This window comes from Bacillus sp. LK2, from assembly GCF_001043575.1.
GTDB lineage: Bacteria > Bacillota > Bacilli > Bacillales > Bacillaceae_G > Bacillus_A > Bacillus_A paramycoides.
The window spans coordinates 57672-115342 of the sequence record NZ_LDUK01000018.1; the positions used below are offsets into that span (position 1 = coordinate 57672).

General features: G+C 35.1%; 61 protein-coding genes and 9 pseudogenes (2 of these 70 cut by a window edge). 44 read left to right on the forward strand and 26 right to left on the reverse strand.

Annotated elements, in window-relative coordinates; all coding sequences use genetic code 11:
* A protein-coding gene (locus tag VK90_RS13045) for an MATE family efflux transporter (protein ID WP_048373308.1) crosses the window boundary here: on the forward strand, positions 1–987 show its 3' portion. Its footprint begins 369 nt before the window's first position; 987 of the gene's 1356 nt are visible here — the last part of the coding sequence; its start codon lies off the left edge, out of view; its stop codon occupies positions 985–987.
* 37 nt (positions 988–1024) lie between these two features.
* Here the strand turns inward: VK90_RS13045 and VK90_RS13050 are convergent, their stop codons facing one another.
* A complete protein-coding gene (locus VK90_RS13050; RefSeq protein WP_048373310.1) occupies positions 1025–1690 on the reverse strand; it encodes a DUF421 domain-containing protein in 666 nt (221 codons plus the stop codon).
* A 158-nt stretch (positions 1691–1848) separates the two neighbouring features.
* Between VK90_RS13050 and VK90_RS13060 the strand changes: the two genes are divergently transcribed.
* From VK90_RS13060 to nfsA, 3 genes are all read left to right on the forward strand, one after another.
* Complete coding sequence (locus tag VK90_RS13060; protein ID WP_048373311.1) at positions 1849–2427, forward strand: YdcF family protein; 579 nt, start codon at positions 1849–1851, stop codon at positions 2425–2427.
* 148 nt (positions 2428–2575) lie between these two features.
* The gene (locus tag VK90_RS13065) at positions 2576–2893 is read left to right on the forward strand and encodes a DUF4870 domain-containing protein (protein WP_048373313.1); all 318 of its coding nucleotides are present in this window, start codon (positions 2576–2578) and stop codon (positions 2891–2893) included.
* 247 nt (positions 2894–3140) lie between these two features.
* Positions 3141–3875, forward strand: coding sequence for an oxygen-insensitive NADPH nitroreductase (gene nfsA, locus VK90_RS13070; protein ID WP_048373315.1), 735 nt, complete (start codon positions 3141–3143; stop codon positions 3873–3875).
* 118 nt (positions 3876–3993) lie between these two features.
* Here nfsA and VK90_RS13075 read toward each other — a convergent pair whose 3' ends face one another.
* The 3 genes and pseudogenes from VK90_RS13075 to VK90_RS28580 all read right to left on the reverse strand — a co-directional run.
* Positions 3994–5214, reverse strand: coding sequence for an MFS transporter (locus VK90_RS13075; RefSeq protein ID WP_048373454.1), 1221 nt, complete (start codon positions 5212–5214; stop codon positions 3994–3996).
* A 19-nt stretch (positions 5215–5233) separates the two neighbouring features.
* Positions 5234–5683 (reverse strand): ArsR/SmtB family transcription factor, encoded by a 450-nt coding sequence (locus VK90_RS13080; RefSeq protein WP_048373317.1) that lies wholly within the window; start codon positions 5681–5683, stop codon positions 5234–5236.
* 128 nt (positions 5684–5811) lie between these two features.
* Positions 5812–5967: pseudogene (locus VK90_RS28580) on the reverse strand (MFS transporter); the annotation flags it as partial.
* Between the two features lie 311 nt (positions 5968–6278).
* Between VK90_RS28580 and VK90_RS13085 the strand changes: the two are divergent.
* From VK90_RS13085 to VK90_RS13105, 5 genes are all read left to right on the forward strand, one after another.
* Positions 6279–7793 (forward strand): long-chain-fatty-acid--CoA ligase, encoded by a 1515-nt coding sequence (locus VK90_RS13085; protein ID WP_048373319.1) that lies wholly within the window; start codon positions 6279–6281, stop codon positions 7791–7793.
* A gap of 37 nt (positions 7794–7830) precedes the next feature.
* Positions 7831–8886, forward strand: a complete 1056-nt coding sequence (locus tag VK90_RS13090; protein ID WP_002171247.1) for a TauD/TfdA family dioxygenase — start codon at positions 7831–7833, stop codon at positions 8884–8886.
* An 85-nt stretch (positions 8887–8971) separates the two neighbouring features.
* The gene (locus tag VK90_RS13095; protein WP_048373321.1) at positions 8972–10315 is read left to right on the forward strand and encodes an MFS transporter; all 1344 of its coding nucleotides are present in this window, start codon (positions 8972–8974) and stop codon (positions 10313–10315) included.
* 367 nt (positions 10316–10682) lie between these two features.
* A complete protein-coding gene (locus VK90_RS13100; protein WP_048373323.1) occupies positions 10683–11678 on the forward strand; it encodes a TauD/TfdA family dioxygenase in 996 nt (331 codons plus the stop codon).
* 279 nt (positions 11679–11957) lie between these two features.
* Positions 11958–12905, forward strand: coding sequence for an alpha/beta hydrolase (locus tag VK90_RS13105; RefSeq protein WP_048373325.1), 948 nt, complete (start codon positions 11958–11960; stop codon positions 12903–12905).
* Between the two features lie 105 nt (positions 12906–13010).
* Here VK90_RS13105 and VK90_RS13110 read toward each other — a convergent pair whose 3' ends face one another.
* Positions 13011–13784 carry an SDR family NAD(P)-dependent oxidoreductase gene (locus VK90_RS13110; RefSeq protein WP_002171251.1) on the reverse strand — a complete coding sequence of 258 codons (774 nt, stop codon included), beginning with the start codon at positions 13782–13784 and terminating at the stop codon, positions 13011–13013.
* An 852-nt stretch (positions 13785–14636) separates the two neighbouring features.
* Here VK90_RS13110 and VK90_RS13115 point away from each other — a divergent pair.
* From VK90_RS13115 to VK90_RS13125, 4 genes are all read left to right on the forward strand, one after another.
* Complete coding sequence (locus tag VK90_RS13115; RefSeq protein WP_048373326.1) at positions 14637–15926, forward strand: MFS transporter; 1290 nt, start codon at positions 14637–14639, stop codon at positions 15924–15926.
* A 60-nt stretch (positions 15927–15986) separates the two neighbouring features.
* Positions 15987–16121, forward strand: coding sequence for a hypothetical protein (locus tag VK90_RS31095; RefSeq protein ID WP_002171253.1), 135 nt, complete (start codon positions 15987–15989; stop codon positions 16119–16121).
* Between the two features lie 381 nt (positions 16122–16502).
* Entirely contained in the window at positions 16503–17291 is a 789-nt protein-coding gene (locus VK90_RS13120; protein ID WP_002171254.1) for an SDR family NAD(P)-dependent oxidoreductase, read from the forward strand.
* Between the two features lie 209 nt (positions 17292–17500).
* Positions 17501–17977, forward strand: coding sequence for a 2,4'-dihydroxyacetophenone dioxygenase family protein (locus VK90_RS13125; protein ID WP_002171255.1), 477 nt, complete (start codon positions 17501–17503; stop codon positions 17975–17977).
* 66 nt (positions 17978–18043) lie between these two features.
* On the opposite strand, the gene VK90_RS13130 is transcribed toward VK90_RS13125, so the two are convergent.
* Positions 18044–18949: a LysR family transcriptional regulator gene (locus VK90_RS13130; protein ID WP_002171256.1), complete on the reverse strand. Its 906-nt coding sequence runs from the start codon at positions 18947–18949 to the stop codon at positions 18044–18046.
* A 228-nt stretch (positions 18950–19177) separates the two neighbouring features.
* On the opposite strand from VK90_RS13130, the gene VK90_RS13135 reads away from it, so the two are divergent.
* From VK90_RS13135 to VK90_RS30705, 3 genes are all read left to right on the forward strand, one after another.
* Positions 19178–19360 carry a hypothetical protein gene (locus VK90_RS13135; RefSeq protein ID WP_231595861.1) on the forward strand — a complete coding sequence of 61 codons (183 nt, stop codon included), beginning with the start codon at positions 19178–19180 and terminating at the stop codon, positions 19358–19360.
* Positions 19361–19382: 22 nt separating this feature from the next.
* Positions 19383–20165, forward strand: a complete 783-nt coding sequence (locus tag VK90_RS13140; RefSeq protein ID WP_002171257.1) for an SDR family NAD(P)-dependent oxidoreductase — start codon at positions 19383–19385, stop codon at positions 20163–20165.
* A gap of 134 nt (positions 20166–20299) precedes the next feature.
* Positions 20300–20569 (forward strand): aspartyl-phosphate phosphatase Spo0E family protein, encoded by a 270-nt coding sequence (locus VK90_RS30705; RefSeq protein WP_048373330.1) that lies wholly within the window; start codon positions 20300–20302, stop codon positions 20567–20569.
* Between the two features lie 961 nt (positions 20570–21530).
* Here VK90_RS30705 and VK90_RS13155 read toward each other — a convergent pair.
* The 3 genes from VK90_RS13155 to VK90_RS27655 all read right to left on the reverse strand — a co-directional run bounded on the left by VK90_RS13155 (position 21531) and on the right by VK90_RS27655 (position 23535).
* Entirely contained in the window at positions 21531–22754 is a 1224-nt protein-coding gene (locus VK90_RS13155) for an MFS transporter (protein ID WP_048373334.1), read from the reverse strand.
* Positions 22755–22759: 5 nt separating this feature from the next.
* Positions 22760–23227, reverse strand: coding sequence for a VOC family protein (locus tag VK90_RS13160; protein WP_002171260.1), 468 nt, complete (start codon positions 23225–23227; stop codon positions 22760–22762).
* A 188-nt stretch (positions 23228–23415) separates the two neighbouring features.
* Positions 23416–23535, reverse strand: a complete 120-nt coding sequence (locus tag VK90_RS27655; RefSeq protein ID WP_000007804.1) for a YjcZ family sporulation protein — start codon at positions 23533–23535, stop codon at positions 23416–23418.
* A 334-nt stretch (positions 23536–23869) separates the two neighbouring features.
* Between VK90_RS27655 and VK90_RS13165 the strand changes: the two are divergent.
* Both VK90_RS13165 and hfq read left to right on the forward strand, forming a co-directional pair.
* Positions 23870–24086 (forward strand): annotated as a pseudogene (locus VK90_RS13165) (Spo0E family sporulation regulatory protein-aspartic acid phosphatase).
* Between the two features lie 54 nt (positions 24087–24140).
* Entirely contained in the window at positions 24141–24329 is a 189-nt protein-coding gene (hfq, locus tag VK90_RS13170; RefSeq protein ID WP_002171262.1) for an RNA chaperone Hfq, read from the forward strand.
* A 38-nt stretch (positions 24330–24367) separates the two neighbouring features.
* Here the strand turns inward: hfq and VK90_RS13175 are convergent, their stop codons facing one another.
* Positions 24368–24970 (reverse strand): HD domain-containing protein, encoded by a 603-nt coding sequence (locus VK90_RS13175; protein WP_048373336.1) that lies wholly within the window; start codon positions 24968–24970, stop codon positions 24368–24370.
* A gap of 171 nt (positions 24971–25141) precedes the next feature.
* On the opposite strand from VK90_RS13175, the pseudogene VK90_RS13180 reads away from it, so the two are divergent.
* The 3 genes and pseudogenes from VK90_RS13180 to VK90_RS13190 all read left to right on the forward strand — a co-directional run.
* A pseudogene (locus VK90_RS13180) lies at positions 25142–25678 on the forward strand (MotA/TolQ/ExbB proton channel family protein); the annotation flags it as partial.
* Positions 25666–26022 (forward strand): annotated as a pseudogene (locus VK90_RS13185) (chemotaxis protein CheC); the annotation flags it as partial. The pseudogenes VK90_RS13180 and VK90_RS13185, both read left to right, overlap by 13 nt.
* A 342-nt stretch (positions 26023–26364) precedes the next feature.
* A complete protein-coding gene (locus VK90_RS13190) occupies positions 26365–27312 on the forward strand; it encodes a DNA-binding domain-containing protein (protein WP_048373338.1) in 948 nt (315 codons plus the stop codon).
* Positions 27313–27571: 259 nt separating this feature from the next.
* Here the strand turns inward: VK90_RS13190 and VK90_RS13195 are convergent, their stop codons facing one another.
* Positions 27572–28684: an RNA-guided endonuclease TnpB family protein gene (locus tag VK90_RS13195; RefSeq protein WP_048373340.1), complete on the reverse strand. Its 1113-nt coding sequence runs from the start codon at positions 28682–28684 to the stop codon at positions 27572–27574.
* Between the two features lie 545 nt (positions 28685–29229).
* Between VK90_RS13195 and VK90_RS13200 the strand changes: the two genes are divergently transcribed.
* The 9 genes and pseudogenes from VK90_RS13200 (at position 29230) to VK90_RS27660 (ending at position 34985) form a co-directional block, all read left to right on the forward strand.
* Positions 29230–30006, forward strand: coding sequence for a TerC family protein (locus VK90_RS13200; RefSeq protein WP_002171268.1), 777 nt, complete (start codon positions 29230–29232; stop codon positions 30004–30006).
* A gap of 104 nt (positions 30007–30110) precedes the next feature.
* Entirely contained in the window at positions 30111–30302 is a 192-nt protein-coding gene (locus VK90_RS28595; RefSeq protein WP_082147911.1) for a hypothetical protein, read from the forward strand.
* Positions 30283–30699 (forward strand): annotated as a pseudogene (locus VK90_RS30250) (2Fe-2S iron-sulfur cluster-binding protein); the annotation flags it as partial. The gene VK90_RS28595 and the pseudogene VK90_RS30250, both read left to right, overlap by 20 nt.
* Positions 30700–31878, forward strand: a pseudogene (locus VK90_RS13205) (ATP-binding cassette domain-containing protein); the annotation flags it as partial.
* A gap of 43 nt (positions 31879–31921) precedes the next feature.
* Entirely contained in the window at positions 31922–32725 is an 804-nt protein-coding gene (locus VK90_RS13210; protein ID WP_048373342.1) for a flagellar hook-basal body complex protein, read from the forward strand.
* Between the two features lie 170 nt (positions 32726–32895).
* A complete protein-coding gene (locus VK90_RS13215) occupies positions 32896–33732 on the forward strand; it encodes a TrmB family transcriptional regulator (RefSeq protein WP_048373344.1) in 837 nt (278 codons plus the stop codon).
* On the forward strand, positions 33725–34450 hold the full coding sequence (locus VK90_RS13220) for an AzlC family ABC transporter permease (protein ID WP_048373346.1): 726 nt from the start codon (positions 33725–33727) through the stop codon (positions 34448–34450). The genes VK90_RS13215 and VK90_RS13220 overlap by 8 nt, the downstream gene beginning before the upstream one ends.
* The gene (locus VK90_RS13225) at positions 34441–34752 is read left to right on the forward strand and encodes an AzlD domain-containing protein (RefSeq protein ID WP_025150586.1); all 312 of its coding nucleotides are present in this window, start codon (positions 34441–34443) and stop codon (positions 34750–34752) included. Before VK90_RS13220 ends, VK90_RS13225 begins: the two co-directional genes overlap by 10 nt.
* A 62-nt stretch (positions 34753–34814) precedes the next feature.
* Positions 34815–34985, forward strand: coding sequence for a DUF3951 domain-containing protein (locus tag VK90_RS27660; RefSeq protein ID WP_000602235.1), 171 nt, complete (start codon positions 34815–34817; stop codon positions 34983–34985).
* A 124-nt stretch (positions 34986–35109) separates the two neighbouring features.
* On the opposite strand, the gene VK90_RS28600 is transcribed toward VK90_RS27660, so the two are convergent.
* The 6 genes and pseudogenes from VK90_RS28600 to VK90_RS13245 form a co-directional block, all read right to left on the reverse strand.
* Entirely contained in the window at positions 35110–35469 is a 360-nt protein-coding gene (locus tag VK90_RS28600) for a hypothetical protein (protein WP_082147913.1), read from the reverse strand.
* Between the two features lie 11 nt (positions 35470–35480).
* Positions 35481–36071, reverse strand: a pseudogene (locus VK90_RS13230) (dienelactone hydrolase family protein); the annotation flags it as partial.
* Positions 36072–36077: 6 nt separating this feature from the next.
* Positions 36078–36413 (reverse strand): antibiotic biosynthesis monooxygenase family protein, encoded by a 336-nt coding sequence (locus tag VK90_RS13235; protein WP_048373349.1) that lies wholly within the window; start codon positions 36411–36413, stop codon positions 36078–36080.
* 151 nt (positions 36414–36564) lie between these two features.
* Positions 36565–36717, reverse strand: coding sequence for a hypothetical protein (locus VK90_RS31430; protein WP_231595862.1), 153 nt, complete (start codon positions 36715–36717; stop codon positions 36565–36567).
* Positions 36718–36828: 111 nt separating this feature from the next.
* Positions 36829–37008, reverse strand: a complete 180-nt coding sequence (locus VK90_RS13240; RefSeq protein WP_048373351.1) for an H-type small acid-soluble spore protein — start codon at positions 37006–37008, stop codon at positions 36829–36831.
* A gap of 66 nt (positions 37009–37074) precedes the next feature.
* Positions 37075–38289, reverse strand: coding sequence for a helix-turn-helix domain-containing protein (locus VK90_RS13245; protein ID WP_048373353.1), 1215 nt, complete (start codon positions 38287–38289; stop codon positions 37075–37077).
* 117 nt (positions 38290–38406) lie between these two features.
* Here VK90_RS13245 and VK90_RS13250 point away from each other — a divergent pair, with 117 nt between their 5' ends.
* On the forward strand, positions 38407–39675 hold the full coding sequence (locus VK90_RS13250) for an MFS transporter (protein WP_048373355.1): 1269 nt from the start codon (positions 38407–38409) through the stop codon (positions 39673–39675).
* A gap of 115 nt (positions 39676–39790) precedes the next feature.
* Complete coding sequence (locus tag VK90_RS13255) at positions 39791–40315, forward strand: DUF4398 domain-containing protein (protein ID WP_048373358.1); 525 nt, start codon at positions 39791–39793, stop codon at positions 40313–40315.
* A 270-nt stretch (positions 40316–40585) separates the two neighbouring features.
* On the opposite strand, the gene VK90_RS13260 is transcribed toward VK90_RS13255, so the two are convergent.
* On the reverse strand, positions 40586–41008 hold the full coding sequence (locus VK90_RS13260) for a YfmQ family protein (RefSeq protein WP_048373360.1): 423 nt from the start codon (positions 41006–41008) through the stop codon (positions 40586–40588).
* Positions 41009–41205: 197 nt separating this feature from the next.
* Here VK90_RS13260 and ucpA point away from each other — a divergent pair, with 197 nt between their 5' ends.
* From ucpA to VK90_RS13280, 5 genes and pseudogenes are all read left to right on the forward strand, one after another.
* Complete coding sequence (ucpA, locus tag VK90_RS13265; protein ID WP_025150595.1) at positions 41206–42000, forward strand: SDR family oxidoreductase UcpA; 795 nt, start codon at positions 41206–41208, stop codon at positions 41998–42000.
* Positions 42001–42247: 247 nt separating this feature from the next.
* Entirely contained in the window at positions 42248–42409 is a 162-nt protein-coding gene (locus tag VK90_RS13270) for a hypothetical protein (protein ID WP_002171285.1), read from the forward strand.
* A 179-nt stretch (positions 42410–42588) separates the two neighbouring features.
* A pseudogene (locus tag VK90_RS29870) lies at positions 42589–42657 on the forward strand (cupin domain-containing protein); the annotation flags it as partial.
* A 325-nt stretch (positions 42658–42982) separates the two neighbouring features.
* Positions 42983–43558: a histidine phosphatase family protein gene (locus VK90_RS13275; RefSeq protein WP_048373460.1), complete on the forward strand. Its 576-nt coding sequence runs from the start codon at positions 42983–42985 to the stop codon at positions 43556–43558.
* Positions 43559–43645: 87 nt separating this feature from the next.
* On the forward strand, positions 43646–44017 hold the full coding sequence (locus VK90_RS13280; RefSeq protein WP_048373362.1) for a hypothetical protein: 372 nt from the start codon (positions 43646–43648) through the stop codon (positions 44015–44017).
* A 39-nt stretch (positions 44018–44056) separates the two neighbouring features.
* Here the strand turns inward: VK90_RS13280 and VK90_RS13285 are convergent, their stop codons facing one another.
* Genes VK90_RS13285 through VK90_RS13295 form a run of 3 tightly spaced genes read right to left on the reverse strand, consistent with a single transcriptional unit; the run spans position 44057 to position 45652 of the window.
* Positions 44057–44968, reverse strand: coding sequence for an alpha/beta fold hydrolase (locus VK90_RS13285; RefSeq protein WP_048373364.1), 912 nt, complete (start codon positions 44966–44968; stop codon positions 44057–44059).
* Complete coding sequence (locus VK90_RS13290) at positions 44929–45258, reverse strand: DUF3147 family protein (protein WP_048373367.1); 330 nt, start codon at positions 45256–45258, stop codon at positions 44929–44931. The genes VK90_RS13285 and VK90_RS13290 overlap by 40 nt, the downstream gene beginning before the upstream one ends.
* Positions 45242–45652 carry a MarR family winged helix-turn-helix transcriptional regulator gene (locus VK90_RS13295; RefSeq protein ID WP_048373369.1) on the reverse strand — a complete coding sequence of 137 codons (411 nt, stop codon included), beginning with the start codon at positions 45650–45652 and terminating at the stop codon, positions 45242–45244. Before VK90_RS13295 ends, VK90_RS13290 begins: the two co-directional genes overlap by 17 nt.
* A 124-nt stretch (positions 45653–45776) precedes the next feature.
* On the opposite strand from VK90_RS13295, the gene VK90_RS13300 reads away from it, so the two are divergent.
* Positions 45777–46604 (forward strand): protein phosphatase 2C domain-containing protein, encoded by an 828-nt coding sequence (locus VK90_RS13300; RefSeq protein ID WP_048373371.1) that lies wholly within the window; start codon positions 45777–45779, stop codon positions 46602–46604.
* A 46-nt stretch (positions 46605–46650) separates the two neighbouring features.
* Here VK90_RS13300 and asnB read toward each other — a convergent pair whose 3' ends face one another.
* Positions 46651–48474, reverse strand: coding sequence for an asparagine synthase (glutamine-hydrolyzing) (asnB, locus tag VK90_RS13305; RefSeq protein WP_048373374.1), 1824 nt, complete (start codon positions 48472–48474; stop codon positions 46651–46653).
* Positions 48475–48747: 273 nt separating this feature from the next.
* Between asnB and VK90_RS13310 the strand changes: the two genes are divergently transcribed.
* Together VK90_RS13310 and VK90_RS13315 are read left to right on the forward strand one after the other, a co-directional pair.
* The gene (locus VK90_RS13310) at positions 48748–49314 is read left to right on the forward strand and encodes a sigma-70 family RNA polymerase sigma factor (RefSeq protein WP_048373377.1); all 567 of its coding nucleotides are present in this window, start codon (positions 48748–48750) and stop codon (positions 49312–49314) included.
* Positions 49311–50411, forward strand: a complete 1101-nt coding sequence (locus VK90_RS13315) for a DUF4179 domain-containing protein (RefSeq protein ID WP_048373379.1) — start codon at positions 49311–49313, stop codon at positions 50409–50411. Before VK90_RS13310 ends, VK90_RS13315 begins: the two co-directional genes overlap by 4 nt.
* A 40-nt stretch (positions 50412–50451) precedes the next feature.
* Here the strand turns inward: VK90_RS13315 and VK90_RS13320 are convergent, their stop codons facing one another.
* Positions 50452–51525: a WD40/YVTN/BNR-like repeat-containing protein gene (locus tag VK90_RS13320; RefSeq protein WP_048373381.1), complete on the reverse strand. Its 1074-nt coding sequence runs from the start codon at positions 51523–51525 to the stop codon at positions 50452–50454.
* 342 nt (positions 51526–51867) lie between these two features.
* On the opposite strand from VK90_RS13320, the pseudogene VK90_RS13325 reads away from it, so the two are divergent.
* Both VK90_RS13325 and fbpA read left to right on the forward strand, forming a co-directional pair.
* Positions 51868–52770, forward strand: a pseudogene (locus VK90_RS13325) (cation diffusion facilitator family transporter).
* 193 nt (positions 52771–52963) lie between these two features.
* On the forward strand, positions 52964–53134 hold the full coding sequence (fbpA, locus tag VK90_RS13330) for a Fur-regulated basic protein FbpA (protein WP_048373384.1): 171 nt from the start codon (positions 52964–52966) through the stop codon (positions 53132–53134).
* A gap of 56 nt (positions 53135–53190) precedes the next feature.
* Here the strand turns inward: fbpA and VK90_RS13335 are convergent, their stop codons facing one another.
* On the reverse strand, positions 53191–53862 hold the full coding sequence (locus tag VK90_RS13335; protein WP_048373462.1) for a GntR family transcriptional regulator: 672 nt from the start codon (positions 53860–53862) through the stop codon (positions 53191–53193).
* Between the two features lie 16 nt (positions 53863–53878).
* Complete coding sequence (locus tag VK90_RS13340) at positions 53879–54844, reverse strand: DMT family transporter (protein WP_048373387.1); 966 nt, start codon at positions 54842–54844, stop codon at positions 53879–53881.
* Positions 54845–55010: 166 nt separating this feature from the next.
* Here VK90_RS13340 and VK90_RS13345 point away from each other — a divergent pair, with 166 nt between their 5' ends.
* Positions 55011–55322 (forward strand): DUF3784 domain-containing protein, encoded by a 312-nt coding sequence (locus VK90_RS13345; RefSeq protein WP_048373389.1) that lies wholly within the window; start codon positions 55011–55013, stop codon positions 55320–55322.
* A gap of 38 nt (positions 55323–55360) precedes the next feature.
* Here VK90_RS13345 and VK90_RS13350 read toward each other — a convergent pair whose 3' ends face one another.
* Positions 55361–56548 carry a GTP-binding protein gene (locus VK90_RS13350; RefSeq protein ID WP_048373391.1) on the reverse strand — a complete coding sequence of 396 codons (1188 nt, stop codon included), beginning with the start codon at positions 56546–56548 and terminating at the stop codon, positions 55361–55363.
* Positions 56549–56721: 173 nt separating this feature from the next.
* On the opposite strand from VK90_RS13350, the gene VK90_RS13355 reads away from it, so the two are divergent.
* Positions 56722–57671, forward strand: partial view of a permease gene (locus VK90_RS13355; protein ID WP_197088210.1) — the 5' portion only. 43 nt of this gene lie beyond the right edge of the window; the window shows 950 of its 993 coding nt (coding positions 1–950); the start codon lies at positions 56722–56724; its stop codon lies beyond the right edge, outside the window.

Here is a 57671-nt window from a genome sequence, read left to right on the forward strand (position 1 = left end):
GGTGCAAATGAAGTGATTTTACCATATGCGTTAGACTATTTACACGTGTTATTAACATTTGGAATGATATATGTTTTAGAAAATATTTTAAGTACATTTATACGTAACGATGGAAATCCTAATTTAGCAATGGCAGGTCTTGTCGTAACAGCTGTATTGAACATTATCTTTGACTATATCTTTATTTTCATCTTTGGATGGGGCGTAACAGGTGCTGCATCAGCGACTATTCTTTCGGCAGCAATTGGTTTCCTAGTATTATTAACTCACTTCTTTAGAAAAAGTAGTGTTTTAAAGTGGACGAAATTCCATTTTGAATGGGATACGGTTAAACAAATTATGGTGATTGGTTTCCCGAGCTTTACAACTGAAATTACAGTAGCGATTGTAACGGTTGGTTTTAATATTGCTTTTGTTCAATATGCAGGAGAAGTAGGTGTCGCTTCTTATGCGATGGTCAATAGTATTCATGCAATGACATTACTATTATTCTTCGGTGTTGGTGCCGCATTACAACCTATTGCTAGTTTCCATTATGGTGCAAATTTACCAGAAAGACTGCGTGAAGGATTACGGTTGGCTGTAAAAATTGCAGTTGTACTCGGAGGCGTAGCAATTGTTGTCGGTTTATTCTTCGGGAAATATATAATTGGTTTATTTGATGTTCAATCCCCAGAACTATTGGAGTTAACGTTAACAGGTATAAGTTTATTCTTTATCCAATATGTATTTTTAGGCTATAACATTGTGTATGGTGAATATTTCCAATCTGTGCGACAAACGACAAAATCAGTTCTTATTATTTTGAGTCGTGGTTTACTATTTATTATCCCACTGTTATGGATTATGCCGAAATTATTTGGCGTAAATGGAATTTGGCTCGTTATGCCAGTAGCAGAAATATTGACAGCAATCATTGTATTTACGATGAATCGTATGAAACATCCTGTTCCATTAAACTTGGCGGGAAAGAAAGAAGCAATATAATAAAAAAGTCCCCTTGAAAATAATTAAGGGGATTTTTTCATTCCTTTAAACTAATAGCAAAAGATCCATCTGTTTCCTGCACAGAAGCGAAAGCAACGTTTTTAATATTTGTAATGCCTTTCGCCTGTAACTCTGCATGTAACCACTTTACATTTTTATGGATTAGCTTTAAGTTATCGTATTGAATTTGTGAATCAACGATAAGAGCAATTGGTAATCCAGAATACTTAACATCTATATTCATATCTTTCGGAGTCAATGGTATGAGTTCTCTTTTTGGCAAAATACTTATAGATCCATTTGCTTCTAAAATTGCATATTCAATTTCATGAACACTCGGATAGCCTGCAACACGGAGGTTGGATAGTAATTCGGCAATTGGATATCTACTCTTCTTTAGGTTTTCAAAAATAATATCTCCATGTTTTATTAAAATAATGGGATGCCCGAGAATGAAGCGATTCAATTTATTTAATAAGCTTAGCTTTGTAAGTAGTAGATGTAAGCATGTAATGGCAACCATGCCGAAAAAAGCTTGCAAAGCACCGTCGACTGGTATCGCTTGAAAGGCCAAATAAGATAAAAAGATAATTGCGCCAAAATCATGAGGAGTTAGTTGTGCTAGTGCGGATTTCCCTAATAACTTAAGTGATATTAAAAATAAAATAAAAAAGAACGATACATTACATAAAAAGACGAGCAATATGTACACTCCTTCGTGCGAAGTTGTACTTACTATTCCCAAAGATATGATAAATATTACTTTTAGAGGGGAATTTGGACTGAATTGGAATTTATCTGTATACAAACGACTTAGTGGATATTATGATGAACAAATAGAGAAAATAGGAGTATATGTGAATGCTAAAGAAAAAAATTATTAAGTATAGTTTAGTTATGTTGATAATTTGCGCTGTTTATGTGGGATTTTTACAATATAACATTTATAAGCATGGTCATATGAAAGCACCAGATGAAGTGGATTACATGATTGTACTAGGCTCGAAAGTAAATGGAACGAAACCGTCTTATTCACTGCAATATCGTATCGATAAAGCAGCTGAGTATTTAAAATCACATGAGAAAACAATTGCTATCGTATCTGGAGGGCGAGGAAAAGGCGAAGATATTTCAGAAGCTTTAGCGATGAAACAAGGATTAATGAAACAAAATATTGCAGAAGACCGAATAATAATGGAAGACCGTTCGACGAGTACGGATGAAAATATTAAATTCTCAAAACCTCTTATCTCTGAAAATATGAAAAAAGGGATGATTGTAACGAATGATTTTCATATGTTCCGAGCGAAAAAGATTGCGGAAAAACAAGGATTAACATTAGAAGGTCTCCCGGCAAAAACACCGAAACCAATTATCATCCAATCGAACGTTAGAGAATATTTAGCGATCACACAATATTGGTTATTAAATCGAATATAATCAACTTGAATCCCATCTGAAATTTCAGGTGGGATTTACCTTAATATAAATCTTACAAATATGTCATCTTAATGAAAGGTAAAGCGATAGTTTCTAAAGTGGTTTCCTGACATAATGAAGGTAACAAAAAACTTTAGAGGTGAATCGTATGAAAGGGAATAATATATTATCTTCACTATGCTACTTTAGTATCTTTTTTGCACCATTTTTACTACCAATTATCGTTTACTTCGTTGCGGAAGATGAAGTAAAACATCATGCAAAAAAGGCATTTTGGTCACACGTTTTCCCGTATGTAATCCTATTTGGTGGATTAGCATTATCAGGAGTATACGGCTTAAGCTTCAATCAGTCTGAGAGCGTTGGAATTGGGATGATTATAACGTATGCAGTGTTTATTCTTGTAGGGATTTACTATTTCATTTGGAATATTGTTAAAGGTATTAAAGTTTTGAAAGCGGCTTAACAAGAATTACTATCATATAAATCCGTCGTTATTTGTCGAATCGTTGATATATTCAAAAAACGTTAATATAATGAAAGAAACGGTCGAAATATTTAAATTATCGTCGTCATAATTTCATTTACCGTAATAAAAGACACTTTAAAAAAGAGCAATTCGCAAAGAATTGCTCTTTTTGTGCTTATAAGTTGTGAATATTAAAAAAGATGTGTTAATTTTTCATTATGAAGAGAAAAAAGGAGTGATTTTTATGAATGAGATTATACATAAAATGGAGCAACACGTTTCAGTTCGTAAATATAAAGAAGAACCAATTTCAAAAGATGTAGTGGAAAGAATGGTGCAAGCTGCTCAGCATGCTGCTTCTTCACATTTTGTTCAGGCGTATTCGGTTATTTATGTAACAGATAAGGAACTAAAAGTTAAATTAGCAGAGCTATCTGGAAATCGTCATGTGAAAGATTGTGCGGCGTTCTTTATTTGTTGTGCGGATTTAAAGCGTCTCGAAATTGCATGCGAAAAACACGGTACAGAGATTAAACATGAGGGAGTAGAGGACTTCATCGTGGCAACAGTAGATGCCTCATTATTTGCACAAAACTTAGCACTTACAGCAGAATCATTAGGATACGGCATTTGCTATATCGGTGGAATTCGTAACAATCCGAAAGAAGTGAGCGAATTGCTTCATTTACCGGATAAAGTATATCCTGTGTTCGGAATGACAGTCGGTGTACCAGATGAAGATCATGGAGTTAAACCGCGGTTACCAGTAGCAGCCATTCTTCATGAAAATGGATACGATGAAAAGAAATATGATGAATTGTTAAACGAATATGATGATACGATGAGTGCGTATTATAAAGAAAGATCGTCAAATCAAAAAAAAGTAACATGGACTGAATCAATGAGTTCATTTATGGCCAAAGAGAAGAGAATGCATATGAAAGAGTTTTTGAGTGAGAAAGGATTTAATAAGAAATAAGTAAAAAGGGCAAACCTGAGACGTGGGTTTGTCCTTTTTTTAGAGGAGAAGTATGCGGTCTTTACTTTATAAAATATTTAATGTGAAAAGCGGCATAATAGCCGCTTTTTCCGTTTAGTTAATATTCTAATGATGATCCTGTAGGTTTAAAATATTTTTCTCTTGAAGGAGTCATTACTCGGATTGCTAATAAACAGGAAAGGAAAAGGATGAGTAAAGAGCTACTTATCACAGTAATTTGAACGGAAAGAAACTGTGCAGATGCTCCAATTGCTAAAATGAAAAAGATTTGGATAAAGTTTTTTATTGAGTCAAATACGCTATCGATCCGTCCTATCATATGTACTGGGATGTTATTTTGATAAAATGTTATAAATCCAGTACCAGCAAATGATGAAGAGATTCCAAGCAAAATAAAACCACTTGCTGCGACCGTAAATGAATTTGAAAAGGCGAAAATCACATAGCCTACTGCTGTAAAAATCATACCTAAGCCGATGCAATATTGAATCGGTAATCGTTTTACAAAGAGAGAGACAAGAAATGAACCGCAAACGTAAGCTGCCCCGGTTATACTAACGAGCATGCTATATTTTACATCTGATAAAAACAGTACTTGTCTTGTAAAAACAACTTCTTGTGAATCCAGTGCCATTGAGACAAGCATTGTGGCTTGGAATAGAACGAATACGAGAATAATGTACGTTTCAGTCCGTGCGAATGAAAAGACTTGTTTCCAATCGCTTCGTAGTGTTTGTACGAAAGTATTTGTAACCTCTTTGTTTTGCTTTGTTTGTAATGTGATGTTTGGCAAGAAGTAAATGAGAATGGTAGAAAGTAGAAATGAAATTGAGTTGCAGTAAATAACAAAGGCTGCCGAGTATGTAGTGAGAAGTATTCCAGCAAGAGCCGGACCGATAATAAAAGCCCCATTTGTACACAGGCTATTCCAAGCATTAAATTGAGCACGTTCTTCAGCTGGTATAAGCATGGTTTTATAAGTGAATGAAGCTGGATCGAAAAATGATGTAGCAATACGAGTCAAAAAGATAAAAATATAAATTGCCCAAATAGAATCAAATAGTGGAATACAGCCGATGAGCACTGCTCGAATCATATCTGTGATAAGCATAATTGACCGTTTGTTTAAACGATCTACTATACTACCAGACCATATTTTTGTGACAACGGTGGCAATTGGACCAACGATCCATAATCCTGCTACAGCAGCGGGAGAGTTTGTACTATTTAACACCATTAAGTTTAGAGCTATGAGGTACATAAAATCACCTAAACGAGAAATGCCTGTTCCCGACAATAATAATAGTTTATTTTTCATGGGCATATGGACCTTTCTTTCATTGTTTTTTTATACGGCAGGAAATAGCATATTCCTTTTCAGAGTTTGATTGACGAGCGGTTTTGTTTTCCCATCGTAATAAAACTTGTGAAATCTCCCAAGTGAGTTGTTGTAATTCCTCTGGAGTTAAAAATAAATGAGAAACAATGTGACTCCCTGTATTTGTTCCTTCCGTGCCCGCTTCTTCAATATAAAAATGAGCAGACTTTGCTTTGTAATATTTTTCTATAATTCCCCGTTTTTCTTTTGTATCTACTAATTCAAGTAACCCTCCGTCATATAAAATTTGAATGTGATAGTGAACACTACCAGCAGATTTATTTAGTTTAGTAGCTACTTGCTTTGCAGTGAGTGTTTCGTCTTTTAAAAGGTGAAGAATTTGAATACGAGTTGCATTGGAAATTAGCTTTTGTTGTTCAGCTGAAATGGTAAGTCGATCCTCGAACATTATGGTAGCTCCTTTCTTATAATCTAATTTTATTGTACGTTCTAAAAAATTAGAACGTAAGAGAAATAAATCGCCTTTTTCCTGTGAATTTCGACATACATAAAAATAGCATGTACATATACATGCTATTATGTGATAGTAGATTCTTCACTAAGTTCCCCGCGATAAAATAAGAAAAGCCATATAAAGCTAACGAAAATACAGCATATAGCTAGCGAACTACCGATTATTTGCGGAGAAAATATTTCTAAAAGCCCTCCGGTAATAAACATAGAGATCCGTAAACGAAGACTCTGTTATGTTATAGACGAATGTTAATACAGCTGCAGTATGAAACCAATCTCCAAGTATACTGAACGTTTGACCTTAAAATAGTTTTTGGAAGTTTTCCTCTCAATCCTTTCGACATATGCTGAAGAGCTCCCAACATCATGGTTGCATCCCTTTTTGAATATTAGTAATACTTACTTACAAATTAAAATCTTTAATTTTATTTAATTATAATTTATAAGTATACTTAACGTAACAATATTTTGAATATTCACAATAGTTACCGTTTAAACACTTGCATATGAATAAAGGGGGGAATCATTTAATGAGTTCTAATTTAGACGGAAATCTAAAAAGAAGTGCAAGTAAGTTCCCAGACAGTATCGCTTATATCTATAGAGATAAAAGTGTTACTTATAAAGAACTAAATCAGCAGGTAGATCAATTGGCTGCTGGTTTGTCTGCCCAAGGAATTGGGAAGGGAGATGGAGTGGCTCTTTTATTAAGAAATAGCCCGGAATTTCTCATTACGTATTACGGCATTTTACGATTAGGTGCATTTGTTGTTCCGATGAATCCTTTGTATACCAAAGAGGAAATCAACTACATTTTAGACGATAGCCAAGTTAAAGCGGTTATTGCTCACGTATCTGTAGAACCGAAGTTATCAGAAGTAAAGGAACAATTGAAAAATCTAAAGGTAGTCATTTATACAGATGCCGAGGATCAGGAATGTACATGGGAGCATCTGATGGAAACAAATAATAATGTTTGGCTAAGCCCTTTCATTGATCAGGAAGACCTTGCAGTCATTTTATACACATCAGGAACAACAGGGAAACCAAAGGGTGCGATGTTATCACATCGGAATTTGGCTTCGAATGCAGACGCCATTTCAGAATTAATTGAACTTCATGATAAAGATTGTGTAGTAGCTGTTCTACCGATGTTCCATGTTTTTTGTATGACTATTTGTCTGAATGCCCCAATTGCTTGCGGGGCAACTGTCCTGATCCTACCTAAATTCAGCCCTCTTGATGTAATTAATACCATTCGAGAAAAAAAGGCAACAGTGTTTGCTGGAGTTCCTACAATGTATAATTTTATCTTGCAATTGCCTGAATCCACTGCAGAAGATTTCTTATCCATTCGCTTGTGTATCTCAGGAGGCGCATCGATTCCGGTCGAGCTGCTACAAAAATTTGAAAACAAATATAACGTTTTTATCTTGGAAGGGTATGGCCTTTCGGAAACTGCTCCTCTTGTCGCTATTAATCCTTTAAAGGGAACCCGCAAACCAGGCTCTATCGGCCTAAATATACCAGGACTCAAGAGCAAAATTGTCAATGAGGACGGAAAAGAATTGCCCAGAGGCGAAGTCGGAGAATTAGTAGTTCAAGGGTCAAACGTAATGAAGGGATACTTGAGGATGCCGGAAGCTACTTCAGCGGTCTTAATAGATGGATGGTTTTACACTGATGATCTAGCAACAATGGATGAAGAAGGATACATCTACATCGTGGATCGCAAGAAGGACATGATTATTGTTGGTGGATACAATGTATATCCTCGTGAAGTGGAGGAAGTTCTGTATCAACATCCTGCTGTTATAGAGGCGGCCGTAATCGGAGTTTCCGATGGAGAATACGAAGAAAAAGTAAAAGCTTATGTCGTAGTCACTGATGAGCGAATCACCATGAATGACATTATTCAATTTTGTCAGGATAAGCTGGTTAAGTACAAGCTTCCTAGTCAAGTGGAATTTTCTAAAGGGTTACCTAAGAACTCAACAGGGAAAATTTTGCGCAGAGAGTTAAGACAATTGATTGAAGTTAAGTAAGAAACTAACTAACGATATTATTGAAGGAGGATTATTTATGTCGCTCATTTTAAAGGAAAAAGTTCAAGGACCAGTAGCGTGGAAAGGTATTGATCTAGCTAAAGATGATTCGTGGGTTTATTATTTGTCCGAGAAAACAATAGCATCTCTTGAAAGCGCTTTATTCCATATTAAACAAAAGGGTTTAAAAGCACCTAATTTTAACAAGGAAGACTTTCTGATTCCAGATATCTCTGACGAAATTGCATACTTTATGGAAGAATTAGAGAATGGGAGGGGCTTTCTATTAATTCGTGGGTTGCCAATGGAAAGGTATACGGATGAAGAAGTGAGTATCATTTATTGGGGGCTCGGTCTTCACATGGGCATTCCGGTATCACAAAACGCAAATGGTGACCTCTTAGGGCACGTCATTGATCAAGGTCTGAGTTTAGAAAATTCAAATGTACGCGGTTACCAAACGAAACTGCATCTTCCTTTTCACGCAGATGGATCTGATGTCGTCGGATTATTAAGCCTTCGAAAAGGGAAATCTGGGGGTTTCAGTAGTATCATAAGTTCAATGGCTGTTTATAATGAAATTCTTGAGAAGTACCCAGAGTATTTGGGAATTCTCTGTCGTCCATTCATCTTTGATCGTCGTGGTGAGGAATCGCCAGGTGAATCGCCAGTATTTACATCACCAATTTTCAGTTATTATGATGGTAAATTGAGCTGCAGATATGTCCGTACATTTATAGAATCAGCACAAGCGAAAACAGGTATCCATTTGTCAAAAGTTGAAATCGAAGCTTTAGACATACTGGATTCTATCCTTCATGATGAAAATATGCATTATAATATGATGTTGGAAGAAGGTGATATGCAATTCGTCAATAATTATACAGTTCTTCACTCACGTACTCAATACGAAGACTATGAAGAACCAGAACGCAAACGCCATTTATTAAGATTATGGCTCACGATGCCAAATGGCCGAGAAATTGCACATGATTTCGCGATGTTTATTGATGAGAAAACAGGTAAAGCGGGTCGTGGCGGTATTCCCGTCCGTGGAAAAACATCTGGCGGTATTATAGAAAACTTAAAGTAATTGGGTTTAAATCACAAAGACTTACCTGTATAAATCGATTCATTAGAACACCAATTGATTCATGTAATGGGGGGCGCCTTTTCAGATGGCAGGAAAAGGTTTTCCCTTGATGGTAAAAATAGGGGGGATTTATACGTTGAGCACTCCAAAATATTCTTGGATTATATTATTATTTCTAGTTGCTTCAGGTATGATCAACCAAGTTGATAAAATTATCATTGGCTTGGTTTCCGTTCCCCTAATGAAAGAGTTACATTTAAGCCCTTCACAATGGGGATTGGTCGGAAGTTCCTTCTTTTGGTTCTTTACCTTTTCCTCTATCATTCTTGGTGGTATGGCCGATTCTAAAAACACGAAAAAAATGTTAACTTGGATGTCACTTACATGGTTGATTATTCAATTTCTCACACCTTTTGTGTCCAGTCTGTCTCTACTAGTCTTTACAAGAATGATCTTGGGAGCAGGAGAGGGTCCAGCCCCTGCCTTATCAACGGCAATAATGGGAAAATGGTTCCCGAAACATAGACATGGTATAGGCTTTGGTGCAGTTCTGTTAGGAACGACAGGCGGATCAGCTATTGCTTCACCATTATTAATCTCCTTAATCGATCAATATGGATGGAGATCTGCTTTTATAGCCATGGGGATTGTTGGACTTATTGTGCTAGTTTTATGGGTCATTTTCGGTAAAGAAAGTCCACAAGAAATCGGGTTACCTTCTTTTCATCAAGAGGAGCAGCATTCATCAACCCTTTCTAAGGTTTCTTGGCGTCAGTTTCTTCCGCATCTTTTATCTAAAAATTTTGTTTTTACCGTTTTATGTGGAGGCTGTGCCTATTGGCTTTTGTCTGTTCAAGCAATATGGTTTCCGGCATACTTTACCAAAGTTCAACATTTTAATGGTCAAACATTAAAACTAGCGGTGTCACTACCTTTTCTTTTCGCTGCCATTAGCCAAATCGGATTATCCATGCTATCAGACCGGATTTATCGCAAAACTGGGGATATTCGTAAAGCACGAATAAATCTTGCCGGTTCCATGATGGTGCTATCTGCTCTTTGTGTATATCTAGCAAATGCTGTGAATTCTTCTGCTGTGTCCATCCTGTTCTTCACCCTTGCTCCAGGTTTTGCGTATGTCATTCTTTCACTCGCACCCGCAATATTTATGGATTTTTTTTCTCCCAAAAACATCGGAAAGGCACAAGGGACGTTCATTGCTCTTGCAAGCTCAACAAGTATTATTGCTCCACTCGTATTCGGGTATTTTATCCAATATGCAGCGACTGAGGCAATGGGATATCGTTATGGATTTCAAGTAACTGCTTTGGGGATGTTCGTTATCGGATTATTATTTTGGATTGTTGTACGTCCCGCAAAGCAAAGCAACACAAAAATAAAAGCAGAGGGGCAAGCAAAGGTACAGTAATAACTTCAACGAAGAATCGTCTTAGTTAGTGAATATATCAAATTGAGGTAAGGTGACCATAACTATGCTGATGGATTATTTGGTCAATGACTCTATTACTTAGTTTTTTGAAAGGGTTGTTTGTGAGATTGGATGTCGGTATAAATTAATACAACTTACTTATAATTGTATTTAATTTGTAAGTGTAAAAATAAAATTCAGAATATTCTGTACTCTTATTGGTGTAAATGTTATCGATGTTTTGGGAGATAGCGAGAGGCTCGGGTCAAAGGCGGTTAAAACACTTCTCTTTTCTTCATTGTTAATGCTAAAAAAATTCAGTCATCTTAAGTAGGAAAATAACCAAATTAATAAAGGAGGATTATTTATGTCGATCATTTTAAAGGAAAAAATTCAAGGGCGTTCAGTGTGGAAAGGTATTGAATTAGCTAAAGATGATTCATGGATTTATTATTTGTCCGAGAAAATGATTGCTGCACTTGAGAAGGCTGTATTACATGTTCAGCGTAAGGGATTAAAAGCACCTGATTTTGGAAAAGAAGATTTCCCGATTTCGGATCTTGCTGATGAAATCACTTACTTTGTTGACGAGCTGGAGAATGGTAGAGGGTTCCTATTGATTCGTGGATTGCCAATGGAACGTTATACTGATGAAGAAGCGAGCATCATTTACTGGGGGCTCGGACTTTACCTAGGTATTCCAATCATTCAAAGCAAAAAAGGTGACCTTTTAGGGCATATCAAAGACGTAGGTCTCGACTTTAAAAATACAAGTGTACGAGGTTACCAAACGAATGTACACCTTCCTTATCACACAGACCTCGCTGATGTAGTTGGCTTACTATGCCTTCGCAAAGCGAAATCTGGTGGTTTAAGTAGTATCGCAAGTTCTATGGCTATTTATAATGAAATTCTTGAGAAGTACCCAGAGTATCTTGGAATTCTGTATCGTCCATTCTTCCATGATCTTCGCGGGGAAGAAACACCAAGTTCATCTCCAGTAGTTTCATCACCAATCTTTAGTTATTACGATGGTAAATTGAGCTGCAGATGGATACGAAATTATATCGAATCTGCACAAACAAAAACAGACGTTTCTTTGACGAAATTAGAAATCGAAGCATTTGATTTACTAGATTCCCTTACTCATGATAAGAACATGCATATTGATATGATGATGGAACCAGGTGATATGCAATTCGTTAATAATTATACAGTTATGCATTCACGCACAGTATTTGAAGATTATGAAGAAGATGACCGCAAACGTCATTTATTAAGATTGTGGCTTATGATGCCAAATGGTAGAAAAATTGCCCCAGATTTCGAGTTTTATATTGGAGGAGTGCCTGTAAATAGATAAAGTGAAATTTCTATCAGTGGGGGCCTCATCCCCTGCTGATGGAAAGCTCGTCCAATTGGGCTCTTACTGCTAGTTAATGCGGGATAAACAGCTGGTGATAAGTAAAATCATCATTTTTTTTTATATCAAGCGGTATGGTGATTTTATTCATCGAAATAAGGTGAATAAAATCACCATTGTATGTTTTTTTATGATGAAGTGAAGGTTTCAGGACAGGAAGAAAGGTTTAGGAGATATTCAAGTTAGTATTAAAATAAATTGAAGTGAGGATGATGTTTCTTGGCAAATTTAGATCCGCAAGCAGAAAAATATTTACAAGTATATAATCAGATGCCGCCTATTCATACGATGGATCCTAAGGCAGTAAGAGATATGCTTTCCAATGCACCGCGCCCTGCTGTAAAATTAGATCTGGTTTCAAAGGTAGAAAATTTAATGATACCGGTAAGTCAAGATGAAGAAATCAAATGTAGGGTATACATACCGGAGGGGGAAGGTCCCTTCCCAATATTTATTTATTACCATGGCGGAGGATGGGTTCTAGGAGACATTGAAGTGGTGGATGCAAGTTGCCGAATGATCGCAAATAGAACGGCTAGTATTGTCGTATCTGTAAACTATCGTCTCGCTCCAGAGTATAAGTTCCCTACTCCAGTTGAAGACGCATATGCGGCATTGGAATGGTTTTATGAAAAAGGATCCTCCTTTAACGGAGATGTTACTAGAGTGGCAGTCGGAGGGGATAGCGTGGGTGGAAATCTAGCAACAGTAGTTACTATGATGGCGAGAGACAGAAAAGGCCCTAACATCACTGCGCAGGTCTTAATCTACCCTACGACAAATCTTAAGTTTAATACGGAATCCCATCAAACATTTGCAAAAGGATTTGGGCTAGATCGCGAACAGCTGGTTTGGTTCCGTGATCATTATTTAAGGAATGATGAGGACAGGTATAATGAATACGCTTCTCCTTTGGTTGCTGAAGATTTAAGTGGTCTCCCGCCAGCAATCGTAATCACCGCAGAAAATGATGTGCTTCGGGATGAAGGAATGGCTTATGCTGAACGTCTGAAAAAATTTGGTGTACAAGTTGAATATGCATGTGAACCTGGTATGATCCACGGCTTTTTTGCACACATGGCTATTTTCTCTAAGAACATTGAATCAACGGTTTCTAAGATTGACAAGTTCTTGAATACTGCTAAATATACAATAGGGATAGATTGAAATCGAAAAGTTATAAAAAACGAGCCCCAGCTTTTAGCGAGGCTCGTTTTTAAATACACTATTATTGGCAATATAAGATACAGTTACAATATCTATCCTAGCTTTTTAGTAAAAAACGGTATCTCCAATTCCGCCGGTTACTGAAATGACATCACCAGTAATAGATGCCGCCAAAGGTGAAGCCAAGAAGGTAATGACATTAGCAATTTCCTCTACTGTGATCAAGCGACCGATTGCATTGAGTGCGGCCATCTGACGTAAAGCCTCTTCGTTAGTGACTCGATTTCTAAACATTTCCGTATCGACAATCCCTGGATAAACAGCATTGACGTTAATTCCATGCTTTCCTAATTCCAATGATGCAGATTTTGTTAAATGGACAACAGATGCATTACGTGGACCAGAACTAAAATAATTGCCGCCAATTCTAGCAGCCAGACCACTTATACTTATAATACGTCCCCAATTATTTTCTATCATATAGGGAGCTACAGCTCGGATACACCGAAAATAGCCCATATACTTTTCTTCAAAATCTTTCAAAATAAGTTCATCTTTAATACTATTAAAATCTTCTGGCTCAAAGCCACCAACACGGGCTCCACTGTTGACTAAAATATCGATGCCTCCCATTGCTGCTGCTGATTTTTCAACTAAATTTAGAATAGAGTCAGGATCAGTAGTATCTGCTACAATCGGGTAGATATTTCTATTTGTTTCTTGGGCTAATTCCTCTGCTGTAACTTTTAGTGAGGATTCGTTTCTTGAACAAATCGTACAATCTACACCTTCCAGAGCCAACTGGCGGGCAGTAGCTTTACCAATCCCACGGCTTCCTCCAACAATAAGTGCTTTTTTTCCAGATAACTTTAAGTCCATATTTTAACCCCCCGTTTTGATTTAACCGTAAAAGACTAAACTTGGAAATTAATTCCCGGAATATTAAATCATTTCTATTTTTAATTCTACAGATAAATTATAATTAAATAAAATTAAAGATTTTAATTTGTAAATAAGTATTACTAATATAAATAATTATTTTATAAATAATGAAAACAGGACTGATACTTTACTATTTAAAATGTATAGGTCTTGTACGATCGAATAGGCTCTTCAAGAGGAGGAACGTACTCCTATTCTTGTTTATTCCGCTATTTGTGTCCATCTCAAAGTTGCGAGATGCGAAGAAGATAGGTAAAGAGAGGTGTTTTGTGATTTCATAAATATATTGTAATTGTTTACTTTCTATAACTGTATCCCTTTTGAATATTAGCGATATTTACTTACATATTAAAACTTTTAATTTTATTTATCTGAAAATTATGAATATAATTTAAATAACAATCCATACAGTTGTATCGGTTGTTATTTAAAGCACTTTCGTTTAGACGGAGAAGGAGGACAGTACTTAAGAATTTATAATTTATTTGACAAAGAATTTGAGAAGGGAGATGGAGTCAATCTTTTATTAGGAAACAATCTATAAAAATATGAGAACGCTTTCATAATTAAGGGGCCTTGTATTAATTTTATACACATTATGAAGAACCGGAACGTAAACGTCATTTACTAAGATTATGGCTCACGATACCAAATGGCCGAGTAGTTGCACGTGATTTTGCGATGTTTATTGATGAGAAGACAGGTAAAGCAGGTCCTGGTGGTATTCCCGTACGTGGGAAAACAGCTGGTGGTATTGTAGAAAACTTAAGGTAAGGGGAGATTGTTATATTGAACACCCCAAAATATTCTTGGATTATATTATTATTTATAGTTGCTTCAGGTATGATCAACCAAGTTGATAAAATTATCATCGGTTTGGTTTCCGTTCCCGTAATGAAAGAGTTACATTTAAGTCCTTCGCAATGGGGATTGGTGGGAAGTTCCTTCTTTTGGTTCTTCACCTTTTCTTCTATCATTCTTGGGGGCATGGCCGATTCCAAAAATACGAAAAAAATGTTAACTTGGATGTCGCTGGCATGGTTGATTGTTCAATTTGTTACACCTTTTGTTTCTAGTCTATCCCTGCTAGTCTTTACAAGAATAATCTTGGGAGCAGGCGAAGGCGCAGCCCCTGCTCTATCAACGGCTATAGTGGGAAAATGGTTCCCAAAACATAGACATGGTATAGGCTTTGGTGCTGTTCTCTGTGGAGCAACAATTGGGCCTGCAATTGCTACACCATTATTAATCTCCTTAATCAATCAATATGGATGGAGATCTGCTTTTCTAGTTATGGGGATTGTTGGACTGATTGTATTAGTTTTGTGGGTCATTTTCGGTAAAGAAAGTCCGCAAGAAATCGGGTTGCCTTCTTTTCATCAAGAGGAGCAGCATCCATCAACCCTCTCAAAAGTTTCTTGGCGTCAGTTTCTGCCGCATCTTTTATCTAAAAATTTTGTTTTTATCATTTTGTGTGGAGGTTGTGCCTATTGGTTATTGTCTGTTCAAGCTATATGGTTTCCGGCATACTTTACTAGGGTTCAACATTTTGATAATCAAACATTAAAATTAGCTGTGTCGTTACCTTTTCTTTTCGCTGCTATTAGCCAAATTGGCTTTTCTATGCTATCAGACCGGATTTATCGAAAAACTGGGGATATTCGTAAAGCACGAATAAATGTTGCCGGTTCCACCATGGTGCTATCTGCTCTTTGTATATATATAGCAAATGCCGTGAATTCAAGTGCTATATCCATTTTGTTTTTCACCCTTGCTCCAGGTTTTGCGTATGTCATTCTTTCACTTGCGCCTGCAATATTGATGGATTTTTTTTCTCCAAAAAACATCGGAAAAGCACAAGGGATTTACGTTGCTCTTGCAAGCTCAACAAGTATTATTGCTCCGCTCATATTCGGGTATTTCATCCAGTATGCAGCGACTGAGGCAATGGGATATCGTTATGGATTTCAAGTAACTGCTTTGTGTATGTTCGTTATCGGATTATTGTTTTTGATTGTTGTACGTCCCGCGAAGCAAAGCCACACAACAATAAAAGCAGAGGAGCAAGTAAGTATTTAATAATCAATGATGGATCGAGGAGGGAAAGAAAGGAGTAAATATGAAAAGGAGGCTGCATAAATGGATCGTTGTGTACATTGTCATGAAGTATTAGCCATTATGGAGCGGAATCGCAGTGAGTGCTGGAATTGTCAAGAGAAGATGTCCGAGACTTACTCGGATGATTATATTGAAGTAGAAGATGAAGTAAAATAGGTTGTACGACAGAATTTGGAGATTCGTAGATAGCAAAAAAAAGCAGGGTATCCTCTGAATTGAACCAACCTAAAAGAAATATTTAAGTGCTTATGAATCACCAAATCAATTGGAATGATTGCACCTTTTATGACAGGGGATAATTTTTTATTACGAAATCAGGAGCAAATGTAATGTCAAACTTTCAATGAAGACTTGGAAAACTCCGTCCATATTTATGGTAATTGTTCAATATTGATACTGTACTCCTTTTTGAATATTAATAATATTTATTTGCACATTAAAATCTTTAATTTTATTTAATTATAACTTATGAGTATAATCAATAACATAGTAAGTTTTAAAAATTTTGAATATTCTAAATTAGTAAGGGGGTCTAGAATGTCATCTACACAATTGTTTGATTTAACAGGACAGACAGCAATGGTTACCGGAGGTGGTAGCGGATTAGGGCGTGTAATGGCACTGGCGTTGGCTGAGGCCGGTGCAAATGTGGTAGTTTGCTCACGTCGTATAGAAGTTTGCGAAGAAGTTGTGAAAGAAATCGAGGCGTTAGGAGGACAAGCACTTGCCTTATCATTGGATATAACAGTGCCTGAATCTATCGCTCAAGGTGTGGAGATAGCGGTTTCTCATTTTGGGAAAATCGAAATTTTAGTCAACAGTAGCGGAACGGTTTTTGAAACGCCTGCTACAGACATGCCTTTAACACAATGGCAAGCTATGCTCGATACAAATGTGACAGGAACATTTTTAATGTGTCAGGCTATAGGAAGGCATATGATAGACAACGAATACGGAAAAATCATTAACATTTCGTCTTCAATCGGCTCTAAAGGTACTGACCCAGAAGCTGTAGATTCTGTAGGATATACAACAAGTAAGGGGGCAGTTATGACTTTAACAAAGGATCTTGCAGTTAAGTGGGGCCGCCATGGTGTACATGTGAATTCTATTGCTCCTGGAGTTTTCACTACTGGAATGAATAACCCAGAAATACCGGGAACACTTGTGCATAAGGCCGGTCCGATTATCGCCTCCCAAGTTCCAGTAAGAAGATTAGGTAGAGACAAAGATTTAGTAGGAGCAGTCCTTTATTTTGCTTCAGCAGCTTCTGATTATTGTACAGGACAGATATTGACTCTTGATGGGGGACTTGGTGCTAAGTAAATCCCACCCAAATAATTAAACTTAATTCGTGAATATATCAAATTGAGGGTGTGAATTAGTCGAATTTAATTATAAGTTAAAAATGATTATTCCACTTAATTTTTAATTATGAACACACTGAAAATGATAAATTCACAATGATTAATCAACTAAATATTGTAAGCGTTATCAATGTGTTGGTTTTAAAAAAATTGAAAGAGGGGATATAAATGAGCAACGTAAAAAATGTAAAAGAGGTAGTGGCATTTCATGCCAATAATATTTGTCCAGATGATTTACCTTGGATTCCTTATTTTGGAGATGCGAAGTTTAAATTGCTTAAGGCCAACCCGGTGACAGGACAGACGGTTACGCTATTAAAAGTTCCTGCGGCTATGCAACTTCCTGCTCATTTTCATCCTGGTACGGTAATTGTTTATACCGTCCAAGGCACTTGGAGATATCTCGAGGATCCTTGGGTCTCCAAAGCTGGTGATGTCGTTTATGAGCCAGCTGGCTCATCCCATACACCTCAAGCTGTAGGGGATGAAGAAGTTATTACGCTTAATATTGTTGAAGGAACATTAGACTATTTAGGTGAGAATGGAGAAATTATTGCCAGAGATAATTGGGAGTCATTTCTGAAAAAATACCATGATCATTGCGCAGCTGAAGGAATTGAACCTGTCGATGTGACTAAATTTTAAAGGATAGATTCGTAGAAAAGAGAAGCTCGACGTTCCTGCGACGAAGATGCTCCTCTTTTTTCTTTTTTAACTCTTAATAATTTGGGATTTTAGATGATGAATATATTTGTTGGCAAAAGTGGATAAATGTTTATTCTCTGATCGAACCATTCCTAAAGAAATATTTACAGTCCTATGATTTATCAAATCAACAGGAATAATATCACCATTGTTGATAGGGGGATAATTTTTCATTACGAAATCAGGAGCAAATGTAATAGCTAGACTTTCGATGATGGCTTGGAGAACTCCATCCATATTGTTTGATGTAAATAGGATTTTTAAGGGTTTATATTTGTTAAAGAAATCTTGAACAAAATACTGCATAAATTCACCTTTATATGTAACGAGAGTTTGATCAAGTATATCATGAGGAGTTATGGTACCAAGAAACGCTAAGGGAGAATGCTTGGAAACATATACTTTCTGTTTCCCTTCAAATAGTGTTTCAAAAGCTATTCCTTCCATATTTACATTTAAATCGGGCGAATACGTAATCAGTCCGATGTCGGTTTTATGCTGTCGAATATCTTCAATTACAGCATGTCCACTTTTTTCGGTAACCTCCACATTTACATGTGGATATTCCTGTCTAAAAGCAGCTATGGCTTTCACTAGAAACGTCGTCAATCCGGGTAAAGAAGATAACCTTAGTTCTCCCACTTCCATGGAGTTGAATGAGCTGGCTGTCTCCTTTATTTCTTCAATTTTTCTCAGTACTCCGTAGGCAAGTTTTAGAATGATTCTACCTTCATCGGTTGGTACAGCACCGTGGCCCCGTGAGCGATTAAGAATCTTTATCCCTAACTCCTTTTCTAAGCTGGTAATGGATTGGCTAATCGTAGATTGGGTCACATGAAGATTCTGTGCTGCTTTAGTCAGAGAACTGTGTTTTGAGACCTCAATAATATATACTAATTGCTCAATGTTCATGACCGCCCCCCTTTTCGAATATTAGTATTACTTACTTACAGATTAAAATCTTTAATTTTATTTAATTATAATTTATAAGTATAATTGATAACAATAATAAGTTTTGTAAAATTTGGAACATTCTAAAAATTTAAGATATCTAGAATGGTATCTAAACAATTGTTTGGTTTAACGGGACAGAAATAGTTACTGAAGGTAGTAGCGGGTTAACGGATCCTGAAAGCATTTGTGTTGGTAAAGGAAGATGCAAACGTTGTAGTATGTTCACGTTGTATAGGGGTTTACGAGAAAGTTGTGAAAGAAATCAAAGTATTAGGGAAACGAGCCCTTGTCCTAGCACTGGATGTAACAGATTCTGAATCTGTTGTTCAAGGCAGGGATAAAGCAATTTCTCATTGCTCAACTGGATAAATAAAACAGGGGGAGAAGACGGATGAGAACAGAAACTGTTTTAATTACAGGTGCTACAAAAGGAATTGGTTTGGAATTCGTTAAAATTTTCGCAGGTCATAGCTATAATTTGGTGTTAGTCGCCAGAGACGCAACGTTGTTGGAGCAACAAGCCGTGAATTTAAAAAAGGATTATGGTATGCAAGTAAATACTTTTGCCGGCGATTTAGGCAACTATACAACGGTAGAGAGCTTGCATCGACACTTGAAAACCGAGGGAATTGACATCGATATTTTGATTAATAATGCCGGAGCTGGCGGATTCGGACTTATGACGGAAGTGGATATTCAGAAGGAAATGGAATATCTGCAACTCAATATGATTTCACTTACGTATTTAACCAGACTTTTTGCGGATGACATGGTGAAACGAAAGCAAGGTAAAATTTTAAATGTGGCTTCACTGGCGGCCTTTCAGCCAGTTCCACGAATGTCGATGTATGGAGCGAGTAAATCGTACGTCTTATCCTTTTCGGAAGCGATTGCTGAAGAACTGAAAGGAACCGGTGTTCAAGTCTCAGTGCTATGTCCGAGTTTCACCAAAACAACACTCACGCAGCAATTCTCCGGGGCAGGCACGAAGGTGTTCAATAAGAACATGTTGGATCCACAAACGGTTGCCAAGTGCGGCTTTGAAGGATTAATGAAGAATAAAAGGGTAATCATCCCGGGCTTTAAAAATAAACTTATGGCTAAATCTGTGGGCCTGTTGCCAAGGAAATGGGTAACCATCTATACCCGAAAACTTCTTGAGCAAAAAGTGTAAATAAACATAAAATTCCTATCTTTGAAAGAATGAGAGTTTTTACACGTATCAGCCCTATATAATTTCTGTGGCAAATTGCACAATCGTGCTTAATAAAAGAAATTATCGGGTTTGATTTAGTTGAATAGCAAAGCGTGGGCCATTCAATCTTTAAAGAGCGCTCTCAAACCTTATACGATTTACGGAAAATATTATGCTTACGTTATGATTGGAGGAAGCTTCATGAAGCTGAAAAAAATTTAAATGAATACAATCAATTCAAACGCGAAATGGAAATATCAGCGCAGAAATATGGATTAACTAATCAAAAAACCGTTGAATTCAGCCAAAAGTTAGATTTAGTGGTCAATGAATTTATGATGATAAAATATTCAGAAGTAGACAAACAGGAGCGACTTGGGTAGGAGCTTATGTTTAATAGATGTTTCTAGAAATCATCTTTATCATATAAAACTGATAAAAAATTTTCCGAAAGAAAACGCAATAATTGTAGGCAGGCAGAAAAAATCAGCTAAAAAAGCCCTGTAAAACAAGTAAAGATATTTCGACCTCTTGGGATGAGATAATTGCAGAACAATTGAAGAAATGAAGGCCAGATAAATTTAAGAAGAAAGTGACTCCACAAAGTAAAGATTTTTTCATTTTTCGCTTTGAGAGTAAGTGTTACTGTAAAATATTAATGAAGGGGTGACATTATGTGGGTCTGTACCTCACACATGAAAGAAACATTACTATTTTTAGACACTCCCCATGTTAGCAAAGCTTCGTATCAAATTAAGTGTTCTCTTTGTGATAATCTTGCTACTGCAAAAGTTTATTATACTCATAGAACTTACCGTTATACTAAAAAACAATTCATGGATTCTTTATCAAAATCTTCCCCTATAAAATCTGGGTAATTAATTTTTGGACATACAATGCATAGCAACTTATGAACAGATAGTTCACAACTATCTTGTAATTGATTCTAAAATAAACTGTAAAAGTCGTCCCCGTTAGTCTGCAACTATGTTGTAATAATGAAAAAGAATGGGAGTGTTCCAAAAGTTCATTAAAAATGACCTTTTGGAGACATCTTCTTTTTATTCACCTTTATATGGATGAGTAAATGCTTCATATACAAGTAAATTTGTTGATTTTTTCTATGAATCTGTTTTAGGGGCTTTTTTTGAGTTATTGTTGTCCATTTCCATAAGTTATGTGCAACAGAAAGAAGTCACCATTTCACATCTATTTTTCGTTTGTCATATAACTTCTTTTCTCTGTTTTTGATTGGTAATAGAGACTTGAATCGATTTCGCTTTTCCTTCAAATAAAAATGGGGTTAACCCTAGTAGCTATTTAGCTACTTTTAGGCCAACCTCATTAAGTGATAGTAGATTCTTCACTAAGTTCCCCGCGATAAAACAAGAAAAGCCATATAAAACTAACGAAAATACAGCATATAGCTAGCGAACTACCGATTATTTGCGGAGAAAATATTTCTAAAAGCCATCCTGTTATAAACATTGATAACTGAATAAGAGATCCGTAAATGGAGTAGTGGAATGAGAAAACTTTACCAATCATGTTTTCTGACGTATACGTTTGTAGCAATGTCGTATCAAGTGGAACGATGATTCCTCCTGCTATACGCATACAGAGTAATGTAATGATACCGATAATAAGTTGATCGGATAGAATGAATCCGAGAAAGAAAAATCCTTGTAGTAAATAGGCCCAACCAAATGCTCTTTTCATTTTTTCTTCATTTTTAGATATATATAAGTTAACGAGAAGACTACCAATCATAAGTCCCGCTCCTTGAACTGTATATAAAATTCCGATGTTAGAGTGGAAAATTCTTTCGGCATAGATTGTTAGAAGCAGCTGATAAGTGCCTCCAATAATGCCCCATGAAATTCCGACAAGAATTAATGTTAAAATAATTTTTCTTTGTAATATGTATGTATAACCATCCTTTATATCAGTAATAAATGCTTTTTTCGTGTTAAAAGTATTACGAGAAGGGATATTCATTTTATAAATAATAAAGGCTGAAATAAAGTATGACAGGCTGTTCATTAAAAAAGCGATCTCAATATTTAAAGATTGTGCAATAATCCCACCTAAAGAAGCCCCCATAATAGACATAGAACCATTGATTGTACTAGAAAGAGAGTTAGCGGTTACTAAATGATTTCGATGCACGATATTCTTTAGAGTTGATTGCTTAGCAGGCTCGAATAAACAAGAGAGTACAGATAAACATATATTAGAAACGAAAATAATCTCAATTTTATAGAATGCAAATAAGTAAGTGAGGACGATAATCCCTCGTAGAATATCGGTGGAAATCATAATCTTCTTTTTGGAAAAACAGTCTACAATTCCACCTATGAATGGGCTAAGAAGGAGTTGAGGTAATCCTTTACTCATAAAAGTGAGCGCTATCATAAAAGGAGATTCTGTTATGCTATAGACGAATGTTAATAAAGCTACAGTATGAAACCAATCTCCAAGTACGCTTAACGTTTGACCATAAAATAGTTTTTTGAAGTTTTTATTTGTTTTAAGCAGTGTGGAATAAGAAACTGATTGCGCTGACATAAAAACTAATCCCTATCTATTGGTGATGTTTGTACATGCTTTTTCCATTCGCTTAAATACATTTTTTCTGCTTTGGGTAGTCCAATAGGTAATTTTGCAATAAATTCTAAACTATTTCCATCAAGATCGTTAAAATATACAGAGGCGTGTGCTAGTTCGGGAAAAACGATAGGCTCAATTGGTTCCATTCCGAAGTCTTTCCTTGCTGAAATTCCTTTTTGATTTAGCCAGTGTATCGCGTTTTCTAAATCGTGTAAGCTTACTTGGAAAGCGATATGTCGTAAGGATGGATGATAATTAACTTTGTATTCTTTTCCTTCCCAAAGGCCAAGCCAACTTTCATTTTCTACAATCCAAAAGAAGGCGATATCCTTGTCTCTTTTATATAATTTTAGCCCTAGTGATTCGTAAAAAGGTATTGAAACTTCTAAATTATGGACAGGTAAATGTGCTTCATAAAGACCTTTAATCATTATAATCCTCCTTAGTAATAATGTTTCTTATTTCATATTAAACGATGTTTTGTTTATTGAAATCGCTAAAAAGAAGGATATAAATTCATACGAAAGTATGAAAAAACAGCTCAAATATGAGCTGTTTTCGTATAGTTTTTAGCTAACGCACTCATCCATTTTGAGCTTAACGGAAAGGATATTTTATATTAATATCCGAATCCCCCGCCACCCCAACAGCTACATCCGATAATGATTAGAAGGATGAATAGTACGATGAGTAAAGCAAATCCCCCGCCGAAACCAGCGCAACTACCACCAAAGCTCATGTTTTTTCCTCCTTTTTAGTAAATTAATCTATATAATTAATGGATTACTGTATACAGTATGTTTTTATATGGAAAAGGAGCAAGTCTTACTTCTAATTAGACAAAAGCCTGTGAGTTCATTTAGGTTTGATGTTCAGTATACGTCATATCGTATTTTGAATAGGGAGTATTACTGATTGCAAATAGTGGGATAAGTAGTAAGATGACATGGAAGTGTATAATAAGTGAACGAGTTGTTAAATAAATTGTGATGTAATTTACAATTACGTTAAACTTTCTTTTCACAAATATAAAATTTGTAAAAAAACATTTTTATATTTTTTTATGTGTAAAAATGTACTATAATTTTACAAGTAATATTATGGGAAAAGGGAGCTTGTAAAGAGATGGAGATGAGAAATCTACAAGATACTATAGAAAATAATAAGCAAGAATTAATTCGACTAGTTGCAACATATGGATTAGGACATAATAAAGTTTTGTTATTTAGTCGAGATTTAGATATATTAATTAATAAGTTTATGAATATAAAAGACAAAGTGTATAAGTGAATAATCTTTAGTTTTTATATTAGGATTATTTACTTACAAAGGAGAGAACAGTTATTGGAACGTTTACAAGAAGAATTGTATAAACAAATAAAAGAAGAAAAAGGTACAGTTACTATATTTTTAAAGAGCGGAGTAAGAATAGTAGGAAAAGTAGTTGGGGTAGATAAATTTACAATTTTAATGTTAGTAGATGGGAAGCAACAACTTATTTACAAACAGGCAGTATCAACAATTATGAAATAAGACACTCATTTTGAGTGTCTTATTTCATAATTAAACGGTTACTGTTTGCAAGCTTCGACGTCAATGCCAGCAGCGAGTAATTTTTTTTCTCCTTCTTGTTCAATGAGTTTTTGTAATTTGGATAAGAAAGAGTCAAAATCTGTATGTTTACCAACTTGGAAAGTCATCTTATGCTCAATTGGTAGCCACGTATCAATGTCAGCTTCGTTATGCTGAATTTTCACTTCAAGTTTATCAAGCGCGTTAGCAACTTTTGCTTCATACGTTTCTTTCGCTTCGAATTCCATCCATAAATCGTGTAATTCTTCCCCAAGAGGACCTTCTAATGTACGTTTAATATTTAAAATGGCCTCTTGCTCATTTTTTTGTTTTTGTAATTGTAATTCACGGCTATTCATCGTGTCAAAGGCGGGGATGTCACCTGCTTCAGCTTCAACAAGGTCGTGAATAATGACCATTTTAAGTAATTTTTCTATATTTACTTTTTGATCTAAATAAGGCTCAACTAAGATGGCCATTAGCGACATACGCCATGTATGTTCTGCAACACTTTCTTGACGTCCGTTAGAGAGCCAGCTGTGTCGCATTTCGTATTTTAGTTTTTCTGCTAATGCAATGACCTGTAAAATATTATGTTCCATAGGGATCCTCCTCACATTGCTATATTATAATTCTAGTATAGAAATGAAATGTGTCAATTTTATGAGTATATTGCGATAAATAGATGATAGTCGTATAATGGTTATTATATATGAAAACGTATTATTAAAATAAAAAAATGTTTTATAAAAACGAAAAGGAAGGGCAGGAATATGGGAGACGAAAATCAAGTGTTAGTTAGGCCACAAAGGAAAAAGAGAAAGTTTGATATTTCTAGCCCATTTGGCATTTTAATAGGTTTTGTCATTGTAATTGCGGCGATCATGCTTGGCGGTGGTGGAATAAACGCTTTTAAAAATTTTTTAGATGTTTCATCTATTTTAATTGTTATAGGGGGAACAACAGCGACAATTGTGGTGGCATATAGATTTGGAGAAATAAAAAAATATACGAAAAGTATTTTTACTGTTTTACATAGAAGAGAGGAGGATTTAGAACAGTTAACGGATTTGTTCGTTGATTTTTCGAAAAAGTCTAAAAAACATGGTTTACTCTCATTAGAAGTTGATGGAGAGCAAGTAGACAATCCTTTTATTCAAAAGGGGATTCGTTTAATGTTAAGTGGATATGATGAAGCAGAATTAAAAGAAGTATTAATGAAGGATGTTGAAACAGAGGTGTATGAGTTAAGAAAAGGAGCAACATTATTAGATAAAATCGGTGATTTCGCTCCAGCGTGGGGGATGCTGCAAAAGCAATGTCAGAAATGTTTAAAGACAAAATGGATATGACACCGCCAGACGTTAAATTTGTTTCGTTAAAAGAAGAAATGGAATATTTGGGAGAAACGATGGAAGTGGACGAGCTCGTTCAAATTACATTCAATCTTGAAATTGGTGATCTACTTCAATCAAAGATGTATCAAATACTACCAATTTCAGAAGCAAAAGAAATGGTTAGACGACTTCTTTATCCGATGGTGGAAGAGCAAGAAGAAATAGCTGAGGAAGTTGTTGAAGAGGAAGAAATTCCTGCATCAGTCGTACAGCCAATTGAATATAAAGAAGTCAAACAAGTTGAACCGATATATATATGGATATTTTACTATAAAGGTGAGGGTTTTCTTACTTGATGTCCAATTATTTTAGCTATAAGATTTTGTGGTGACGTAAACTTTTTCGGTGAAAATATATTCTAAATACCGTATAATATAATTAAGTGGAGTTTTGCTGATATAATATTTTGAGTAGCCATTTTTTATTTTTTAATATTTGTTAAAAATCATTTTTTGATACTTTTTATACCCTTTTGTATGTTGATTATTTGACGGATAATTCTGAAATGTTATAATATGGATATGCAAAAATTTCTATTTTCTTAAAAGACATAGGAGTCCGATGAGAATTGTGAGAGGATGAGGGGAGTGGCACAGATTATGTATCACCACACAGCAATTAATGTATTAAGTCTTTTACAAAACATTTCAAATAATAAAACGAACGATATGAAATTAGAAGCGGAATTTAAAAAAATAGAGAAACAATTCCGAATAGGGTATGAAGAGCTAATTGATTTATATAATAGAATGGTATTATTTCAAATAGATATAGAAAAAAATGGTGGTATGCGAGTATATGAAAAATCAGCGATTACTTGGTTGAAGTCTGAACTAGAACTATTGTATGAAGTATATCAATTTTGTCAACGTCATGACTTAAACATCGTAAATATTTCAAAATATGTTAGTAAAAATGAACTGAATATTTTTCAAAAAACGGAAAGCCAATTGCAAAACACGTATTATAAATTAAAAAAACAAGAGATCCCGTTTGAAAATATTGAAAAACAAAAGCCGGGGCGAAAACGAAAATATATATCTGTAAAAGAGACGATTGCCCAGACGAAACAAGAAAGCAAACAAGAAGTAAAAGAAGACGTTCGAAGTGAAGAGGATGAAAAAAGCCTCGTAACAGTTATATCAGGTATCGTTGACAACTTTGAAACTATTAGTCAATGTAGTGAAAAGAAAGAACATGAATTACACCAGTTCATGGAAGGGATTTATAAGCTTTCTAGCATGGCTGCAGATCGTTCGAAAGATGAAAAAAATGCACGTGGTCTTGAAGGGCAATTACAGTCGCTACAGGCTGAAAATGAAAGATTAAGGCGAGAGAAAGAAGAACTTGTTCATAATATTAAAGAAATGACGCATCATTTAATTCATTTCATTACGAGCTCTGACATCGATCAAATTCGCACATTGCCTTACTTCGTAAAAGAGTGCAAACAAGATCTACAGAAGCTAGGGTTATATAACGCACAAGACGGCAAAATGAAAATTATGGTTGACCGCAGTGGACAAGTTATGACCGTAACACAATAAAAAATTGGGTACAAAATAAAAGGGAGATACATAGTGTATATGTATTTCCCTTTTGTTTTGTATGGAATCGCTCTAAAAAAAGAAAAATGTATTTTGTAAAAACATTATTAGTGAAACGTGAACTACCCACCACTTAGTATCTCTTACGAGATTACTTGAAGTGGGGGCTTCTCGGTTAATCGTTACTTTTGATAGCTAACGAATTCGTCCTAGGACAGCCGAGCTAACTCCCTTGTTCCAAAGGTTATTTTGTTACTATTTATGCCAACGCTAATAAGCGTATAGCTTCCTTTTTGATATTCATAGCTGCATTATAGTCACGACTTATTTTTAGTCCGCAAGTACACTCATACGTGCGTTCAGATAGTGACATATCTTTTCTGCTTCCACAACTACTACACATTTTTGTAGAAGGAAACCACTTATCTATTTTTACAAGTTGTTTTCCTTGTTCTTGTAGCTTATATGCTAAAAATGTTGTGAACATCCTCCAACCGTTGTCCGCAACACTTTTACCAAAGCGAAGTGCTCGTGACATTCCTTTCATATGTAAGTCTTCTATTGCTACAACGTCAAAATTCGTAGCCAATTCTTTGGACTTATGATGAAGAAAATTCTTACGTTGATTTGCGACCTTTTCATGCAACTTAGCTACACGAACGCGTTGTTTATTCCAACGCGCTGAACCTTTCACACGTCTTGCTAATACTCGTTGTGCGTTTGCTAATCGGTCTAACATCTGACGATAAAAGCGAGGATAATTGGCTTTCTCATCTTCGCTACTCACATACAATTCAGCCATTGCGAAATCTAATCCAACCACACTTTCTACTTCTTTTTGTACAATCTCTTTTTCATATTCAGTCAAGATGGACACATAGTATTTACCAGTAGGTGTCATAGAAATTGTACATGATTTGATGATATGGTTTTGCGGTATCTCTCTATGTTGCTTCAGTCGTACCATTTTCAGTTTCGGTAATTTAATATAACCATGAAATAACATAATATTTCTGTTTACCCTATTCGTTGTATAGGATTTTCTACTTTTTTTACTTTTGAATGCAGGAAAATCACTTTGACCACTAAAAAAATTCTTATACGCAGTTTGCAAGTTTAATTGAGCGTTTGCTAACGCTAACGAATCGACTTCTTTCAACCATTCATACTTTGCTTTGTATTTCGCAGGAGTAGGGAATTTTTGTCTCTTCAGTTCTTCCTTGTTTTCTTTATACTTTTCGTATACTTCATTCCGTTCAGCCAGCATTTTATTATACACAAAGCGTACACACCCGAAAGTTTTACGTATCAGATTTGCTTGTTCTTCTGTTGGATACAGACGAAATTTGTATGCCTTATTATGCTTTGTCATATCAGTTCATCTCACTTTTTACCTTGATTTCCCATAGACTGCTTTACTTTATCTACAGCGAACCACCAAATGTGATAACACTACATGAACACTGCGTTATTATTATCTAATTTCATTGTTATACCAAACTTTACCTCTTATAAGGCTGATTATATCAGAGGCGAAATAAATAGGAAAACCAATTTTTTTTGGCTACACCAAACCGAAATTCATCTCCCACCTACCGTTGGACTATTGTCCTTAACAACGCTTGAGGAAGGAGACTTCTTTCGGATAATGCGTTAAATTAATAATTTATGGTTAACAATAAATTAGTTATCGACTTGACTTGGAAAAACAGTCCATATCATTAGTTTACGGCTTTGATATGGATGAAAACCGCAATATAAACCTGTTTTTTTGTTGAAATTATAACAAATAGAGGACAGCAAAGTAACTGTCAAAATGTTTTAGCCATAAATTTTAGCATTTAATTTGGCTTAATAGGAAATTCTATTGATAGCAAAGCACTTATCTAATTTTAGTTTTAGAAAGGAGAGAAGCGGATGGATTCAATATGGCTAGAGTATGCTTGGGCATTATTAATTCTAATCGGATTAGAAGGATTGTTATCGGCTGACAATGCCCTTGTACTAGCAGTTATAGCCAAGCATTTACCCGAAGAAGAGAAAAAACGAGCTATAAATTACGGGATCATTATGGCCTTCGCTTTTCGATTTGCAGCCCTTTTTGCCATTTCATTTATTGCAAATGTTTGGCAGATACAGGCGATAGGAGCAGCCTATCTTCTTTACTTAGGATTAAAGCATGTCATTCAGGCGCAATTCGGAAAAGACAATCAAAATATTCATGAGGAAGATGAAAAGGAAGCGGCAGGTAAAAGCTATTGGTTCACAGTAGGAAAGATTGCATTAGCTGACCTCGCTTTTGCGATCGATTCAATATTAGCTGCGGTTGCTCTTGCCCTCGGTCTTCCGGATTCACCGCTAGAAGATTTCGGTGGTATGGATGGAGGACAGTTCATCGTTGTACTTCTCGGAGGGATTGCTGGACTTATCTTAATTAAATTTGCGGCAACTTGGTTTGTACAATTACTTGAGAAACGTCCAGCATTGGAAACAACAGCATATGCAATTGTTGCCTGGGTCGGCGTCAAACTTGCTGTAATTACACTTGCTCATGAGGATATTGGTATTTTAAACCACGATTTCCCGCACAGTACAACTTGGACTTTAATCTTCTACGGAGTATTAGTCGGTATTGCACTAATTGGTTGGTTTGCACCGGGAAATAAGTCAGCTCAGAATAATCCTGAAAGGTAATAAAAAGGACAGAGCATTATGTGCTTTGTTCTTTTTAACGATAATTATATTGTGTATTTTTCAATTTAACGCTATAATTACAGTGTTAAAGATGGAATCGTGATATGACCTGTTATGAATCTATCATTTTATTTATGAATAAATGGATTGGTATTTTAGTAAGATGTGCTAATAAACTACTCCACCATGATGATAACGTACCAAAAATGTGGTGCGTATATTTTCGTGGTGGAGTTTTTTTATTCTCAAAAAGGGGGAGGAACCACGAACGACAGCATGGTTCATATTACAATTGACGGCAAAGAATATAGTGCTGAGCCTGGTTCAACTATACTAGGCATTATTAATGAGAACGAAATTGAACATCCACAAATTTGTTACGTGCCGGAAGTGGATCCGATTCAAACGTGTGATACTTGTATTGTAGAAGTGAATGGAAAGCTGGTACGTTCGTGTTCTACAGTAGTGACGGACGGTATGAATATTGAGTTGTCCTCTATTAGTGCGAAGGCAGCGCAGCATGAGGTGATGGACCGCTTATTGGAAAATCATTTACTTTATTGTACGGTGTGTGACAACAATAACGGGAACTGTAAATTGCATAATACGGCAGAATTAATGGAAATAGAGCATCAAAAATATCCTTACGAGCCAAAAGTTGATGCAAATGAAGTTGATATGTCTCACCCATTTATCCCGTTTTTTTTGAAAAAGAATTATGAAATGTTAGTCGCTTTTCCTGAAGATAAACAGGAAGAAAGTAACGAAGGCGTAGCTCAATTTCATGAACAATTAATGGATGTTGTAGGTAAGCCTTCTGAAGAAATCGTGAAGGCGAATGGGATTCAATCGGTACTACACAATTTAGAAAATGTAACGACTTCTATGTCGTACGCGGCGATGCAAACAGGAAATAGTGAAGAATGGGCAAGAAAAAAAGAAAAACTATTACAACTGTTTGAAAAAGGAATCGTCGTTGTGAAACATACGGAGGAGACGAAAGTAACGAAAAAACAACCTGCTGTGAAACAAGCTATTCCTGTAAAGAAAGAAGAGGTAGCTATAAAAAACGAAAAGCAGGAATCTGTACCGTTTATTATTCAAAAAGTAATTCGGATGTTAGAGCAAAATGATGTGGAACAATATTTTATTCATGCATATGCTGAAAAGTTAAAAGTGAAGTTTGAGAGTGCAACGATGATTACGGAAGAAGAAGTGATCGGATACATATTGGAAGATATGAGATCTCATTTCAATACGGAAAACGTATTTGAAAAAGAGGTACAAACAATTGCATTAATCGGTCCAACTGGAGTCGGAAAAACGACGACACTTGCGAAAATGGCATGGCAGTTTCATGGGAAGAAAAAAACGGTTGGTTTTATTACAACAGACCACTCTCGCATTGGGACAGTGCAGCAATTACAAGATTACGTAAAAACAATCGGATCAGAAGTAATTGCTGTGCGAGATGAATCCGCAATGACACGGGCGCTTACTTATTTTAAAGAAGAAGCGCGCGTCGATTATATTTTAATTGATACAGCGGGAAAAAATTATCGTACGTCAGAAACGGTTGAAGAAATGATCGAGACGATGGGGCAAGTAGAGCCAGATTATATTTGTTTAACGTTATCAGCTTCTATGAAAAGTAAAGATATGATTGAAATCATTACGAACTTTAAAGATATTCATATTGATGGTATCGTATTTACGAAATTTGATGAAACAGCAAGTAGTGGTGAGTTGTTGAAAATTCCAGCTGTATCATCAGCCCCAATTGTATTAATGACAGATGGACAAGACGTGAAGCAACATATGCATATCGCTACAGCTGAACATTTAGCGAAACAAATGTTACAAACATCGTAAGAAAAGAGGTGAAGAATAAGGCACTTGCCTTATTCAAACGAGTATGAACGGTCTTTATATAGGTTCTATGGGTATGATGAATTACATGCAACGTTTAAATATTCATGCGAATAACGTCGCAAATGCCCAAACGACAGGATTTAAAGCAGAAAACATGACTTCTAAAGTATTTGATGTACAAGATACATATCGCCGTGGAGACGGGGCTACGACAAATATCGGTTCGGTCGATTACGCTGTCGTACCAGCTGCGAGTCATGTGAATTTAGCGCAAGGAAATGTACAAATTACAAATAGCCCTACAGATTTCTTTATAGATGACGGTGCAGCAGGCACATCATCATTTTTCGTTACTTCAAAAAATGATGAAACATTTTTAACAAGAGATGGAAATTTCACAATAAATAGTGAGCGTTATTTACAAACATCGTCTGGCGCTTTCGTAATGGACGTGAATAATGAACGTATTCGTATTCCTGAAAATATAGATTTTTTCGTATCTAATAATGGGGAAATTTATAGAGAAATTAACGAGGGAACTCTGCAGGACCCGGATATTAAGCGAATAGTAATTGCACAGTTGCAGACAAAATCGGTAGATGCAGAAGCGAAAGCTCGCCTTGTGCAACGTGAAAATAAAAGCTTTACACTAGCAGAAGGAAACGTTGCTGATTTACCGAACGGAACAGGGGCAGTACGTAATCATATGCTAGAAAATTCAAATGTAGATATGACGAAAGAAATGGCAGATTTAATGACGAATCAAAAAATGATTCAAGCATCGCAGCGTCTTATGACTTCATTTGATAAAATTTATGAAAAAGAAGCGAATGAAATATTGAGATAAGGGACTCCCCGATAGCGGGAGTCTTTCTTTTATGAGTAAAAATAAGTTTCGGTTAAAAATTCAGAATTATCAGTTGACTGTATGAGGTTTCTTTTTTATATTAGTAGCTATAGCAATAACTACTATTGGGGAGTGAAGTTTAGAGCTATAGAGATTGTGAGGGATTACTAATGGATGAAATTATAAAGGAATTACATAAGCTAGGTTTTTCTCAGTATGAATGTAAAGCATATATTGGTCTATTAAAACATTATCCAGCAACAGGTTATGAAGTTAGTAAACAAACAGGAGTACCCCGTTCAATGATTTATGAGGTACTTGGTAAGTTGATGGATAAAGGCGCAGTGCATTTAGTTCCTTCTGAGCCAGTGAAATACGTACCTGTAGCAGCTACTGAATTAATGGATCGAATGCGAAAAGACTTTGAAAGGTCTTTTGAATTTTTAAATGCAAAATTAAATTGTTTAGAGCAAGAGCGACAAATAGATGTAATTTCGCATATTCGCTCAAATGACCGTGTTTTGAAAGAAATATGCAATATAATTAATAGGACGAAGGAAGAGTTATGGATTTCTGTATGGGAAGATCAAGTGCATGAGATTGAACCGTTTATTCATAAAAGGGAAGCGGAAGGAGTACATATATTTTCAATCTTATTTGGTGCTCCGAAAACAAAAATAGGAGCGACATTTCATCATAATTATATGACGCCTCACGTTGTTGAAAAGAGAATGGGTGGTCATTTAACTGTTATCGCGCGTGATGGAGAAGAAGTTTTAATTGCTAACTTTTCAAATGATAGCACTTCATGGGCAGTTACAACATATGATCCAGCTTTAGTTCTCGTTGCTACAGAGTATGTTCGGCACGATATTATGGTGGAAGAAATTACGAAAGAGTTTGGTGCTGATAAGCTAGATACATTATGGCGTGAAAATATAGATTTAGTTCATGTTGTAACAGGGAAACGTAGTATGGAAGAAATGGAGGGAGAAAAAGGTGAGTAAAGCTCAGGCACATATAACATTGCAGAGCGATGATACATTTCAACAAGGCGTAAAGGATTGTTTACCAACTGTATTTGGATATTTAAGCATCGGTATAGCAGCGGGGGTTATTGCAAAGACAGCTGGTTTCTCCGTTATAGAAATTGCTTTTATGTCCACTTTAATTTATGCAGGTTCCGCCCAATTTATATTAGCAGGTATGTATGCAGCCGGTGCACCTGCTTCAGCAATCATTTTTACAGTATTTTTTGTTAATCTACGCCACTTATTAATGAGCGCTGCGCTTGCACCCTATTTCACGAAAATTCCTCTATTTAAAAACTTAATAATCGGTTCGCAAATTACTGATGAAACTTTCGGTGTTGCAGTGCAGCACGCAGCGCAAAAAGGCTATTTAGGTGAAAGGTGGATGCTGGGACTAAACGTAACGGCATATTTAAATTGGATTATCGCTACAATTATCGGCGGGCTCTTTGGTGAATGGATACCAGATCCTCATACATACGGGATGGACTATGCACTACCAGCAATGTTTATCGGATTATTTGTTCTTCAGCTAATAAGTAGTAAACCGAAACTAGCAATTCATCTTACTGTTGCAATTGTAGCTATTATTATTGCATACGTTTCACACTTGTTTATGCCAGATAGTATAGCAGTTATTATCGCAACGCTGTTAGCTGCGACAATTGGGGTGGTGATTGAAAAATGGAAATAAGATTGGATATATTATTACTTTTAATTGCGGCAGGAGCTGTCACACTCGTACCACGTATTTTACCTCTACTCGTATTTAGTAAACTACAAATTCCAGACTGGGGTTTGAAATGGTTAAATTACATACCAATTGCGATATTAGCAGCACTTTTAGCGCAAGTATTATTTATGCACGAGACGGTGCAGTGGGATTATATCATTGCGGCAATTCCGACTTTTTTCGTAGCGATATATACTCGTAGTTTATTAGGAACGGTATTAACAGGAGTCATTGTGATTATTTTGTTACGTTTCTTTTTCTAACAAGGATTCCATTCATATAATGGCGAACAGTGTAATAACATGAAGCATATAGGGGTGGTGTTATGATACTTTTAACGATAGGTGCTATTTTATTAACGCTATTTATTTTCTTTATTATTGGATTCATTACGTTTATGATGTTTGTTGATAAGGCAACACCGCAAATTTATTATACACCTTGTGAATCAGTGACAGTGAAATCTAAAGGTAAAAATAGAAGGAAGAAAAGTTGATGTTGGGCTTTTCTTCCTTCTGTTTTTAGATTCTTACATCTTGTATAATTCTTCTAGTATATTCCTGCAATTATTCTCACGGCAAAGTATATCTCTTAATGTTTGGATGGTGATTATTTATGTTTTACATTCCCGAAAGAACTAACAACAATAATCCAAATAAAAAACTAATAAAAGAAAGAAACCCGATAGATATGGAGAAAATCCGATTATTTTTCCATTCGCGTACGAAAACAATGAAGCCTAAAACACAAAGAAAAAACCAAATGGGCAAGAATATAAACTGACTAACTTTCTCAGGTAGTAATGAATACAAATTTGTTAAATACAATATCCAATTTGTAAAAAATAAAGCGCATACGATGAATGATTGTAAGTGTGGTCGGTTTAAAAATGTCCCTTTTCTTACTGTCATAAAAATGAGAGCTAATACTGAAATAAAGGGAATTATTATGAATATGAATAATAGTAATGTAAGTGACATATGAAACTCCTTTACGAGATAGCTTTCATAAGAAATGAATCTATTATATTGTATACTTGCTTTGTAGATTGTTCGTTATATGCTACTGTATACGGATTTAAAAATCCATGATTACCATGTAGGTGTTTTATTTCTAATAACGGGTTGTTTTGTTGATGTAATGTTTTGATCAAGGAGGGTACTGAAAAACTCGCTTCTTTTTCAGGAAAAATTAGTAATGTAGCACATATAGGTTTAATGTGAACATAGTCGCGTATACGGGAACCGTAACAGCCAATGATAAAATCTAGTTTTGGATTACTACTACAGAGCCAGGCAATTGTCGCACCAATGCTAAAGCCGATAAGTCCAATATGTGTGTAACTGCTGGAAAGACTGGTGATGAGTTCTTCAATTTTTTCTTTTCCGTAATCAAATCCAATGTGATTTATAAAATGATGATATGCTTTTTCTTCATCACTATAATGAAATGAATTTTGTAGTTGTAGAAGGTTAGGACAGAATACATCTGTATTAGATGATGTGAAGTGGTCTATAACATGCTGCATATGATCATTCACACCATATATCTCATGAACAACAACGAGAGCTAATTTTTCTCTTCATAGTCACAAAACCTCTCCCTGAAACTTATATTCTTTCTCCACAAGGCAAATTCGTAGATGAAAGTTTTCATACCATTGCTCACGCCCTCTTTTTTTCGCTTCTATATGTAAGGCGTTCGTCTTCCAATTTTCAATTGCTTCAAGTGATTCCCAATAAGAAATTGTAATCCCTAGGCCAGATGAATCACGTGAGCTTTCTACACCTAGAAATCCAGGTTGCTGTTTTGCAAGTTCCTCCATCTTTTCGGCAACGGTACTATAGTCTGTTGTGTCATTTGATAGTTTAGAAGTAAATATAACTGCATAATAAGGACTAGTTTTTTGTGGAGTGTTCTTCATACATTCTCCCCCTTTAAAATCAGTTTATAGTTTGTATTTTAGCACGTAATAAAAAGAAAAGAAGCACGAGGCTTCTTTTCTTTTTATGCGGTAAATTTTAATCCGGCGTTTATTTTGCGACCTTTTTTTGAATCCAGCACACTTGCACTTACTACTTTTGAATATTACGGTATCCCGCTGTAAATTGTATAATTTGGTCTGTTGTGGGTGGGGTGTTTGTTTGTACTTGGCAACCACCAGCACTATAATCGATAATGGTTGCTTCAATTGTAATTCCGTTCATATGCAATGTTCCAGGAAACATAGGTGGTTCACGTATGTACTGTCTTCAATATTGTCGTATCTTTTGCTTGCGAAGGCTAATAAGTAATTCAAAATAAAAAAATGCCACTTCAGAAAATTGAAGTGGCGTTGCTTATATTTCCTCTAAGCTATTAACTGGAACTGTTAATTCGCGTTCTGGATTTGTTACTTCATATATGCGGGCGGTTTCGTTGCTTTCGTCAACGTGTTGAATCATAACAGGCATGCCTTGAAAACTGATATTGGCTTGTTCTGAGGACTCAGAAAGCTCTTTTGCGCGTTGTATATTCATTTATATTCCTCCCATCATTATTATCTTTGCTAAAAAGGAGGGATAATATACCATTCCGAGACATTCTTAAAGTTTTTGTATTATTTGTAATGTTTCCTTAATAAAAGAAGAAAAGATGGAATCCGGATAAGGTTGTATCTTTTGAGCGGCCTCTGTTGCTTCTTCAAGAGCTTTTTTCTTATCGTTAAGTTTTACATAACAAAGGGCACGATATGCACCTGCTGTTGTAAGCCATGCTTGATCAAGTGGATGCGTCATATAATCTGGTATTTTAGCACGTTGAAAAGCTTCCAGAGCTTCCTCGTATTTCTTTAATCCGTACAAAGCTTTTCCGGTTTCGAGGTAGTACAATCCATCCTCTTGAAAAATTGGCTCATCTTTTAGCTTTTCTCGGAATTGTTCAAGATGCTCTAATGCAATTGTATATTCATTAGTAATTGTGTTGTAGTAATACGCTTTTAATATATCTACGATCGCAACGGACAAAGTATCTTCTGTAAAAATGGCAAATTGCTCAGATTTCTTTATGTAATATAAATACTGTTCTCTATCAGCAGTGATGACTTTTTGGTAAGATAGTATACGGTAAAATTCATCTGTTTTATAATACACTTGATGTTTTTTTGAAAATGCTAATGCCTCTAATATGATTTTCTCACATTTTTCATAATCGCCACATGCAAGTAAAACAATCGCTTCTTTTAAGCACAATTGGATGTGTATAATAAGATCCATGTCTAAATGTTTAGCTTCATAATCATCTCGAATACGAGCAATAAGTTGTAAACATTCTTCATACTTTTTACGTGTGAATATTGTATAAGATAATTTTAATTTTGTTTCCGTACTGTCACGGTATAAAGTATATTTTTCAAAAATAGAAGTAGCCTTTTCAACGTAATATTCAATGTTGTAATCTTTCATTATAGCTGCAGCTGTTACAAATTGTTTATATAAACGAGCAGTATTTAAAGTAAGAGGTAGCTCTTTTTGAACGATAGGTAGTAAAGTCTCATATACTTCATCATACTTATTTGCTTTTATTAGTTGTTCCATTTGTTGAATGAGTTCTACAATTTCTACATCATCTTCTTCTAATAAAAAACTTGTTTCGCATCCAAGTTTTTCAGCAATATATTGTAATGTTTTCATTGAAGGTGTAGCTTTTCCATTTTCAATTTGACTTAGCATACTTTTTGTCATTTCTGAACCTGCTAACTCAGTTTGAGTAAGCTTTTTTTCTTTTCGTAACGTTTTAATTTTTTCACCGAGAGTAGCCATCATATGCTCCTTTATAATTAGAAAGTTAAATACAATTAAACTTTTCGTTGTAAAAATTGGAAAGTTGATTATATAATAAGTTTAACACAATTTAACTTTTAAGGGGAGAGTGTCATTATGGGGGATGTAAGTATAGGTCAAAATGATTCGAAAATGAAGATTGCAACGAGAAATATTATTTTAATGATGATTGGAAAAATGACATCTTTATTAGGCGCAGGTATTTATACGTTTGCAATGGGGTTATACGTATTAAAGACAACGGGTTCAGGAATGGGGTTTGCAACTACTCTTATTTGCGGATCGATTCCAAGAATGGTATGTGGACCAATTGCAGGTGCTGTAGCTGATCGTGTGAACAGAAGATGGCTTATTATTGGTACGGACTTATTAAGTAGTTTAACGATGCTTATAATGTTTATTCTTGCCACTACGTTTGGGCCATCACTTCTTTTTATTTATATATCAGCAGCATTATTATCAATTTGTGCAAGTTTTTATTCTGTCGCGTTTACTTCGTCTATTCCTAATTTAGTGGATGAAGAGCGTATTCAAAAAGCGAGTGCTTTAAATCAAACAGCAGCTTCTTTATCAAGTATTTTAGCACCAATTATAGGTGGAGTTGTATTTGGCTTCTTTTCAATCAAATCGTTTTTTTTGTTAAATAGTATTACTTTCTTTTTAGCAGTTATTGTGCAATTATTTATCGTATTTGATTTATATAAAAAAGAAGTGGCTGAGAATAAGGAGCATTTCTTGACGAGTATAAAAGAAGGTTTCTCGTATGTAAAACAGCAACATGAAATATACGGACTAATGAAGATAGCGCTATGGGTAAACTTTTTTGCGAGTTCACTTTTTGTTGCACTTCCATACATTATCGTTCAAAACTTACATTTATCTTCGAAGCAACTTGGTACTGTAGAGGGAATGTTAGCAGTCGGAATGTTAATTGGTGCGATTGTTTTATCGGTGCGTAAGGAGACGAATAATCTGTTTCGCTCGGTTTACGTTGGGCTGTTTTTATTTGCAAGTTTGAGTTTGTGTACGATTTTCCCATTGTTAGTCACTATTCCAAAAATAGCAAGCTTTATTTACTATATCGCTTTTATGCTTCTAACTGGTATTTCAATGATGGTCGTAAATATACCGATGCAAGTACATATTCAAAAGACGACAGATCCAAGCTATTTAGGGCGTGTATTTGGTTTACTCGAAACAATTTCTACCGCAATCGCACCGCTTGGGATGATTGTATATGGATCTTTATTAGATATGATGCCGACTAGCATTGTTATGATTACCTTAGGGGGAGGATTATTGTTAGTTGTATTAGTGGGAATAAAGCAGCATGGGATGAAAAAACAAGTGAATGTGTCGGCCTAAAATTTAAAATATGACTTAATAATATAAAAATGACCATATTAGTATTTTAGTTTTTGAAACTCTTTTTCATGTATGTTACAGTAAAGTGAGCAGGCAAAGAAAAGGAGAAAACATCATGAAAAAATTAAGTTTTGTTATGCTTTTTCTGTTAGTCGTAATGACTGGATGCAGTAATTATGACACTTATATAGAAACAGGTATGCAATCATTAAAAAATGAAAAATATAGTGATGCGATTATGTGGTTTGAAAAGGCGGAAAAAGAGAAATCAGGAAATGAAGCAAAGTCATATAAAGAAGTTGCTCAGATAATGGATCACGGTGCAACAGCATTAAAAGACGGTAAGTATTTAGAAACGAAAGACGATGCAAATGAAGTGTTACAAAAGAAAAAAGACGATGCACTTGAGAAAGCCGTAAAATCAAATGCAGAAGATATGCTTCAAAAAGCGAAAGACGTTGAAGAGAAAGTAAATGAGAGAGTAGCGAAAAGAAAAAAGGTAGATGAAGAAGGAATTGATAAAGTAATTAAAGCTGTTGATAGTATAGATGATGTAAAAGAAAAAGAGAAGAAGGTCTCCGAAGCATTAGATAAGGCTGAAGAGGCACAAGTGAAAATTGAAGCGAAGAAAAATAAATAGAGTTATAGTTTAAAAGAGGGTATCCCATAGTCGAAATTTTTGATTAGGTGATACCCTCTTTATTTCGTACAATAGTACACGAAATTATATGAGCGATTATTCGAATATATCGACCGTAAATCAAAATATATCAGCGATTTGACAAGCGATATCGATTTCTGGACAAAAAACGACAACTGTAGCATCCTAAATAATAAGAGGAGGCTGTCCCGAAATATCTTTTGGGACGTCCTCTTTTTAGTATATATAAATGAAATTAATAAAAGAGCATTAAGCTAAATCAGCTGACACGAACATTTCACTATTTTGAAGGTTTTTAGAGCGCAAACTATAAGCAACCACTTTCTTTTTATGTTGTTTTACAACGTCAACATGCTCTTCATGACCATAAATATAAAATATGAAATCTTTTTTGCCACGTTTTGCATTGATAATTAATGGAGTGCCCTCATTTTGTGGTGGTGCATAATAGCGATCTAAAAATAAACCTTCGTTAAAATCATTAATAATTTGAGATTTCTTATCGCCTTCTAAACTATTTCCATTAATCGTTACAGTAGCATTCTCTTCATCAATTTGCGGATGTGTTTCATATCGGCTAATGATGGATTCAATAACGGAGTTTGGAAGACTAGAAACGATAATTTTAAATGCCCCAAATACAACTAACAGTACAATAAACCAAGTCGTCATATTGTATCATCCCCTTTACACTATTAAATAATATAACCCATATGGTAATAGTACATATGGTGAAGTTTTGTATATTTTGTGAAGAATTTTCCTTTTTTGAACGTTTTTTAACAAATTGAGATGTTTTAAATTTGTAAGGGAATATTTAGTATGATAAAAATGTAAAAGTTTTCTATCGATTATAAGGGGGTTATGAAATGGGGAAATTAGATGGAAAGGTTGCTTTTGTTACGGGAGCTGCGATGGGGAATGGAGCTGGAATTGCTCATGTGTTTGCAGAGCTAGGGGCAAAAGTGTTACTTGTTGATATTTCAGAGACAGTTCATGACACTGCAAAAGAAATTGTTAGTAAAGGATTAGATGCTGTGAGCTACGTAGTTGATGTGGCTAATTTTGACGCTGTAAAAGAAGTAGCGAAAGATGCATATGAGAAGTACGAAAAGATTGATATATTAGTCAATAACGCAGGCGTAATCCGGCTTGCTAATTTTCTAGATATGTCTGATGAAATGCGTGATTTTCAATTCCAAGTGAACATTAATGGTGTATGGAATTTCTCTAAAGCAGTATTGCCATATATGATTGAGAAAAATTACGGGAAAATTGTTAATATGTCTTCTGTAACAGGAACATTAGTAGCTGATGAAGGTGAAACAGCATATGCGACGACAAAGGCAGCGATTTGGGGATTTACGAAAGCATTGGCGCGTGAAGTTGCGAAGCATCGTATTACTGTAAACGCGATTTGTCCAGGTTATATTATGACGCCAATGGCAGAGCAAATTGCAAATGAATCTGATCCCAATAAGCCAAGTAATGTCATCGATGGTATTGCTTCAGGTGTTCCGTTAGGAAGATTAGGAAAAATTGAAGAAGTAGGTCAGTTAGCAGGGTTTTTAGCATCTGATGAATCAAGTTACATAACAGGTACACATATCGTAATTGATGGCGGTAGCACATTACCAGAAACTGTTTCGGTCGGTGTAAAATAAAGTTTAACTAATAACCAGTGGAGGGGCATCCCCACTGGTTATTAGTTAAACGGAACTGGCGTTTACTAGAAGTTAATGTAGGATAAAAAATGATACTAATAGGGATCTGAAAGAGATTTCTTCTAGTATTAAAATCTGTTTTTATATTGTTAGAAAAGTCAATTTTGTTACAAAAAGTTGAAATCGAAGTATTTTAAAAGAAAAAGGTTTATAATAAAAATATAACTAATTACAAGGAAGTGTAACTATGAGTACTGTAGCAATCGTGTATGGTATTATTCTTTCTACAATTTTTGTTTTATTTTTCGTTGGAGTTTCACGTTATATTCATAAATGGAAAGAAGGCGTTGCGAAATTAAATCACATTGAAGAAGAACTTAGTGATTTAATGTTACATCATGGTAAGTAAAAGGTTTATTTTTTAACTAAACAATGTGAAGAATATCACAAAACATGCTCTCATAATGACAGCATGTTTTTTTGTTATGTTGTTAATAAGCACATCCATCAAATTTTTCCATACGATACAGTGTGAAATCAGAAATGTTCGGAGCAGGATAGAGGGGGAAAATAAGTAATTCAGGCTATATTACAGATAATAAAAATTTTAAGAAAAGCTCAGGAACTCCAAACCTTTTCTTTGACTCAAGAAAAAATGAAGAAAACCTATGGAAAGTTAAAAAATAATATAGATTACTTTATTCGAGATGGTATAACAAGTGAAGAATTTAGAAATTAAATTATAATAATATGATTTAATTATATAAATAAAAAGATGCTTTGTATAAAGCATCTTTTTGTTTGTTTTATAAGAAATGTACTCAAAGGAATTAGCCGATATCTAACCGAATTAATTGAATAGATACGTTAATGGCAGGAGCGCCAGTAGTTGTAATAATGAGTAATAAAGTTAATAAGGTTTTACATATAAGTAGGTTGCGATTTGAAAGTAAATGATTTTAATGGGAAAGGGTTGGATGTTATGACTACAATATATTTCGTTAGGCACGCTCACTCTACATATACACAGGAAGAAAGGGAACGTCCCTTATCTGAAAAGGGTTGGCTAGATGCAAAGAACATAACAAGCTTGTTAAAAGATGAGAAGATTGATGTTGTTATTTCTAGTCCATACAAAAGAGCGATTCAGACCGTTGAAGGAATTGCAAGTGTAAACAAACTATCAATACAACTGGAAGAAGATTTACGGGAAAGGTTATTAAGTAAAGATCCAGTAGAGGATTTTCATGATGTTATTCAGAAAGTGTGGGAAGATTGGACTTTTGTATACGAAGGCGGAGAATCAAATGATGTAGCGCAAAAGCGTGCTGTAATATGTATGCAAAATATATTGGAAAAGTATAAGGGGAAGAATATTGTAATAGGTACTCATGGGAATATTATGGTGTTACTGATGAATTATTTTGATGCTACATATGATTTTCATTTTTGGAAAACACTTCTTATGCCTGATGTATTTAAGTTAACTTTTCAAAATGAGAGTTTAGTTTCTGTCGGAAGAATAGAGCATACAGGTTATCAGATAAATAATTTGTAAAAGTTTATCAAAAAAAGAGGAATAAGAGAAGTTATTGTAGAAGTATGACTTTGTAACATAAAAAATATGTTAAAGGAGGCTGTTTACATGTTTGAGAAAGAGAAAGACGGGCTTATTGAAGTTCACAACGTATATGAAATTGCACCAGCAGATGGAACAATTATTGGTATGGCAACGGAAGAAGAAATGGAAATTGCTGCTGAACTTGAGTTACAGTACTATGCCCATTCTCGTTTATTAGAAGCAAATATTCAGTTAGACGGTTCCTCCTATAAAGGATTACTTCAGGAGTTCCAGGAGTATGAAAGAAAATCAATGAACTTTTGGCGAGCGATACATAAACGTTTAGCTGTGCCATGGGCATGGGTACTGCGTATTGATGTTGCGAACGGCCCTATATATGTAAGCAATGGGAATTCGTATTATGAAGAAGTTGATGAAGAAGAAGATTATGAATAGATAAGTAAGGAAGCAGCTTTAGTTGCTTCCTTTTTTTATTTACAATGGGTGAATTGCTTCAATGATAATATCTGGTCGATCATTTTCTATACCGTGACCAGCATGTTTGGCAAGAATATATTTGCTGTTTATTGAGAGATTTAATTGTTCACGTATAAGTTCTTGCCACATCTCTTCAAGTTGTGTAGCTTCTTCTTTTGGCATATCGCCCTCAATCATTTGAGTAATAGAATAATGGGGATCTCTGCCGATAACGGTTAATGGTATTTCTAATGTTTTATATAGTTCTTTTATTGAGCGAGCGCAATTTTTCCACTCCGCCAGTTCAGAAGCTGTCGCTTTATATAATGAAGGCGATATAGAAAATTCGATATGATGTTCTGATTGATTGATGAGTGTAGGTTTTAGTTCAGTATAAAGTGCATCTACATCCATTTTGGAGTAAGTATGATATTTTTGAAGCCAAATATCATCAGAATCAGTTTGATCAGAAATCGGTAAATGAAGCTTATCTAATCGGTGTAAGTTCATGGAGGTAGAATCAACTAAAATAAGTGCTTTTATTTGGTCCTCATGTAACATTGCAAAATGTTGTGCGCATAAACCCCCGTAGGAATGACCGATTAAAATGATTGGCTCGTGAATAGCTAGTTCATGTAGCAACATATGTAGTTCCTTTGCAACTTGCATAGTTGTATGTGGATTATTTCCAAGCTCACTTTCTCCATAACCTGGGCGATGGTATGAAATGACTGTAAATTTTTGTGAAAGCTTTTCTATAATAGGAAGCCAATCATAAAATGAGCAGCCCATTCCTGTTTGAATCACGACAGTTTGTTTACTATTACCTCTCATATATACTTCTATTTTTCGCCCGAGTATTTCTACTATTCTATTAATGTTAATTCCCCCTAAGCTTGAAATAATTTTTGACAAGCAAAGGCGATACACCAGGCGCCTATGCCGAAGAGTATAGATGTACTAAGTGAAAAAGAGTTCTTTAAACCGATATAAACAATAAATAATAGTAATGCTGATGCAGGAAATCCATATAATACGCCCATAGCGAATTGACTTAACTCCTGTTTACTCCCACCTTCGAAAGAAATCCAAAATAAACTAAGTAAACTAATAAGAGGAAGGGCTGCGATAAAGCCACCAAGTGTACTATAATATTTAGCAAATTCGGTTACACCGCCAATAATGAAGGCGGAGACGATAATCTTAACGAGGAAATGCATATTTTGCCTCCTTAGCTAATAACGAAAAAGCTTTATCAATTAATTGTTGCTCTTCTTTTGATAGCTGTGACTCTAATATTTGTATCTTTTTTTTATCTAGTAAAGTATGCTTTTCTAATACTTCGATGCCTGTTTTTGTTAATGCAAGGTTCACAACTCTTTCATCTTGTTTATTTCTTTCTTTAATGATAAATCCCTTTTGAATAAGGCGTTTTACATGTTCGGACGCTGTATTATGAGATAGACCAAGTTCAGAAGCAATTTTTCCAATTGTTATATCTTTCTCACGAGAAATGATTTGTAAAATGCGGATTGCTTGGTGAGAAAGATTGTCTTCATATTCATATCGTAAGTGGTAGTATATTGTCTCCCAATGTTGATTGATGTCTTTCATATGCGTAATCCTCCAATTTTTTATGTCGTATAATAAGATATATTCGTTTATTAAGAATTAAAATCCTCTTATTTTCATAATAAATGTTGAAAAAGTTTATTTTTACTGAAATATAAGGTAATCTATGTGTAAAGGTATACATTTAGCAAGAGAGAGGATGATAGCTGTGAATACATTTAAATGGATTAGTCATGAAAAGATGTATGTAGATCAAATTCATGTTGAAAAATGTGGTCCTCTTTCAGTCGGCGTATATGGGGGGAGTCAAGAGAGTGATGCATATGAAAGAGGAGATGCAGTGCTAGCTTGGTGGGATCCGAAATTAGAATTTGAATTTGTTATGATATTTGATACACACCATAAAACGAAAAATATACATTATATAATAGAGGCCATTTCAGAACGAAAAGAAAAACTAAAAGAGTTATTTTCATACCCGATACATTTAGCTTTTCATCATACACATATGTACTTATTAGCTTTATTTACAGATGAGCTATTTATTGAGAAATGCGATCAAGATGATGAGGAGCTCGCATGCTTAATTTGTTTGCGAAAAGGCGAGTTTTTATATTGGTTATCAGTTGGTGATTGCTTCGCGTATTTATTCCATTCTGAGAAAACGAAAAATGGAAAGGGTAGGCTAAATAAGCGTAAGAATTATGAATATATAGGAAGAAAAAATGTTTTTGCAGCGAATACACCTTGCTTTACATCAGGCGTAAGGGGATTAGAAAGAGGCCAGAACCACATTGTAATGGCGACGGATGGTATTTTAGAATGTGATAAACGAAAGTTTGATGATGATCAATCTTTAGTAGAAATATTACACGACGGGAATTGCTTACAGATTGAGCCTGTATTAACAAATGTACTTGAGTGGAAAGGTAGAGATTGTGCCACTATTATCGGATGGTCCATCGATACTGAAGATAGACAATGTGCAAATTAAGAACTGAAAAGGAGTTCAAGGGTTTTTATCCTTGAACTCCTTTTTATTAAGCAATATGAATGTGATATGTTTTTAACCATTCATTCACTTGGAGCATATACTCCATAGCACTTCTTGCTTCAAAATTGTTAATCTCTTTATTACTTTGATTAGCAATTGCAAGTATTGTGGAATGGTTAATAAGTGAGAAAACAGGATTGTTTTTATTGCTGCACATATCAAGTGTTAAATTGCGAATTGTTTGTAAATATTGTGGGTCTTGTGAAGTTGGATAAGCACTCTTTCTTCTATTTCGCACGTCGTCTGGTAAAGCAGGTTTCAATGCTCTACGCAAAATACCCTTTTCAATATTATCAATACTTTTAATGTTGAAAGGAACGTTCCATAAATATTCAACAAGTCTGTAATCACAAAACGGTACACGAACTTCAAAGCCAACAGCCATACTCATACGATCTTTACGGTCGAGTAAGAAGGGAAGGAATCTTGTTAAAAATAAATAAAACATTTGACGTTGTTTCGCTTCTTTTTTACTTTCTCCTTCAAGAGTAGGTACTTCCAAAATAGCTTCGTGGAATCGTTTATCAATGTAATGTTCAGGATTACATTGATTCGTTACGTCATTTAATAATAGAGAAGATGTGTTTTTCCAGTTTGTTAACCATGGAAACTTATCTACATATAATAACTCTTCTTGATGAAACCAAGGATACCCCCCGAATACTTCATCGGCTGATTCGCCAGATAAGGCAACGGTTGCGTCTTTTTTCATTTCGCAAAATAGTAAATACAGTGAAGTTTCCATTTCACCAGCACTCGGTAAATCTTTCGCATGTAGGGGAACAAATAAGTGATTTGCTAGTTCTTCTGCATTAACAATAATATCATGATGTGATGTCCCTACGTGCTGAGATACACGTTTTACCCAAGGAGCATCTAGACCAGTACGAGCAAATGTAAGTTCGAAATCTTTAGCACTGTTTACAAAGTCAATTGAATACGTGTGAAGTGCTTTGTGTTCCTCTGCAAATTCTTTACCTGCCAATGCAGTAATTCCACTAGAATCTAACCCGCCTGATAACATACAAACGAGGGGAACATCGGCAATTAATTGTCTTTTTACTGTATCTTGTAAGATAGATAAAATATGTGAGGATGTGTCTTCAATAGAATCTGTATGGATCTTACTTTCTAAATTCCAATACTTCTTAACTACTTTTTTATCACGTGTGAACGTTATAGAATGTCCAGCACGAACTTCTTGAATATGTTTAAAGACGCCACATCCTGGAGTTCGAAATAAGCCTAATCCAAATATTTCATTTATTCCGTCTGTATCAAGTTCAGCAGGAACAGATGGGTGAGCTAATATCGCTTTTATTTCAGAACCGAAAATAATGCTGTTATTTCTTTCTGTATAAAAGAGTGGTTTTACCCCTAAATGATCTCGTGCTAAAAACAATTGTTGCTTCTGATCATCCCATATTGCAAAAGCGAAAATTCCATTTAAATGTTGTACGCAATCTTCTTTCCATTCTAAATAAGCATGTAGTAACACTTCTGTGTCTGAGTGTGTTTCAAATGTATGACCTTGTTTTTGAAGTAATTCTCTAAGCTCACGGAAATTATAAATTTCACCATTATAGGTAAGAGCATACGTATAATCTCCAGCACGAAATGTTTTTGGCTGCGTTCCTCCTTTAGGATCGATAACAATTAAACGAGGATGTGCAAATGACGCGTGACGTGAAAACCAAAAGCCTTCAGCATCAGGACCACGATGCTGAATACTGTTCGCCATCTTTTTTAAAATAACATGTTCATTTGAAAGATCCTCTTTCCAATCTACCCAACCTGTAATTCCACACATATACATCTCATCTCCTACATTTAAATTGTAAAATGGAAATAAATTAATTGAATAAAATGTACATCAAGTTTAAAGGTAACTACATAAATATTGTACTACATTAAATAATTTGTAGACTTGAGAAAATTCCCTTCAAACTTACATTTATATGAGACAATGACTAAGGAAAAGTATTCCATTACATACAAAAAATAAAAAAGATGAGAGAAAAAATTTTCCTGAACGTTATATAGGATGTAAAAGCTTTTACAAAAAAATGAGGGGAATCGCTACATGAAATCAAATGAGAAAAATTTTATTAAAAGATTACAGCGGCAAAAAGAAGATGCGCTAGAATTTGTTGTTGATACATATTTACCATTAATAAAAGGAATCACGCATAAAGTACTGCTGCCAATTCAAAATGATGGACTGATAGAGGAATGTATAAATGATATTTTCCTATCTGTTTGGAATAACGCAAATAAATTTCATGGAGAACCAAATGATTTTAAAAAGTGGATTGCGGCGATTGCTAAGTTTAAAGCAATTGATTATTACCGAAAAGCGAATAAAAAAGTAGAAATTGTTTCAGATGAATTTAATGTAAGCACAGAAAAATCGGCAGAAGACGAATTAATCGTTATGGAAGATAGGGAAGAATTATTGAAGCTTATTAATCAATTAGAACCGTTAGATCAAAAAGTATTCATTATGAAATATCTCCTCGGTATGAAGACAGAAGAGATAGGAGACAAATTAGGATTAACTCGAGCGGCGATAGATAATCGTGTGTATCGCGGGAAAAAGAAGCTACAACAAAATGCTACGAATATTAGTTTTGGAGGTAGTGCAATATGAAAGACATTTATGAACTATTAAATGATATTGATATAGATGAAAAAGAACTTGAGGAAATTGAGGCTTCTGAAATTGAAAAAGAAAAAGTGAAACGTAATGTAAAACAATCGATACGTACGAAGAAAAAGATGAAAACTTGGAAAAAAGGTGTCGCTGCTGCATCTATTTTAGTAGGATTATCAGTTGCGACACTCGGCATCGGATTTCCAACTTACGCTGGAGGTCTTCCTATAGTAGGTGATATATTCCGATTTTTAGATAATGGTAGAACAGGGTTATATGAAAATTATAAAGAGTTTTCGACTGAGTTGAATATGACAAAGGAGAGTAATGGGGTTAAGGTTACAATTAATGATGTAATTTCTGATGGCAGAACAGTATCTATAACGTATTCACTAGAAAGTGAGCAAGACTTAGGGAATGATCCTATCATATTAGGTGGATTGGATATAATGGACGCTCATGGTAGTACAGGAAGTGGAAAAATGACTAAAGTTACTGAAAAAAAGTATGTGGGTATGGTAACAACGACACATCATGATAGTAATAAAAAGGACAAAGTAAACTTTAGATGGAATATAGAGAGAATAGAGATGTCAGATAGGAAAAAATCAATACAAGGAAATTGGAATTTCGCGTTAACGGTAAAATCAGTGGATAGTAAAGAAAGAACAATTGGTGGGAGTTCGGAAAAAGAAGGTATAAAAGTAAATATGGAAAAGGTCGCAATGTCGCCGGTTTCATTTATTCTTTATTACAATCAAGAGGTTTCTAAGGGTGCAAGAAAAGAGTGGGATAGTGTAGATGTTGAATTGAAGGTTAAGGATGATTTAGGTAATGATTATTCTGGTGAAGGAAATGGGGGAAGTGGTAACGATCCTTACAATATTCGATGGAGTGCCACATTCCAAAAATTGAACGAAAATGCAACAAAGCTTATCGTTACACCTCATGTGAACTTACGAGTGCATACACCTGAAAATCATGGTGGAGTGGAGTATGTGAATGGAAAAGAGAAGAAAATTGAAGTGCCAAAAAAAGAAGCGAAGAGTAAAGATATAGTGTTAGATGATATTGTAATTGATTTAAAGAAATAAATAGAGAGACTGCCTGAAACAAATAGGCAGTCTCTTTTCGTTAAGAACTAGTAACGAGCAATGCATGTGGATGCTGCGTTTTATACTCATCTTTCCACGGAATGTTTAGTTGTTCCCACGATTCGCCGCTATCATTGGATTGAAACACGCCATTATTATTTAAAGTGTAAAACGTATGTGGTTCTGCTTGGTTTGTAGCAAACATCGAAATGACTGTGCCAATTGCAGATGGTAGTCCTTGCTGTACTTGTTGGAAGGGAGTATCTTTCGTTTTACGATAAATATAAGATTCATAAGGAATACGGTGATGAGCAAGATCAGCGCTCGGTGCGGCAGAAACGAGAATCGTATCACAATCAGCTGGATCGATGGCCATGCTGTATAAATAATGGTGCTCAAGACCTGCACTACATGATATCCAGCTACTTCCGTTGTCGTAACTTTCTAGATAAGCGCGATCAGGACCGTTCATAAATCCGTCACCGCATGATGCATATAGGCGATTTGCGGCTTCGGGATGCATAATTAATTGATGAGCATCAATAGGAGCACCGAATTTTTTATCAGTCCATGTATGCCCTTTATCATTACTTTGAATAACAGCACCAGCTTCGATTGAAACGTGGATTGTGCTTGGATTGTTTGGATCAATCGTAATCCAGCGTACGTGATGGGTAAAAGGTCTAGGCGGGAAAGCCCACGTATAAGAAGATAATAATGATTTCATATTTTTTAGTTCAGTCCAAGTTTCACCGCCATTTTCAGAACGGAATAAAGCGCTCGGTTCTGTGCCGACATAAACGACGCCATATTCGTTAACTTGTTCATTAGAGCTTATCGTTATGGAAGTGATAGAAGAATGTAAAATACCATCTTCATTCGGAAAATCAAAGTAACGATAAGAGTCCCCAATTGGTCTCCACGAATCCCCGCCATCATCGCTTAACCATAAACCCCGGCCGAATGTTCCGCAATATACACGGTTTTTTTGAAATGGATCAACTGCAATACAAGTAGGTTGCATATTTTGTAAGTGATATGTGGTTTCGTAATTACCATATTGTTCTTTTACTACAACGAGTTCACGCTCCATACAGAGAAATAGTCGTTTCAATTTTATAGCCTCCTTAAAAATTCTTTCATTAGTAAACAATATGAAAATAAAAAAGAAGTAGTCTTGTTTTTAGTTGAGAAAAAGGAATTGTTTGAAAAGTAGCGAAGTGTGTATACAGAAGGAAGCGGGATAAAGTGAAACTTTAATCAGTGGGGGGGGTGTTCATCCCCCACTGATTATTAGTTGAACCAATCGGGCGTTTACGGGCAGTTGATCTCCCATCTAACTTCTTTGCTCCAGCCGAATTTTGAGATGCGGGTCTTACTGCCCGTTAATGCGGGATAAAGAGAGAGAGCTTGTTGCCTACTAACATACAGATATTGTAATTAAAGGAGTATTAGTATGGGGCATTCGCATGATCACGGTCATTCAAAAAATAAAAAGGCATTACTAATTGCCTTCGTATTAACGACAAGCTTTATGATTGCTGAAGTAATTGGCGGATTTGTAACAAATAGCCTAGCACTATTATCTGACGCGGGGCATATGTTAAGTGATGCAGTATATCTCTTGCTTTAAGTTTACTTGCGTTCAAGCTTGGAGAAAAAACAGCAACGTCTGCGAAAACATACGGGTATAAGCGAGTCGAAATGTTAGCGGCATTATGTAACGGTGTCGTTCTTATCGTTATTTCCATTTACATTTTTATTGAAGCAATTCGCCGTTTTAAAGAGCCAGTGGAAATCGCTAGTAATGGTATGCTCATTATTGCTGTACTTGGTTTACTTATTAATATTTTATCAGCTTGGATATTAATGAGAGGCGGAGATGTGAAAGGGAATTTGAATTTAAGAAGTGCTTTTTTACACGTACTAGGTGATTGGTTAGGTTCAGCCGGAGCAATTATTGCTGCGCTACTTATTAAATTTTTTGGTTGGAATGCCGCAGATGCGATTGCTTGTATTCTTGTGTCTATATTAGTCATTATAAGTGGATGGCGTGTAACACGTGATACAGTTCATATATTAATGGAAGGTGCACCACAGCACATAGATGTTGAAGAAGTAAAAAATACATTATTAAATATTACTATTGTAAAAGAAGTTCATGATTTACATATATGGTCTGTAACATCAGATTTTCAAGTGTTAACTTGTCATCTTATTATTGAAGGTAATGAAACGCAAAGTGTATTGAAAAAAAGAAACGGATGTATTAAAGAAGAAATTTCATGTAGAACATGTCACCATTCAAGTAGAAATTGAGGGTGAATTTAACTATGGTGAGATAACTTGCAAAGTATGAAAGAAAAAGGGTATGAAAAAGAGTCATAACATTCTTTGCGCAGCATACATATATATAATGTGGCCACAAATACTTTGTAAGGTAAATATTTCATAAGATTACTTTACTTATAAAGAATCATCTTTTATAATCAGAAGTGGTAATTGATAAAGATTATCATTTTCAATGATCGTAGAAAGGAGTTTTTTAAAAGATGAGTAGTCAACTCCGTTTTGCTGTTGAAAATCGTAAGAGGCACTTAATTGATGAGTTAATTGGAGCAGGGGTGTTTAAAGTTCGTGATCGGCAATTATACGAGCTTTCTTTAGAGGAATTGGAAAAAGAGTACGAAGATATGGAAGATTATGCAGATATTCAGGCATAGCTAAATAGATTAGTAAAAGATGAGCTGGTTACGATTTTGTGTAACCAGCTCTATTATTATTTCGTAGAAATCATTTTTTGGATTTCTTTCATTGGACGGAGCCAGTTTTGAGACATCATTTGTTCCATTTGTTTTTCGTCCTGCTTTTGTAGTGCTTGAATTATAGAGTGATGTTCTTTAATAGATTGACTTGCAGGAACAAAGTTTTGGAAAAACAAATATTCAAGGCGTAAAACGTGAAGTTGCGTATTTTCTAGAAAAGGTTCAATATATGGATTTTTAGCAATAGAAGTAATTGTATTGTGAAATTGAATATCTAGTTCTAAAGCTCGTTTCGAATTTTTTTCATTTATAGATTGTTGAAAATCAGCATTTATAAATGAAAGTTGTTGTATTTCGGTTTCTGTAATTCGTTGAAGTGCTTGCTTTCCTATAATAGAGTGAAGACCAGCCATCGTTTCATAAATGATAGATACATCGTCTAACTTAATAGGAGCGATTTTCGTTTTTTGCCCAGGTACCATTTCCACTAATCCAGAAAGCTCTAATATTTGAAGTGCTTCTCTTACAGGTGTTCTGCTTACTCCTAAAGCTTCAGCCAATTCCACATCATTAATTTTTTCATCAGGTTGTAAAACACCTTCAATAATCCAATCTTGTAGTTGATTTAAAACGAGTGATTTTGCTGAAACTCTTCCTGGTTTTTTATAATTTTGAGGAACAGGCATAGGAAATTCAATCCTTTCATTGTATATTTTTCTTTTTTGCATTAACCAGCTTTAATTTCGGTTTTCCTTCATCCGGTTTTTGGCTTAATATGAGCACCATTACAATGACACAAAAAGCACCTATTAACTGAAAAGATTGAAATGGTACGTGCAAAATAAGCACAGAAGAAATAATAGCTGCGAGCGGTTCTGTGCAACCAAATAATGTTGTTTCTTTCGGAGTAAGGTATCGTATGCTGTCTAAGTATAAATAAAACGCGATAAGTGTTCCGAAAATGACTACAAATATAATAAGGGGGAGGGTATTTAATTTTACGTATTTTGTCGTTGATAATAAAATGAATTCATTTGTGGAAATAAAGTGTAAAATCGTTACACCAATTCCCCCAATGATCATGCCCCATCCAACGATAACGGATGAAGACCACTTTTCTAACAATTCTTTTGAATACAAACTATAAAATGCAAGGGATAGTCCAGATAAAATGCCCCAAATGATAGCTGGTGTAGAAACAGCTAAGTTATGAACAGAACCGTTTGTTAGTAAGAGAAAAGTCCCTACTAATGAGAGGGCAATTGAAATAAAATCAATTTTTGATGGGCGAACGTTCCATCTGAAAAGTAAGTATACAGTGATAAATATAGGGGCTAAATATTGTAATAATGTTGCAACGGCAGCATTTCCTACTTTAATAGAAGCGAAGTACGTGTACTGTACAGCAAGCATGCCTAATAGACCGAACAAAATCATCTTATTTGCATCAGACTTTTGTTTCCAAATGCCGAAGATCTCTTTTTTTCTCGTTCCGAATGATGACATAATGAGCAAAATAGCACCGGATATAAGCAAACGAATCGTAACTAACCATTCAGTAGAAACGTTTTCATATTGAAAAAGTTGTTGCGCAGCTGTTCCGGATAACCCCCATAAACAAGCGCCGATTATGACCATTATAATTCCTTTTAATCGATTTGGATCCATAAGGTTTATAGCCCTCCTTTCCAAAATATATATTGTATACAATATGCAATATATCACAGAACGGATTGTTAATAAAATGAAAATTCTAATTAAAAATAAAATTGTTTATTAAGAACGATAATCCCTTTTTGTGTATGGTAAAATTTGTTGAGAGGGTGGTGTTGAAATGTTAGTAGGGTTTTTGATTTGTTTAGTTGTCGGATTACTTATCATATTTTTAGGATATCAAATACACGTGAAAAAGAGATTGTTTCTGTTGGCAGGTTATCAAGAAGAAATGTTTATTGGAGATAAAAATAAACTAGCGAAACTTTCAGGAGTGTTTTCCTATATAGTCGGAGTTGCCACAATAATATTACCGTTTGGCTTAGAAAAAATAGGTGATGTAGTTGGTGTCGTATATGCTGTATTAGTTGTTTTAGGCACAATTGTGTTTCTTATTAAAGTAAGTCTGTTAAATAAGAGTACTACAAAGTGAAAAAAGGCTTCATTCCACGGAAGCCTTTTTATTTTTGGTTATGAAGTGTAAGTAAAAGCTGGAATAGGATCAACAAATATATTCCAATCTTGTTTCATTTCTTTTTCTGTTAATAGACAATCATCTAATGATTGTTCAATCAAAGAACGATTCATTTCAATTCCGATAAATACGAGTTCAGTTATTCGATCTCCGTATCGGTCATCCCAGTTTTTCAACACTTCTGGTTCTTCTGTTATCAATTGATTTTTTTCAGCCTCAGGTAATGCTGCAATCCATTCACCAGCACCTTGTATTGTAATAGAGGAACCTGCTTGAGATAGAAGTCCTATCATATTATTGCGAGATGCGAGCCAGAAAAATCCTTTCGCTCTTACAACATCTAAAGGCCATTTTTCTAGCCAATTCATAAGACGTTCAGGGTGGAAAGGATGTTTACGACGGTACACAAAGGAATTGATACCGTATTCTTCTGTTTCTGGTGTATGGTGTTCACTATTTAACTCTTGAATCCATCCCGCTGATTGACTGGCTTCTTCATAATTAAATAAATTAGTGTTTAAAATTTCTTGTAATGGTACTTGGCTAAATGAAGACTCAATAATTTTTGCACCGGGATTTAATTTCTTTAGTAAATGACGAAGTTCTATCATATCTTCTTTTTCTAGTAAATCAATTTTATTAAGAACAATTATATTTGCAAACTCAATTTGATCTACTAATAAATCAATAACTTCTCGAGTATCATTTTCATCGATTGCCTGTTTACGGTCTAATAAACTTTCTCCATCTGCAAAGTCATCCCAAAATCTATTGGCATCTACAACTGTAACCATCGTATCGAGACGACAATTTCTCGTTAAATCAATGTTAAGAACTTCGTCTGTATAAGTAAACGTTTGGGCAACTGGAATAGGCTCACTTATACCAGAAGATTCAATCACAATATAGTCAATATCACCGTTTTCAACAAGACGATTCACCTCTATTATTAAATCTTCTCGTAGTGTACAGCAAATACAACCATTTTGAATTTCTACTAATTTTTCCTCCGTACGTGAAAAACCTCCCTTTTTGATAAGAGAAGCGTCAATATTTATTTCACTCATATCATTAACGATAACAGCTACCTTTAAGTCGCTCTTATTAGTCAAAATATGATGCAGTAAAGTAGTTTTTCCGGCTCCTAAAAAACCACTTAATACAGTAATAGGTATTTTTTTCATTAAATAATCCCTCTTTCTTAAATCGTAATGATTACGTTTTATGATAATTGATGTGAAAGAAAAAATCAACAATAAATCATAATGATTACGATTTAAGAATAGAAATAGACTATAAAATTTGTGTTGTAGTAGTATAGGGCATTTGGACAAGCATACGGTTAAATATAAATAAAATGGAGGCGAGAATGTTGGTATTTAATAGAGTTTCAAAAGAATTAATAGGAATAGCTCTTATTGCTGTTTTTCTCTTTTTATTATTTTTTGTGGATTTTACAAGTCTAGCAAATTTGCACAAAAGTATTCCACAAGAATGGCTGAATGTGAATTCGGTGTTTTTAAGTATTTTTTTTGAAGCAGTACCCTTTATTTTATTAGGGGTAATTGTTTCTTCTCTCATTCAAGTGTTTGTGACAGAAGATATGATTCAAAAAGTAATGCCGAGATCTCCTATTGTTGCGATGATTCCAGCGGTATTTGTCGGGATCGTTTTTCCAATGTGTGAATGTGTTATTATCCCGATTGTAAGAAGACTCATTCAAAAGGGACTACCTCTTCATGTGGGAATTGTCATTTTACTGAGCGCGCCTATTATGAATCCGGTTGTTCTATTATCTACCTTATATGCGTTTCAAAAAAATGATGTCATTGTATATGCTCGTTTTGGTATAACAATTCTTGTTGCACTATTAATAGGTATAATTGTGTATTATTTCTATCGCGGGAAAAATGTTTTAAAAGATATAGAAGTTCCAGTTCAGAAAAGACAAAAAAGGGGCTGGAGGGATGTTGTAAATCACACTGTTGATGAGTTTTTTGATACTGGTAAGTATTTATTAATTGGAGCTTGTTTAGCGAGTGTATTCCAAACATTTTTTGATCGGAATCTACTTGATACAGTAGCACATAACGAAGTGATTTCCCCAATTATTATGATGGGATTTGGCTATGTTTTATCAATTTGTTCAGCTGCCGATGCGTTTATAGCGGCATCATTTGGACATGTTTTCTCAGTAAAAGCGCTTCTCGCATTTCTTGTGTTCGGGCCTATGCTTGATATGAAAAATACGTTAATGCTATTTGCATATTTTCAAAAGAGATTTGTATTCTTTTTGATTGGAATTGT

Coding starts and splice junctions, on each gene's coding strand:
- VK90_RS13060 (WP_048373311.1), top strand. CDS start 1,849: ATGCTAAAGAAAAAAATTATTAAGTATAGTTTAGTTATGTTGATAATT.
- VK90_RS13065 (WP_048373313.1), top strand. CDS start 2,576: ATGAAAGGGAATAATATATTATCTTCACTATGCTACTTTAGTATCTTT.
- nfsA (WP_048373315.1), top strand. CDS start 3,141: ATGAATGAGATTATACATAAAATGGAGCAACACGTTTCAGTTCGTAAA.
- VK90_RS13075 (WP_048373454.1), bottom strand. CDS start 5,214: ATGAAAAATAAACTATTATTATTGTCGGGAACAGGCATTTCTCGTTTA.
- VK90_RS13080 (WP_048373317.1), bottom strand. CDS start 5,683: ATGTTCGAGGATCGACTTACCATTTCAGCTGAACAACAAAAGCTAATT.
- VK90_RS13085 (WP_048373319.1), top strand. CDS start 6,279: ATGAGTTCTAATTTAGACGGAAATCTAAAAAGAAGTGCAAGTAAGTTC.
- VK90_RS13090 (WP_002171247.1), top strand. CDS start 7,831: ATGTCGCTCATTTTAAAGGAAAAAGTTCAAGGACCAGTAGCGTGGAAA.
- VK90_RS13095 (WP_048373321.1), top strand. CDS start 8,972: ATGGCAGGAAAAGGTTTTCCCTTGATGGTAAAAATAGGGGGGATTTAT.
- VK90_RS13100 (WP_048373323.1), top strand. CDS start 10,683: ATGTCGATCATTTTAAAGGAAAAAATTCAAGGGCGTTCAGTGTGGAAA.
- VK90_RS13110 (WP_002171251.1), bottom strand. CDS start 13,784: ATGGACTTAAAGTTATCTGGAAAAAAAGCACTTATTGTTGGAGGAAGC.
- VK90_RS31095 (WP_002171253.1), top strand. CDS start 15,987: ATGGATCGTTGTGTACATTGTCATGAAGTATTAGCCATTATGGAGCGG.
- VK90_RS13120 (WP_002171254.1), top strand. CDS start 16,503: ATGTCATCTACACAATTGTTTGATTTAACAGGACAGACAGCAATGGTT.
- VK90_RS13125 (WP_002171255.1), top strand. CDS start 17,501: ATGAGCAACGTAAAAAATGTAAAAGAGGTAGTGGCATTTCATGCCAAT.
- VK90_RS13130 (WP_002171256.1), bottom strand. CDS start 18,949: ATGAACATTGAGCAATTAGTATATATTATTGAGGTCTCAAAACACAGT.
- VK90_RS13140 (WP_002171257.1), top strand. CDS start 19,383: ATGAGAACAGAAACTGTTTTAATTACAGGTGCTACAAAAGGAATTGGT.
- VK90_RS13155 (WP_048373334.1), bottom strand. CDS start 22,754: ATGTCAGCGCAATCAGTTTCTTATTCCACACTGCTTAAAACAAATAAA.
- VK90_RS13160 (WP_002171260.1), bottom strand. CDS start 23,227: ATGATTAAAGGTCTTTATGAAGCACATTTACCTGTCCATAATTTAGAA.
- VK90_RS27655 (WP_000007804.1), bottom strand. CDS start 23,535: ATGAGCTTTGGTGGTAGTTGCGCTGGTTTCGGCGGGGGATTTGCTTTA.
- VK90_RS13175 (WP_048373336.1), bottom strand. CDS start 24,970: ATGGAACATAATATTTTACAGGTCATTGCATTAGCAGAAAAACTAAAA.
- VK90_RS13190 (WP_048373338.1), top strand. CDS start 26,365: ATGTATCACCACACAGCAATTAATGTATTAAGTCTTTTACAAAACATT.
- VK90_RS13195 (WP_048373340.1), bottom strand. CDS start 28,684: ATGACAAAGCATAATAAGGCATACAAATTTCGTCTGTATCCAACAGAA.
- VK90_RS13200 (WP_002171268.1), top strand. CDS start 29,230: ATGGATTCAATATGGCTAGAGTATGCTTGGGCATTATTAATTCTAATC.
- VK90_RS28595 (WP_082147911.1), top strand. CDS start 30,111: ATGACCTGTTATGAATCTATCATTTTATTTATGAATAAATGGATTGGT.
- VK90_RS13210 (WP_048373342.1), top strand. CDS start 31,922: ATGAACGGTCTTTATATAGGTTCTATGGGTATGATGAATTACATGCAA.
- VK90_RS13215 (WP_048373344.1), top strand. CDS start 32,896: ATGGATGAAATTATAAAGGAATTACATAAGCTAGGTTTTTCTCAGTAT.
- VK90_RS13225 (WP_025150586.1), top strand. CDS start 34,441: ATGGAAATAAGATTGGATATATTATTACTTTTAATTGCGGCAGGAGCT.
- VK90_RS27660 (WP_000602235.1), top strand. CDS start 34,815: ATGATACTTTTAACGATAGGTGCTATTTTATTAACGCTATTTATTTTC.
- VK90_RS28600 (WP_082147913.1), bottom strand. CDS start 35,469: ATGTCACTTACATTACTATTATTCATATTCATAATAATTCCCTTTATT.
- VK90_RS13235 (WP_048373349.1), bottom strand. CDS start 36,413: ATGAAGAACACTCCACAAAAAACTAGTCCTTATTATGCAGTTATATTT.
- VK90_RS31430 (WP_231595862.1), bottom strand. CDS start 36,717: ATGTTTCCTGGAACATTGCATATGAACGGAATTACAATTGAAGCAACC.
- VK90_RS13240 (WP_048373351.1), bottom strand. CDS start 37,008: ATGAATATACAACGCGCAAAAGAGCTTTCTGAGTCCTCAGAACAAGCC.
- VK90_RS13245 (WP_048373353.1), bottom strand. CDS start 38,289: ATGGCTACTCTCGGTGAAAAAATTAAAACGTTACGAAAAGAAAAAAAG.
- VK90_RS13250 (WP_048373355.1), top strand. CDS start 38,407: ATGGGGGATGTAAGTATAGGTCAAAATGATTCGAAAATGAAGATTGCA.
- VK90_RS13255 (WP_048373358.1), top strand. CDS start 39,791: ATGAAAAAATTAAGTTTTGTTATGCTTTTTCTGTTAGTCGTAATGACT.
- VK90_RS13260 (WP_048373360.1), bottom strand. CDS start 41,008: ATGACGACTTGGTTTATTGTACTGTTAGTTGTATTTGGGGCATTTAAA.
- ucpA (WP_025150595.1), top strand. CDS start 41,206: ATGGGGAAATTAGATGGAAAGGTTGCTTTTGTTACGGGAGCTGCGATG.
- VK90_RS13270 (WP_002171285.1), top strand. CDS start 42,248: ATGAGTACTGTAGCAATCGTGTATGGTATTATTCTTTCTACAATTTTT.
- VK90_RS13275 (WP_048373460.1), top strand. CDS start 42,983: ATGACTACAATATATTTCGTTAGGCACGCTCACTCTACATATACACAG.
- VK90_RS13280 (WP_048373362.1), top strand. CDS start 43,646: ATGTTTGAGAAAGAGAAAGACGGGCTTATTGAAGTTCACAACGTATAT.
- VK90_RS13290 (WP_048373367.1), bottom strand. CDS start 45,258: ATGCATTTCCTCGTTAAGATTATCGTCTCCGCCTTCATTATTGGCGGT.
- VK90_RS13295 (WP_048373369.1), bottom strand. CDS start 45,652: ATGAAAGACATCAATCAACATTGGGAGACAATATACTACCACTTACGA.
- VK90_RS13300 (WP_048373371.1), top strand. CDS start 45,777: ATGTGTAAAGGTATACATTTAGCAAGAGAGAGGATGATAGCTGTGAAT.
- asnB (WP_048373374.1), bottom strand. CDS start 48,474: ATGTGTGGAATTACAGGTTGGGTAGATTGGAAAGAGGATCTTTCAAAT.
- VK90_RS13310 (WP_048373377.1), top strand. CDS start 48,748: ATGAAATCAAATGAGAAAAATTTTATTAAAAGATTACAGCGGCAAAAA.
- VK90_RS13315 (WP_048373379.1), top strand. CDS start 49,311: ATGAAAGACATTTATGAACTATTAAATGATATTGATATAGATGAAAAA.
- fbpA (WP_048373384.1), top strand. CDS start 52,964: ATGAGTAGTCAACTCCGTTTTGCTGTTGAAAATCGTAAGAGGCACTTA.
- VK90_RS13335 (WP_048373462.1), bottom strand. CDS start 53,862: ATGCCTGTTCCTCAAAATTATAAAAAACCAGGAAGAGTTTCAGCAAAA.
- VK90_RS13340 (WP_048373387.1), bottom strand. CDS start 54,844: ATGGATCCAAATCGATTAAAAGGAATTATAATGGTCATAATCGGCGCT.
- VK90_RS13345 (WP_048373389.1), top strand. CDS start 55,011: ATGTTAGTAGGGTTTTTGATTTGTTTAGTTGTCGGATTACTTATCATA.
- VK90_RS13350 (WP_048373391.1), bottom strand. CDS start 56,548: ATGAAAAAAATACCTATTACTGTATTAAGTGGTTTTTTAGGAGCCGGA.